This is a genomic window from Streptomyces sp. NBC_00996 (genome assembly GCF_045162675.1).
Taxonomy (GTDB): domain Bacteria; phylum Actinomycetota; class Actinomycetes; order Streptomycetales; family Streptomycetaceae; genus Streptomyces.
This window is the reverse complement of sequence record NZ_CP108723.1, coordinates 9,394,818-9,452,488: the sequence shown is the minus strand read 5'-3', so window position 1 is coordinate 9,452,488 and position 57,671 is coordinate 9,394,818. Positions and strand designations below refer to the sequence as shown.

At 69.7% G+C, this 57,671-nt stretch carries 51 protein-coding genes and 2 pseudogenes (2 of these 53 cut by a window edge); 20 read left to right on the top strand and 33 right to left on the bottom strand.

Features of this window, described 5'->3' with window-relative positions:
• Nucleotides 1–871: the 3' portion of a flotillin domain-containing protein gene (locus OG390_RS43710; protein WP_406175758.1), read on the top strand. The gene continues 275 nt to the left of window position 1, outside the view; only the last 871 of its 1,146 coding nucleotides appear in the window; its start codon lies beyond the left edge, outside the window; the stop codon is at nt 869–871.
• A 239-nt stretch (nt 872–1,110) separates the two neighbouring features.
• Complete coding sequence (locus tag OG390_RS43705; protein ID WP_406175757.1) at nt 1,111–1,587, top strand: CBS domain-containing protein; 477 nt, start codon at nt 1,111–1,113, stop codon at nt 1,585–1,587.
• 471 nt (nt 1,588–2,058) lie between these two features.
• On the opposite strand, the gene OG390_RS43700 is transcribed toward OG390_RS43705, so the two are convergent.
• From OG390_RS43700 to OG390_RS43670, 7 genes and pseudogenes are all read right to left on the bottom strand, one after another.
• Nucleotides 2,059–2,235 (bottom strand): hypothetical protein, encoded by a 177-nt coding sequence (locus OG390_RS43700; RefSeq protein WP_406175756.1) that lies wholly within the window; start codon nt 2,233–2,235, stop codon nt 2,059–2,061.
• 19 nt (nt 2,236–2,254) lie between these two features.
• A pseudogene (locus OG390_RS43695) lies at nt 2,255–2,694 on the bottom strand (RHS repeat domain-containing protein); the annotation flags it as partial.
• Between the two features lie 127 nt (nt 2,695–2,821).
• Nucleotides 2,822–4,564, bottom strand: a complete 1,743-nt coding sequence (locus tag OG390_RS43690; protein WP_406175754.1) for an amylo-alpha-1,6-glucosidase — start codon at nt 4,562–4,564, stop codon at nt 2,822–2,824.
• Nucleotides 4,565–4,642: 78 nt separating this feature from the next.
• Nucleotides 4,643–5,467: a carbohydrate ABC transporter permease gene (locus OG390_RS43685; protein ID WP_406175753.1), complete on the bottom strand. Its 825-nt coding sequence runs from the start codon at nt 5,465–5,467 to the stop codon at nt 4,643–4,645.
• A complete protein-coding gene (locus tag OG390_RS43680; protein ID WP_406175751.1) occupies nt 5,464–6,453 on the bottom strand; it encodes a carbohydrate ABC transporter permease in 990 nt (329 codons plus the stop codon). Before OG390_RS43680 ends, OG390_RS43685 begins: the two co-directional genes overlap by 4 nt.
• 20 nt (nt 6,454–6,473) lie before the next feature.
• The gene (locus tag OG390_RS43675) at nt 6,474–7,721 is read right to left on the bottom strand and encodes an extracellular solute-binding protein (RefSeq protein WP_406175749.1); all 1,248 of its coding nucleotides are present in this window, start codon (nt 7,719–7,721) and stop codon (nt 6,474–6,476) included.
• 141 nt (nt 7,722–7,862) lie between these two features.
• On the bottom strand, nt 7,863–8,885 hold the full coding sequence (locus tag OG390_RS43670) for a LacI family DNA-binding transcriptional regulator (protein WP_406175747.1): 1,023 nt from the start codon (nt 8,883–8,885) through the stop codon (nt 7,863–7,865).
• Nucleotides 8,886–9,305: 420 nt separating this feature from the next.
• On the opposite strand from OG390_RS43670, the gene OG390_RS43665 reads away from it, so the two are divergent.
• Nucleotides 9,306–12,965 (top strand): LamG-like jellyroll fold domain-containing protein, encoded by a 3,660-nt coding sequence (locus OG390_RS43665; protein ID WP_406175745.1) that lies wholly within the window; start codon nt 9,306–9,308, stop codon nt 12,963–12,965.
• A gap of 581 nt (nt 12,966–13,546) precedes the next feature.
• Here the strand turns inward: OG390_RS43665 and OG390_RS43660 are convergent.
• The 6 genes from OG390_RS43660 to OG390_RS43635 form a co-directional block, all read right to left on the bottom strand.
• Entirely contained in the window at nt 13,547–13,774 is a 228-nt protein-coding gene (locus tag OG390_RS43660; RefSeq protein WP_406175743.1) for a ferredoxin, read from the bottom strand.
• The gene (locus OG390_RS43655) at nt 13,771–16,023 is read right to left on the bottom strand and encodes an MMPL family transporter (protein WP_406175741.1); all 2,253 of its coding nucleotides are present in this window, start codon (nt 16,021–16,023) and stop codon (nt 13,771–13,773) included. Before OG390_RS43655 ends, OG390_RS43660 begins: the two co-directional genes overlap by 4 nt.
• A 30-nt stretch (nt 16,024–16,053) precedes the next feature.
• Complete coding sequence (locus OG390_RS43650; RefSeq protein ID WP_406175739.1) at nt 16,054–16,944, bottom strand: SDR family NAD(P)-dependent oxidoreductase; 891 nt, start codon at nt 16,942–16,944, stop codon at nt 16,054–16,056.
• 53 nt (nt 16,945–16,997) lie between these two features.
• Nucleotides 16,998–17,981 carry an aldo/keto reductase gene (locus OG390_RS43645; RefSeq protein ID WP_406175738.1) on the bottom strand — a complete coding sequence of 328 codons (984 nt, stop codon included), beginning with the start codon at nt 17,979–17,981 and terminating at the stop codon, nt 16,998–17,000.
• 112 nt (nt 17,982–18,093) lie between these two features.
• Entirely contained in the window at nt 18,094–19,302 is a 1,209-nt protein-coding gene (locus OG390_RS43640) for an MFS transporter (RefSeq protein WP_406175737.1), read from the bottom strand.
• A 14-nt stretch (nt 19,303–19,316) separates the two neighbouring features.
• Nucleotides 19,317–20,567, bottom strand: a complete 1,251-nt coding sequence (locus OG390_RS43635) for a cytochrome P450 (protein WP_406175735.1) — start codon at nt 20,565–20,567, stop codon at nt 19,317–19,319.
• Nucleotides 20,568–20,744: 177 nt separating this feature from the next.
• On the opposite strand from OG390_RS43635, the gene OG390_RS43630 reads away from it, so the two are divergent.
• Complete coding sequence (locus OG390_RS43630) at nt 20,745–21,611, top strand: helix-turn-helix transcriptional regulator (protein ID WP_406175733.1); 867 nt, start codon at nt 20,745–20,747, stop codon at nt 21,609–21,611.
• Here OG390_RS43630 and OG390_RS43625 read toward each other — a convergent pair.
• Together OG390_RS43625 and OG390_RS43620 are read right to left on the bottom strand one after the other, a co-directional pair.
• Nucleotides 21,597–22,169 (bottom strand): TetR/AcrR family transcriptional regulator, encoded by a 573-nt coding sequence (locus OG390_RS43625; RefSeq protein ID WP_406175732.1) that lies wholly within the window; start codon nt 22,167–22,169, stop codon nt 21,597–21,599. The genes OG390_RS43630 and OG390_RS43625 overlap by 15 nt on opposite strands.
• Nucleotides 22,170–22,177: 8 nt before the next feature.
• Nucleotides 22,178–23,053, bottom strand: coding sequence for an SDR family NAD(P)-dependent oxidoreductase (locus tag OG390_RS43620; protein ID WP_406178226.1), 876 nt, complete (start codon nt 23,051–23,053; stop codon nt 22,178–22,180).
• Between the two features lie 218 nt (nt 23,054–23,271).
• Between OG390_RS43620 and OG390_RS43615 the strand changes: the two genes are divergently transcribed.
• The 11 genes from OG390_RS43615 to OG390_RS43565 all read left to right on the top strand — a co-directional run bounded on the left by OG390_RS43615 (nt 23,272) and on the right by OG390_RS43565 (nt 34,153).
• Nucleotides 23,272–24,270, top strand: a complete 999-nt coding sequence (locus OG390_RS43615) for a phosphotriesterase (protein ID WP_406175730.1) — start codon at nt 23,272–23,274, stop codon at nt 24,268–24,270.
• 15 nt (nt 24,271–24,285) lie between these two features.
• Complete coding sequence (locus OG390_RS43610; RefSeq protein WP_406175729.1) at nt 24,286–24,651, top strand: hypothetical protein; 366 nt, start codon at nt 24,286–24,288, stop codon at nt 24,649–24,651.
• Complete coding sequence (locus OG390_RS43605; RefSeq protein ID WP_406175727.1) at nt 24,648–25,310, top strand: HAD family hydrolase; 663 nt, start codon at nt 24,648–24,650, stop codon at nt 25,308–25,310. The genes OG390_RS43610 and OG390_RS43605 overlap by 4 nt, the downstream gene beginning before the upstream one ends.
• Nucleotides 25,307–26,938: an FAD-dependent monooxygenase gene (locus OG390_RS43600; RefSeq protein ID WP_406175725.1), complete on the top strand. Its 1,632-nt coding sequence runs from the start codon at nt 25,307–25,309 to the stop codon at nt 26,936–26,938. Before OG390_RS43605 ends, OG390_RS43600 begins: the two co-directional genes overlap by 4 nt.
• 50 nt (nt 26,939–26,988) lie before the next feature.
• The gene (locus OG390_RS43595; protein WP_406175723.1) at nt 26,989–28,035 is read left to right on the top strand and encodes a ScbA/BarX family gamma-butyrolactone biosynthesis protein; all 1,047 of its coding nucleotides are present in this window, start codon (nt 26,989–26,991) and stop codon (nt 28,033–28,035) included.
• Nucleotides 28,026–29,057 (top strand): NAD-dependent epimerase/dehydratase family protein, encoded by a 1,032-nt coding sequence (locus tag OG390_RS43590; protein WP_406175721.1) that lies wholly within the window; start codon nt 28,026–28,028, stop codon nt 29,055–29,057. Before OG390_RS43595 ends, OG390_RS43590 begins: the two co-directional genes overlap by 10 nt.
• A gap of 184 nt (nt 29,058–29,241) precedes the next feature.
• Nucleotides 29,242–30,894, top strand: a complete 1,653-nt coding sequence (locus OG390_RS43585) for an FAD-binding oxidoreductase (protein WP_406175720.1) — start codon at nt 29,242–29,244, stop codon at nt 30,892–30,894.
• A gap of 196 nt (nt 30,895–31,090) precedes the next feature.
• Nucleotides 31,091–31,384: a transposase family protein gene (locus tag OG390_RS43580; RefSeq protein WP_406175718.1), complete on the top strand. Its 294-nt coding sequence runs from the start codon at nt 31,091–31,093 to the stop codon at nt 31,382–31,384.
• A gap of 590 nt (nt 31,385–31,974) precedes the next feature.
• Nucleotides 31,975–33,039, top strand: a complete 1,065-nt coding sequence (locus tag OG390_RS43575; RefSeq protein ID WP_406175716.1) for a Rieske 2Fe-2S domain-containing protein — start codon at nt 31,975–31,977, stop codon at nt 33,037–33,039.
• Nucleotides 33,036–33,221, top strand: a complete 186-nt coding sequence (locus OG390_RS43570; protein WP_406175714.1) for a hypothetical protein — start codon at nt 33,036–33,038, stop codon at nt 33,219–33,221. Before OG390_RS43575 ends, OG390_RS43570 begins: the two co-directional genes overlap by 4 nt.
• Nucleotides 33,218–34,153: a PDR/VanB family oxidoreductase gene (locus tag OG390_RS43565; protein WP_406175713.1), complete on the top strand. Its 936-nt coding sequence runs from the start codon at nt 33,218–33,220 to the stop codon at nt 34,151–34,153. Before OG390_RS43570 ends, OG390_RS43565 begins: the two co-directional genes overlap by 4 nt.
• Here OG390_RS43565 and OG390_RS43560 read toward each other — a convergent pair.
• The 13 genes and pseudogenes from OG390_RS43560 to OG390_RS43500 all read right to left on the bottom strand — a co-directional run.
• Nucleotides 34,104–34,616: pseudogene (locus OG390_RS43560) on the bottom strand (IclR family transcriptional regulator C-terminal domain-containing protein); the annotation flags it as partial. The gene OG390_RS43565 and the pseudogene OG390_RS43560 overlap by 50 nt on opposite strands.
• A gap of 11 nt (nt 34,617–34,627) precedes the next feature.
• Nucleotides 34,628–36,796: a discoidin domain-containing protein gene (locus OG390_RS43555; RefSeq protein ID WP_406175711.1), complete on the bottom strand. Its 2,169-nt coding sequence runs from the start codon at nt 36,794–36,796 to the stop codon at nt 34,628–34,630.
• 64 nt (nt 36,797–36,860) lie between these two features.
• A complete protein-coding gene (locus OG390_RS43550; RefSeq protein WP_406175709.1) occupies nt 36,861–38,462 on the bottom strand; it encodes a glycoside hydrolase family 13 protein in 1,602 nt (533 codons plus the stop codon).
• 63 nt (nt 38,463–38,525) lie between these two features.
• Nucleotides 38,526–39,401, bottom strand: a complete 876-nt coding sequence (locus OG390_RS43545) for a carbohydrate ABC transporter permease (RefSeq protein WP_406175707.1) — start codon at nt 39,399–39,401, stop codon at nt 38,526–38,528.
• A complete protein-coding gene (locus OG390_RS43540; protein ID WP_406175706.1) occupies nt 39,398–40,366 on the bottom strand; it encodes a carbohydrate ABC transporter permease in 969 nt (322 codons plus the stop codon). Before OG390_RS43540 ends, OG390_RS43545 begins: the two co-directional genes overlap by 4 nt.
• Before the next feature lie 8 nt (nt 40,367–40,374).
• Nucleotides 40,375–41,727 carry an ABC transporter substrate-binding protein gene (locus OG390_RS43535; protein ID WP_406175704.1) on the bottom strand — a complete coding sequence of 451 codons (1,353 nt, stop codon included), beginning with the start codon at nt 41,725–41,727 and terminating at the stop codon, nt 40,375–40,377.
• A gap of 162 nt (nt 41,728–41,889) precedes the next feature.
• Complete coding sequence (locus OG390_RS43530; RefSeq protein ID WP_406175703.1) at nt 41,890–42,888, bottom strand: LacI family DNA-binding transcriptional regulator; 999 nt, start codon at nt 42,886–42,888, stop codon at nt 41,890–41,892.
• 52 nt (nt 42,889–42,940) lie between these two features.
• Complete coding sequence (locus OG390_RS43525; protein WP_406175702.1) at nt 42,941–43,630, bottom strand: GntR family transcriptional regulator; 690 nt, start codon at nt 43,628–43,630, stop codon at nt 42,941–42,943.
• A gap of 106 nt (nt 43,631–43,736) precedes the next feature.
• Nucleotides 43,737–44,738, bottom strand: coding sequence for a proline racemase family protein (locus OG390_RS43520; protein WP_406175701.1), 1,002 nt, complete (start codon nt 44,736–44,738; stop codon nt 43,737–43,739).
• 35 nt (nt 44,739–44,773) lie between these two features.
• Nucleotides 44,774–45,673: a dihydrodipicolinate synthase family protein gene (locus OG390_RS43515; protein WP_406175699.1), complete on the bottom strand. Its 900-nt coding sequence runs from the start codon at nt 45,671–45,673 to the stop codon at nt 44,774–44,776.
• Between the two features lie 75 nt (nt 45,674–45,748).
• Nucleotides 45,749–47,236, bottom strand: coding sequence for an FAD-dependent oxidoreductase (locus OG390_RS43510; protein ID WP_406175697.1), 1,488 nt, complete (start codon nt 47,234–47,236; stop codon nt 45,749–45,751).
• Nucleotides 47,229–47,528, bottom strand: coding sequence for a (2Fe-2S)-binding protein (locus OG390_RS43505; protein ID WP_406175696.1), 300 nt, complete (start codon nt 47,526–47,528; stop codon nt 47,229–47,231). The genes OG390_RS43510 and OG390_RS43505 overlap by 8 nt, the downstream gene beginning before the upstream one ends.
• Nucleotides 47,525–48,682: an NAD(P)/FAD-dependent oxidoreductase gene (locus OG390_RS43500; RefSeq protein WP_406175695.1), complete on the bottom strand. Its 1,158-nt coding sequence runs from the start codon at nt 48,680–48,682 to the stop codon at nt 47,525–47,527. Before OG390_RS43500 ends, OG390_RS43505 begins: the two co-directional genes overlap by 4 nt.
• Nucleotides 48,683–48,784: 102 nt before the next feature.
• Between OG390_RS43500 and OG390_RS43495 the strand changes: the two genes are divergently transcribed.
• Entirely contained in the window at nt 48,785–50,194 is a 1,410-nt protein-coding gene (locus tag OG390_RS43495; RefSeq protein ID WP_406175694.1) for an aminopeptidase P family protein, read from the top strand.
• A gap of 135 nt (nt 50,195–50,329) precedes the next feature.
• Here OG390_RS43495 and OG390_RS43490 read toward each other — a convergent pair whose 3' ends face one another.
• The 4 genes from OG390_RS43490 to OG390_RS43475 are packed head-to-tail and all read right to left on the bottom strand — an operon-like array spanning nt 50,330 to nt 54,328.
• A complete protein-coding gene (locus OG390_RS43490) occupies nt 50,330–51,145 on the bottom strand; it encodes an ABC transporter permease (RefSeq protein WP_399094521.1) in 816 nt (271 codons plus the stop codon).
• Between the two features lie 10 nt (nt 51,146–51,155).
• A complete protein-coding gene (locus OG390_RS43485) occupies nt 51,156–52,046 on the bottom strand; it encodes an ABC transporter permease (protein WP_406175691.1) in 891 nt (296 codons plus the stop codon).
• A 7-nt stretch (nt 52,047–52,053) separates the two neighbouring features.
• Nucleotides 52,054–53,253 (bottom strand): ABC transporter substrate-binding protein, encoded by a 1,200-nt coding sequence (locus OG390_RS43480; protein WP_406175690.1) that lies wholly within the window; start codon nt 53,251–53,253, stop codon nt 52,054–52,056.
• 37 nt (nt 53,254–53,290) lie between these two features.
• Complete coding sequence (locus tag OG390_RS43475) at nt 53,291–54,328, bottom strand: ABC transporter ATP-binding protein (protein ID WP_406175689.1); 1,038 nt, start codon at nt 54,326–54,328, stop codon at nt 53,291–53,293.
• Between the two features lie 125 nt (nt 54,329–54,453).
• On the opposite strand from OG390_RS43475, the gene OG390_RS43470 reads away from it, so the two are divergent.
• Nucleotides 54,454–55,260: a FadR/GntR family transcriptional regulator gene (locus tag OG390_RS43470; RefSeq protein WP_406178224.1), complete on the top strand. Its 807-nt coding sequence runs from the start codon at nt 54,454–54,456 to the stop codon at nt 55,258–55,260.
• Nucleotides 55,217–55,996, top strand: coding sequence for a hypothetical protein (locus OG390_RS43465; protein WP_406175687.1), 780 nt, complete (start codon nt 55,217–55,219; stop codon nt 55,994–55,996). The genes OG390_RS43470 and OG390_RS43465 overlap by 44 nt, the downstream gene beginning before the upstream one ends.
• Nucleotides 55,997–56,047: 51 nt before the next feature.
• Here OG390_RS43465 and OG390_RS43460 read toward each other — a convergent pair whose 3' ends face one another.
• Nucleotides 56,048–56,704, bottom strand: a complete 657-nt coding sequence (locus OG390_RS43460; RefSeq protein WP_406175685.1) for a hypothetical protein — start codon at nt 56,702–56,704, stop codon at nt 56,048–56,050.
• Nucleotides 56,705–56,949: 245 nt separating this feature from the next.
• Here OG390_RS43460 and OG390_RS43455 point away from each other — a divergent pair, with 245 nt between their 5' ends.
• Both OG390_RS43455 and OG390_RS43450 read left to right on the top strand, forming a co-directional pair.
• Nucleotides 56,950–57,606 (top strand): helix-turn-helix domain-containing protein, encoded by a 657-nt coding sequence (locus OG390_RS43455; protein WP_406175683.1) that lies wholly within the window; start codon nt 56,950–56,952, stop codon nt 57,604–57,606.
• Between the two features lie 32 nt (nt 57,607–57,638).
• A protein-coding gene (locus OG390_RS43450; RefSeq protein WP_406178222.1) for a toxin-antitoxin system, toxin component crosses the window boundary here: on the top strand, nt 57,639–57,671 show its 5' end (the start). It continues 498 nt past the right edge of the window; only the first 33 of its 531 coding nucleotides appear in the window; its start codon is at nt 57,639–57,641; the stop codon falls past the right edge of the window.

The window sequence follows — 57,671 nt, the reverse complement described above, 5'->3', positions numbered from 1 at the left end:
CCGGACCCTGATGCGTGACCAGACCTCGCTCGCTCCGCGAGCCGACGATCTCGTCGGCAGTTCCGGCGCCGTGGTCACCGCGATCCCTGCCGACGGCTACGGCGAGGTGCTGGTGCGCCTCACGGGCCAGCCGGTCAAACTCGCGGCCAAGAGCGGAACACCGGTGGCGCGCGGGGCCGAGATCTGGGTGAAGACGGACGAGGCCGCGGCCCGCGCCGCAGCCGCCGGCCCGCTGGCCGAGGCCGCCCGCCGCCAGGACGTCCTGTCCGAGCAGGAGAAGGTCGCCGAGCGCCAGGCCGCGCTGACCGACCGCGAGCTGGACACCAAGGTCCGCAAGCCCGCCGACGCCGCCCGCTACCAGGCCGAGCAGGAGGCCGAGGCCCGCCGGATCGCCCTGGTCAAGCAGGCCGAGGCGGACGCCCAGCGCTCCCGGCTCACCGGTGAGGGCGAGAAAGCGCACCGCGCCGCGCTCGCCGACGCCGTCCGGATCGAGGGCGAGGCCGAGGCCGCCGCGATCGCCGCGAAGGGCTCGGCCGAGGCGGAGGCCATGCAGAAGAAGGCGGACGCGTTCGCCCGGTACGGCGACGCGGCCAAGATGCAGATGCTCGTCGAGGCGCTGCCGCAGGTGGTCGCCAAGGCGTCCGAGCCGCTCAGCGCCATCGACAAGATGACGGTGATCTCCACGGACGGCGCCTCCCAGCTGTCGCGCACGGTGGCCGACAACGTCGCCCAGGGCATGGAGCTCCTCAGCTCCACCACCGGAGTCGACCTCGCCCAGCTACTGAAGAGCATCACCCAGCGGGCAACCGTTGCCCAGCCCACGGCCACGGCGCCCGCCGAGTCCAACGGGAAGATCGCCATCGCCGGGTAGAAACCACCCGTAGGATCACCGGAGTCCGGCCAGGAGCAAGACGGCCGGACCCCGATCGGTGCTCACCGCGGAGGCACAACGGTGCCAAGCAACCGGGAGATCCACGCAACGAGCGAGCAACCGACAGCGCCGTAGGTGTCGAGCACGCTGAGACGTATGTTTCCGTCAATGCCCTGGCCTTTGTCTCTGCGGCGTACGACGCTGTGATCAGGAACGTTTCGAACAGTGAGGAGTCGGCCGTGCGCGCACGTGACCTGGCGGTCGAGTACGAGTCGGTGAGCGTCACCAGTGACGCGATGGAGGCCGCCCGGCTGATGGCCGAGCACAAGCTCCCCGGGCTGCTCGTCCTCGACGAGCGCGGTGAGCCGAAGGCCATCCTTCCGGCCTCCCAGATGATCAAGGTCCTGGTCCCCGCCTACGTGGTCGAGGACCCGACACTGGCCGCCGTGGTCGACGAGAAGCACGCCGACCGGCTGTGCCAGGCACTGTCCGGCCGCACCGTCGGCGACTGCCTGTCCAGCAAGGCCACCCCGCCACCCATCGCCGACCCCGACGACACCGCACTGGAAGTCGCCGCCCTCATGGCCCAGGTCCGCAGCCCCCTGGTCGCGGTGGCGGAGAAAGCCAAGGACGGCACCCACCTGCTCGGAGTGATCACCGCCTCACACCTGCTCCACGAACTCCTCGGCGCTGCAGGGTCATTGACGACGCGCTGACTGCGACGGTCATTGCCGTCCGCTACGCCTCAGGCGACCCGGCGTCGCCACGGCAGGTGGCCGGCAGGTGGCCGATCCCGTCGCGGTGGCTGAGAAGGGCCGACGCGACTCCCGGCACGTGCCTGCAGCAAGCTGTCTCTCGGGGTTTCCCGCCCCGGCAGACGGTCTCGGTGTTCCCACCAGCCATTCCTAGGAGTGGGCAGTGCTTTTGACCAGACAGCCGCCGAACAGGAGCGGTGGGCCCCGCCTGATATCCGCGGGATAGGCGCCGCTCGCCTCCTGGCCCGCGGTGGGCCGCTAGTGCCGCACTGGCACGACATCACCGCATTTGCGCCGACCCGCGAACCATCCGCAGTCTGTGCACAGGCTGCGGCGAACAGCTTGTGCGTCAGCCGTGGGCCGGCGGGAGTGTGCGTACGCCACGTTGGCAATGTGTGGCGGGTGACGCACCCACGTCCGGACACCGTTCCGCTACCGTGCGGGACGGTTGGTCGCACGCGTGTGGTGACGACGGCTGCGGATCTCCCTGAGCGGCAGGAGGACGACTGCGAGGTTCAGGGGGAAGGCGATGGCGTTGGCCACTTCCGGGATGTCGACGGCGCGCAGCAGGCTTGCTCCGGCGGCGATGAGGAAGAGTGCGAGCGGCAAGAACCTCCGCCCTGTGGGGCACCATGGCCCTGCCGTAGTCGCCCGCCGCGAGGGAGGCACCGCTGCTCGCAGCCGGAACGGCGCCTGTCGGGAAGACCGCAGTGGCGTCCGAAGGCGCGTCGAGCTGCCCCCAGGCCGCCACATCGCCGGTACCCATGGCCTGAGGGGCCTTGGTACCGGTGAGCGGTACGCCGTACACAACCGAGGTCTGGGCCGTACCTCCGTCGAGTTCACTCGCGAAGCCGGCCTTGAGCGTCGGGCGGGATGCCTTAGCAGCATGCCGTCGCCTGATACGGGATCGGTGCCGACCTTGCCGTAGCCGAACGTCCAGGCCAGCTGGCCCGGCGGCGTGAACTGGGTGACCCGGCCCGCGGAGTCGTACCCGTAGGTCGTCTTCAGCTCCGGGGAGACCCTGGGGTCCCAGGTCTCGCGCAGGCGTCCGGCGTCGTCGTGGGCGTACTTCGGCGTCTGGTGCGGGCTGTGGTTCCGGGGGGTGCTGTGAACGGCTTCACTGTGCGGCTCCTGGGGAAAGGAGGGAGGGGGACCGGGGCCCGTCCGGCCCCGGGGCTGGGTGGGAGGCGGCCGGTCAGTGGCCGTCTCGGTGTGCGTGCGCCGCCGCGAGGAGGAGGTAGCTGCTGGCGGTCCAGGTGTAGGCGCGGTCGCGCAGGCCCGTTCCGGTGAGGGCGTCGAAGTTCTCCGCGAAACCGTGGGTCTCGCACAGGGCGCGGAAGCGGGCGCTGACGTCGTCGGCCAGCCGGTGGTGGCCGGCGCGGCGCAGGCCGTCCTCGACGAGGACGGTGGCGGGGGCCCAGATCGGGCCGCGCCAGTAGCCGTCGGCGAGGTAGTGCGGCGAGGTGGTCAGTTCGGTGGCCAGGCCGTACGGGGTGAGGTGGGCCTTGATGTGGTCGGCCAGCGCGCTGCTGATCTCGCCGGGCAGGTGCTCGCCCAGCGCGATGGGCATCAGGTCGAGGAGGCTGGCGCTGCTCCAGGTGTCCCCGCCGACGACTCCCCGGGCGACGAACCGCTCTCCGGTCCAGAGCTGGTCCAGCAGCGCGCTCTGTGTCTCCTCGGCTGCGGCCGTCCAGCGGCGCGCCGCGTCCTCCTTGCCCAACTCCTCGGCCAGCTCGGCGAGTTCGCGCAGCTGGAGCACGAGGAATGCGGCCAGGTCGGCGGTGACGACCATGCGCTCGGGGTCGAAGGTGGTGGCGTTGTCCCAGCCGCTGTCGTTGCCGTGCTGGTAGTAGGCCAGTTCGGCGCCGGGCGCCCGTCGCGCGGTGAGCCAGAAGGCGGTCCATCGCTCCAACCGGGCGTACGCCTGGGCCAGTTGGTCCTGGCCGGGAGGTGTCGGCAGGAGGCGGCGCAGCTGACCGAAGGCCCAGCCGTGGATCGGCGGCTTGACGAAGTTGTACAGGACCTCGGAGTGGGTGACCGAGTCGGGCAGGGCACCGCCGGCGTCCTGGTGGTCGAAGGGCAGGGCGAACTGGTCCAGGGCGAGTTCGGGGCAACCAGATGCCAGGGCAAGGGCGTTGAAGCAGTGGTCCCAGCTCCAGACCTTGTCCATCCAGTGCTTGGACATCAGCACGGCGGGCCGGGTGACCAGGCCCGCCGGCCGTACGGTCGCCGACCAGACGACGTAGGCGGCGAGTTCGGCGGCCGGTGTGGCGGACGAACGCCAGGGGGCCACCGCGTCGACGAAGTCCGCGAACGCACGCCGCGCGGACTCCACGATGTCGTCGAAGGTCCCCGAGGACACGTACGGCGGGCGCGCGGTGTCGAGTTCATCGACCGCGATCTCCCAGGCCCCGTCCGCGTCCGCGGTCACGGCGACACCACGGTCGGCGCTGCCCAGGGCCTGCGCCCCGGCCACCTCGGCGAGGGTGCCGGACAGCACGGTGACGCGGTAGCGGCGTCCGGTCTCGTACGACGTGAAGACGTGCCCGTCCGCCGCCGGGTCGTGGAAGAAGTACGTTCCGCTGAACGGGGTCAGGGCCTGCGCGGCGGCGAAGACGCCGATGCCCAGGCCGCTGCCCCGCAGGCGTACGGCGTCCGGCGACTCGTAGGCGAGGTCGATGCGCCCGCTCTCGCCGATCCAGCTGAGCAGGCCCGGTGCCGCCTCGACGCGGGTCTCGGCGCGGTCGCCCTCCTCCACCGTGGTGTTCAGGGGGACCAGGCGCAGGACGCCGTGCATGCCGTTCTGGTGCGACACGAGGTGGAGGTCCTCGGCGTACGTCTTCTCCGCCACCACGGGCGAGATGTCGAACCAGGATCCGTAGGTGCTGAACGGGATGTCGTGGACGGAGAAGGCCGGGCCGGACGGGGCGGCGGTCATGGTGGCGTGACTCGTTTCTGGAGCAGGGGGCAGCAGCCGACTGACAACTGGCCAGTCATGGTGAGGGGGTTGGGGGGATCAGTCCTTGACGGCGCCGGCGGTCACGCCGGCGGCGACGTAGCGCTGGGCCAGGACGAGGATCACCGCGGCCGGCAGCGAGGCCACGACGGCGGTGGCCATGATGGCGTTCCACTGCTGGTTGTTATTGCCGATGTAGTGGTAGATGCCGAGGGTGATCGGCTCATGGGTGCCGCCGTTGACCAGGGTGCTGGCGAAGACGAAGTCGGACCAGGACCACAGGAAGGCGAACAGGGACACCGTGACGACGGCGTTGCGGCTCATCGGCAGTACGACGGACCAGAAGGTGCGCAGGGCCTTCGCTCCGTCCATCTGCGCGGCCTGGAGCAGCTCGCCGGGGATGCCGGACATGAACGCCGTGAAGATCAGCACCGCGAACGGGACGGCCAGGGTCGAGTCGGCGACGATCAGGCCGGGAACGGACTGGAGCAGCCCGAGTTGCAGGTAGATGGCGTAGAAGCCCATCGCCATGATGATGCCGGGGATCATCTGCGCGGCCAGCAGGACGAAGCTCAGGATGCCGCCGCCGCGCGGGCGCAGCTTGGCCAGGGCGTAGCCGGCGGGGGCGGACAGGAGCACGGTCAGCAGGACGGTGCCCAGGCCGATGACCAGGCTGGTGCCGAGGTAGGGCAGCTGCACGTCGAGGACGGTGCGGTAGCCGGCCAGGGTACCGTGCAGCGGCAGCAGGTCCGGTGGGCTCTTGCGCATGTCCTGGTCGCGGGTGAGGGAGACGTTGATCATCCAGTAGACCGGGAAGAGCATGATCCCGGTCAGCACGACGCCGATCGTGGTCTTTCCCCACGTACGCCTGCGTATGCGGCTCATGACAGCGCCTGCTTTCTCTGTACGCGGACGTAGACCAGGCCGAAGACCAGGGCGGCGACCACGAGCAGGTTGCCGACAGCCGCGCCCGGGCCGAAGGCCGGCAGGAGGTTGCCGAAGCCGAGCTGGTAGGACCAGGTGGCGAAGGTGGTGGACGAGTCCGCCGGGCCGCCCTTGGTCATGATCCAGATGATGTCGAAGACCTTGAGCGTGTAGACCAGCCCCAGCAGCAGGGTGATCGCGGACACCGGGCGCAGCAGCGGGAAGGTGATGCTCCAGAACCTGCCCCAGGCCCCCGCCCCGTCCAGCGCGGCGGCCTCGTACAGTCCGGCCGGGATGGACTGCAGACCGCTGTAGAGCACGACCAGGTTGAACGGAACGCCGATCCAGATGTTCGCGATGATCACCGAGGCCAGCGACCAGGACGGCGAGGTCAGCCAGTTCACGGAGTCGACGCCGACGGCGTGCAGGGTGGCGTTGACGATGCCGGAGTCGCTGTTGAGCATCCACGACCAGGTGGACGCCGACACGATCAGCGGCAGCAGCCACGGTACGAGGAACAGGGCGCGGAGGGTGGCCGACAGCCGGAAGTTCTGGTTGAAGAAGACCGCGAGGGCGAGCCCGATGGCGTACTGAAAGACCAGGCACACGGCGGTGAAGAGCGCGGTGTGGAGCAGGGCAGGGGCGAAGGTCGGGTCGTCGAAGACGGTGCGGTAGTTCGCGAGGCCCGTGAACGGGGCGTCGCCCTGGACGAAGGAGCGCACGGTGTAGTCGCGCAGGCTCAGGTCGAGGTTGCGGTAGAGCGGATAGGCGTAGAAGAGGGCGAGATAGACGGTCACCGGGGCGAGGAATCCCCAGGCGGCCCACTGGGTGGAGGTGGGCCGACGGCGCTTCCTGCTGCGGGCCCGGGACGGGGCGGCGGCGTGCGACGCCGCCCCGCCCCGGATGCGCTCGGACCGGTGGTCCGGCAGCTTTGTGGTGTGATTCATCAACGACCCTTGTGGTCGGGTTACTTGGCGGCGGACTGGGCCTCGGACAGCGCGTCCTTGGGCGACTTGGACCCGCTGAGGGCGGACTGGACGGCCTTCCACATCTGCTCGGAGATCTTGGGGTACTTGGTGCCCATGTCGTCACTGGTGCGGCCCTTGGCGGCCTTGACCGCGTCGACCCACGGCTTCAGGGCGGCGTTCGCGGCCACCTGCTTGCCCTGGACCTCGCTGGTGGGGGCCACGTAGGACAGGGTGGTGTCGGTGTCGTAGAGGTTGTCGCCGCTGGTCAGGCAGGTCACCAGCTTCTGGGAGGTGGCGTAGCGGGCGGAGTCCTTCTGGACCGGGATGGTGACGAACTCGCCGCCGGTCGGGGCGGCGGCGTTGCCGCCCGTGGCCGCGGGGATGGGCAGGACGCCGTAGTCGAAGCCGGCCTTCTTGGCGTTGGCGAGCTGCCAGGTGCCGTTCTCGCTGAACGCGTAGTCACCGCTGGCGAACTCCTGCCAGCTGGTGGTCTGGGTGTTGTTGAGCACCGAGTTGGGAGCGTAGCCGTTCTTCAGCCAGTCCTTCCACAGGGTCAGCGCGGACACGGCCCGGGCGGAGTCCAGTTCGGTCAGCTTGGCGCCCGCGCCCCAGAACCAGGGCAGGAACTGGAAGCTGCCCTCCTCCGTGCCGATCGCCGAGAACGTGATGCCCTTCTTGCCTGCTTTCTTGACCTTCGCCAGGGCCGCCGTCAGCGAGTTCCAGTCCTTGACCGAGGCGATGTCGACGCCGGCCGCCTTCAGGACCTTCTTGTTGTAGTAGAGGGCGAGGGTGTTGGCGCCGATCGGCGTGCCGTAGGTCTTGCCGCCCGACTGGCCGGCCGCGAGCAGGTTGGGGTCGACCTTCGAGGTGTCGAGCTTGTTGTCGGCGGTCGTGGTGAGCACCCCCGCCTCGGCGAGGGTCGACACCACCGGGTTGTCGACGATGAGGACGTCAGGGGAGTTGCCCTGCTGGGCCGCCAGCAGCGTCTTGTTGCCCAGGTCGCTGGTGTCGAAGGCGGTCCGCTTGACCTTCACCCCGGCCTTGGTACCGCACTGGTCCAGCAGCTTCGCCCAGGCCGAGGTCTTGTCGAACTGCGGGTACGGGTCCCAGATGGTGTACGTCCCGCTGCCGGCGCCCTTGGTGTCGGCGCTGCCAGAGCCGGAGGAGCAGGCGGTGGCGGTGACGGCCACGGCGAGGGCGGTCACGGCTGCGGCGGTCAGACGGCGCTGTCTGGAGATGCTGTTCATCGCGAGGGTTCCTTTGTTCTGGGCATGCGGGTGCCGAGGCACGGGGTGGTGAGGACAGGCGGGCACGGCGAACGGCACTGTCGGGCGGTTCGGGCGTCCGTGAGGTGAAGCGGATCGAGGAAGAGAACTACGCGGGTGCGGTCAGGGCGCGGTACCGGTTCCGGCGGGCCCGGTGCTGGCCCTCAGGGAGATCGGCGGTGCGAGGAGGTGGTGCCGGGGCGGCGCGTCAGGGTGGTCGAGCCGCTCCACCAGCAGGTCGACGGCGCGCCGGCCCATTTCCTCCGCCGGTACGTCGGCGGCGGTGAGCTGCGGGGTCACCGTCTCCGCCCAACGGCCGGCGACGACCCCGGTGACGGAGAAGTCGCGCGGCACATGGCGTCCGGCCTGGGCGAGCCCCCGGTACAGGCCGCCCAGTGCGGCCTCGTTCAGCGTGACCAGGCCGGTGGTGGCCGGGTCGTCGTGCAGGATCTGCTCCAGGCAGGCCTGGCCGGAGGCGGCGTCGTCCCCGCAGCAGTACGTCCCCACGGTCAGCCCGCGCTCGGCCGCGGCCTTGGTGAAGCCGTCCAGGCCGCGGTGCGCGGACTCGTATCCGGCCCGCAGCAGCAGCTCGGGCCGGTTGACGAAGGCGATCCGGCGATGGCCGAGATCCGCCAGGTGATGGACGCACGCCGCCGCCAGCGCGGTGTGGTCCAGGCCCACCCACCAGCCGCCCTCCGGATGGGCGGTACGGCCGATGGCGACGGACGGGAAGCCGAGCTCGGCCAGGTGGTCGACACGGTCGTCCTCCAGCCTGATCTCCATCAGGATCGCGCCGTCGACCCGCCGCTCCCCCAGCAGCCGCTGAAACGAACGGTCGCTGTCCACACCGCTCGGCGACAGCAGCACGTCGTAGTCGTAGGCCGCGGCGGCCTCCACCACACTGCCGATGAAGTCCAGCTGCATGCCGGTGTAGTGGTTGCCGGCCGGCGGGAAGACCAGGCCGATCGTGCTGGTCCGGCCGTTGGCCAGGGCGCGGGCGCTGGCGTTCGGGCGGTAGCCGAGCTCGTCGATGACCTGCTGGATCTTCCGGCGGGTGTCGTCCGAGACCGGGCGCTTGCCGCTCAGGGCGTAGGAGACGGTGCTCCGCGAGACACCGGCCCGGCGGGCGATCTCTCCGATGTTCACGGGTGGCTCCTTGCTCGAACCGGTTCGAGTTCTCGGTGGAGAGAGTACTCATCGGCTCATGAGGGTGTGGAGTGGAACGCAACGCGGATCCGATCGTCGAACCGGTTCGCGTGAAGTGAAGGTAGGAATAGGCGCAAGGTCTGTCAACACCCCCGACGAGACTTTTCGTATCCGGCAGAAGGTCCGGATCTCTTGGGGTCGGGGGGATTGATGGCCAGGATTTCCGATGCTAGCTTCCCCGAACCGGTTCGATGAAGTGATCCTTCCGACGACCGTAGGGCGGTTCCACACCTTCCTTGGAACCGCAGAGCCGCCACCCCGCCGACCGAAAGAGTTCGTCGCTGCCGCGAGGTTGATCGAACCGGTTCGATGCTTGCCGACACGCCGTTACGCCGATACACAGGATCGAGGACGCAATCCATGCCATCTGCTGACAGATCCACCCGGCGCCGGGCCCCGGCCGCCATGACGCTGGCTCTTGGTGCGGGCCTGCTGGCCGCACCGGCAGCCCTCGCGCAGGCGGCCGATACGCCCCAGCCCACCGCCCACTACACCTTCGACCAGGACGACCTCGCCGCCGGCAAGATCACGGACAGTTCCGGCAACGGCCTGACGGCGACCCTGGAGAACGGCTCCACCGCCCAGTCCGTCGCGGGTTCCGACGGCGGCAAGGCGCTGTCCCTGCCCGGCGGTGCGCCCACCTCCAACGGCGCGTACGTCCGCCTCCCCCTCGAAGTCCTCGGCGACGCAAGCGACTTGACGGTCTCAGCCCGCGTGAAGTGGGGCGATGACAAGCCGGCCTGGCAGCGGATCTTCGATCTGGGCACCGACTCCAACAAGTACCTGTTCACGACGCCGTCCAACGGCGGAGTGCTGCGCACCGCCGTGACCACCGGCGGCGGAGGCGCGGAGGCACAGGTCTCCGGCTACGCGCCCCTGCCCGCCGACGGCTGGCGGACCGTGACGGTCACCCTCGACACCGCCGCCCGCCGGGTCACCACCTACCTCGACGGCGTGGCGGTCTCCTCCGCCGCGACCACCGTCAAGGCCAAGGACCTGCTGGACAGTTCGGCCACGGCGGCCGGTTACATCGGCAAGTCCTTCTACCAGGACCCGCTGCTCAAGGGCGCGATCGACGACTTCACGGTCTGGCACTCGGCGCTCACCGCCGAGCAGGTGGCCGGCACGGTCGGGACCCTGCCCACCCTCCAGGAGCTCTCGCAGACGTCCTTCGACGTCCGTACGACGACCGGGACCGCCCCGTCCCCGCCCGCCTCGGTCCGCTCCACCTTCTCCGACGGCTACGACCGCGACACGCCGATCACGTGGGACGACGTACCGCCCGAGAAGTACGCCGGGTCGGGCACCTTCACGGTGGCCGGAACCGCGGCCGGGCAGGCCGTGAAGGCAACCGTCACCGTGGTCCGCGAGGGAGCCCTCACCGTCGACCTCGGCTCGGTCACCGGCAAGTTCCACGGCGGCGCCTCCGGCACGCTCTACGGCGTGTACGGACCGGACGTCCCGACCAACAACCTCATCGAGGGCATGGGCCTGCGCACCGTCTCCACCAAGGCGCAGGACGGCCCGCAGCACCCCGGTGCCGACGCGCTGGACGTGGTGAAGCCGCTGGCCGACTCCACCGACGGTGACGTGTACATCTACATGACGGACATCCACCGCGGCTTCCCGTACGAGTGGCCGGGTGACACCCCCGCGGAGAAGCTCAGGCTCTACGAGGAGAAGCTCGCCGAGCAGGTCGACCAGGTCCTGCAGCTGCCGAAGCAGTACCAGGACAACATCGTCTTCGTGCCGTTCAACGAGCCCGAGGGCAACATGTTCGGCACCGGCCAGTGGAGCTACGACAAGGTCAGCTGGCTGAGCGACCCCAAGGACTTCTTCGCCGCCTGGGACTCCGCCTACAAGCTCATCAAGGGCAAGATGCCGGACGCCCGCATCGCAGGGCCCAACACCAGCGTCCTTTTCGACCAGGTGAAGGGCTTCCTCACGCACACCCTGGCCGCCGGCACGCTCCCTGACGTGATCACCTGGCACGAGCTGAGCCACCCGGAGGCGGTGCGCCAGAACATCGCCAAGTACCGGGCGTGGGAGAAGGACCTGTTCAAGGACACCGACCGCGAGGGCACCCGACTCCCCATCAACATCAACGAGTACGCCTTCAACTACCACACCTCCGTCCCCGGCCAGATGATCCAGTGGGTGTCCGCGATCGAGGAGTCCAAGGTGGACGCCGACATCGCCTACTGGAACATCGACGGCAACCTCTCCGACTCCGCGGTGCAGGCGGGCCGCGGCAACGGCCAGTGGTGGCTGCTGCACTCGTACGCCTCGATGAGCGGACACACCGTGAAGGTGACCCCGCCGTTCCCGGGCCAGAACTACACCATGCAGGGCGTGGCCACCCTCGACGAGAAGAAGAAGCAGGCCCGGCTGATCTTCGGCGGGTCCACCGGCAAGGGTCACATCACCTTCGACAACGTCCCCAAGGAGGTCTTCGGGGACAACGTCCACGCCTGGGTGAGCGAGATCGACTGGAGCGGGCAGGTCGGCGACAACTCCGGCCCGAAGCTCCTGAACGAGACGAATCTGAAGGTCGGTGACGACGGCAAGGTCGTCGTCGACTTCGGCGACGGCACGCTGCCGAAGCTGAAGGAGTCCTCGGCGTACGAGATCGTCCTCAGCCCGGCCGGCAAGGCGAAGGGCACGCAGACCGCGCCCGTGCGCTGGCAGAGCTCGTACGAGGCGGAGGACGCCGCCCACACCGGGTCCGGCTACTCCGAGAACGGCCCGGAGGGCTCGACCCGCGACGTGTCGAAGTTCTACACCTCCGGCGGCTACGACGTCGGCGGCCTGCGCACCGGCTCGGACGTCACGCTCGACTTCACCGTGGACGTGCCCGAGGACGGCACCTACGACCTGAGCGTCTTCGCCAACTCCCTCAACACCTACGACAAGGTGAAGGAACAGGGCCCGACCAATGTGTTCCTGAGGGTGGACGGACAGGCGGACAGCGAGCAGGAGCTTTACATGCCGCTCGGCTACAAGTGGGTGGTGTGGGACCACACCGACAGCAAGGTCCACCTGACCAAGGGCAAGCACACCCTGACGCTCGCCGCGAAGAGCCTCGACGGCAAGCACGCCACCAAGGGCGACACCATCGTCGACCGCCTCACCCTGTCCCTGCCGGACGCCTCGGCGGCCACTCAAGTCCACGAGGGCGAACTGGCCTGGACGAGCGGCGGGGCGCGGCCCGTCTACGACCTGCCGAAGCACACCGCGATCCCCGCCACCGGCTCCGGCGCGGTCCGGGTGGCGAGGAACCAGAAGGCCACGTTCTGGGTCTACTCGCCGGCCGACCGGGAAGCCACCCTCAAGGTCGACACACTCGGCGGCGCGGACGCGCGGCTCTCCGTCAACGGGCATGACGTACTGCACGTGACCAAGGGCAAGGACGAGGTGGCCGTCTCCCTCTCGGGCGGCATCAACAAGGTGACGGTGACCGGCGGTTCGGCCGCCACCCTCGTCGACCGGCTGACGGTCACACCCACCGACGGCACCCTCAATGCGCGTACGTACGAGGCGCAGGACGCCAAGCTCGCGGGCACGGCCGCACTGACCTCGCTGCCCCTGGCGACCGACGGTACGGCGATCACCGGGATCGGCGGCGACCCGGGCAACGGCAACTCGGCGACGTTCACCGTCTCCGCGGACAGGACCGGCCTGTACGCGCTGCGCATCCGCTACTCCAACCCCGAGCAGTCCGAGGCCACCCACTACAACCCGGACCCGCTCGCCCGCCACGCCGACATCAGCGTCAACGGCGGCGAGACGCAGCGCGTCGGCTTCCCGCACAGCTTCCACCAGGACAACTTCTGGGAGCTGACCGTCCCGGTCCAGCTGAAGAAGGGACAGAACACGATCACCTTCCGCTCCGAGGAACTGCCCAACTTCGACGGCACGACCTACGCCTCGGACACCTTCCCGGGAGTGCTGCTCCGCTCCCGCTACGCGCCGCTGATCGACCGGATCGTCGTCGCGCCGTACGCGCGGGATGTGCGATGAGTTAGCCGCCGGTGCTGCAAGCAGACGCCCGGGTCCGTCACGGTCGACGGATCCGGGCGTCTGCTGCCGCCGATCGCGGCGCGGTCCGTCGCCCTCGGATCAGGCCTCCGAAGCAAGGCAGGCCGACAGCGGGTGCGGGGTCGGCCAGGAGGCGGCGGCGCGTTCCGGGCCGAGGAAGGTGGTCAGTACGGAGAAGATCAGGCCGGCGTCAGGGCGTGAAGCTCTGCGGTCCAGTCTCGGCTACCAACATCTTCCACGATCAGGACAAAGGCCTTGAGCATGCGCAGGCGCCGGCGGGTCAGGTCCGGTGAGCCGGTGTGTCCTGATCCCCTCAGGTTTGAGCGTGGTGAACGCCGTGAATGACGATGTCCCGAGGTCGTCGCGCACGCTCGTACATGGGTGTACGCACCGTGTCGAAGCGATGCGGTAGTGCCCGGGAACATCAGGGCGAGTGCGGGCCCATCCCTCGTCAGGCCGTACTTGGGATGCCCACAGGAGGCGCAGCGCATGCGCAGCAAAAATGCCTGTCCCGGCTCAGGTGCACCTGAGCCGGGACAGGCTGTTCGCGCCACTGCGGGGGATCAGGGCGCGAAGACCTCCTCGCCTCCGGTCGTCTTGCGCAGCGTGATCGCCGCGGCGGGGCAGTTCTCGGCCGCTTCCAGCACCTCGTCGGCCGCCTCGACCGGCGCCTTCGGCTGCCGCGCCCGGCCGGAGGTGTCCAGGGCGAAGCACTCGGGCGCGCTGCCGGCACACAGGCCCGATCCGACGCAGACCGAGGAGTCGAGCTCGACCGTCCAGAGCTCCGTCACAGCGGCTCACCCGCCTTCGCCGCGGTCAGGACCGGCTCCGGTTCCGCCGGACCGCCCTCGCTGATGCCGAACCTGCTGTGCAGCCGCCGCAGGGGGCCGGGTGCCCACCAGTTGGCGCGGCCGAGCAGCCGCATCACCGCCGGCACCAGAACGCCTCGCACGACGATGGCGTCCATAAGGACGGCCAAGGCCAGGCCGAGGCCGAGCATCTTCATGTTGGTGATCTTCGATGTGCCGATGGCGACCAGAACGACGGACAGCACGGCGGCCGCTGCAGTGACCACGCCGCCGCTGCGCTGCAGGCCGAAGACGACGGCCCGGACGGTGTCACCGGTACGGTCGTACTCCTCCTTGATCCGCGACAGCACGAACACCTCGTAGTCCATGGACAGTCCGAAGGCCACGCAGAACATCAGCACCGGCAGGGTGGCAGGGAGGAAGCCGGTGACGGTGAAGTCACCGAGGGCGCCGCTGAGATGGCCGTCCTGGAAGACCCAGACCAGCGCGCCGAAGGTGGCGGTCAGGCTAAGGGTGTTGAGGACCACGGCCTTGAGGGGCATCACAACGCTGCCGGTCATCAGGAACAGCAGCACCATCGTGACACCGACCATCGCGACGAGCGCGTAGGGCAGCCGGTCGGTGAGGGTGTCCTGGGTGTCGACCAGCTCGGCCGCGCCGCCGCCCACGTGCACCGGGAAGGGGGCGGGCACGTCACGGATCTGGCGCACCAGGTGCTGGCTCTCGGGGGAGACGTCCTCCAGGGAGGGCACCACGGACAAATAGGTGGCCTTGCCGCCCTCGGCGGTGTAGTGCTGTTGCGCGGGTCCGGCGGGCTGGGTCAGGTGCCCCTTCTGGTAGACGCCGGCCGCGGAGTCGACGCGTACGACGCCGGGCAGCCCGGACAGCCGGGCCGCGTAGGGACCGATCTCGGCGGTGCGCCGAGCGCCGTCGACGCCGTCGGCGACCACGTCGAGCACTCCGGTAGGGCGGGAGGTGAACTCGTCCCGGATCACCTGGTGCACCTGGTGCGCCTCGGCCTCCTTGGGGAGTTGCCGGTCGTCGATGTTGCCGAAGGTCGCGCCGAGGAACGGCAGGCCGAGGGCGACCAGCGCGGCGACCGCGGTCACCATGAAGATCACCGGGCGTTTGACGACCGCCTCGCCGATGCGTCGCCAGCGCCGTCCGGAGGCGTCGGCCGGCGCGCGGCCGGAGCCGCGCCGGAAGAGCCGGGTCAGATCGAGGGCGTCGATCCGCCGGCCCAGGACCAACAGCAGGGCGGGCAACACCAGCAGGGCTGCGGCCGCGGCGATGAGCACCACGGAGATGCCCGCGTACGCGAAGGACCGGAGATAGTACATGGGGAAGATGAGCATGGCCGAGAGCGACACGGCCACGGTGAGGGCCGAGAAGGCGACGGTGCGTCCGGCGGTGGCGAGCGTGGCGCCGATGGCCGCCTTGGGAGGCACGCCGCCGTGCAACTCCTCACGGTAGCGGCGGACGATGAACAACCCGTAGTCCACGGCAAGTCCGAGGCCCAGCGCGGTGGTCAGGTTGAGTGCGAACACCGAGACATCGGTGAAGCCGGTGATGACCCGCAATGAGGCGTTGGTGCCGACAATCGCGATCAGTCCGATGATCACCGGCAGCAGCGCCGCCACCGCGCTGCGGAAGACCAGCACGAGGATCAACAGAGTGAGAGGCAGCGCGATGGCCTCCGCCCTTCCCAGGTCCTCCCGGCTGGTGTCCTGGACCTCGGTACGGATCTGGGCGGCGCCGCCGATCTTGACGTCCAGCGGGCCGTGGCTGCCGCGATAGTGAGGCGCGATGGCTTTGAGGGTGTCGTCGGCCCCGGTCTCGGTTCCCGTGATGCGGGCGACGATCAGCGCGTAGCGCCCGTCGGTGCTGCGCAGTGCCGGGGACTTGTCCTGCCAGTACGACGACACGCCCTGCACATGGTGCTCGGTGGCGAGCCGCTCGGCGAGCCGCCGACCCTCGGCGGCAGCGGGCGCGGTGTCCACTCCACCGTCGGCCTTGAGCAGCAGCGCCAGATTGGGGCGACCGGCGGCGAAGTCCCGCTCCAGGAGATCCGATGCCTGTGAGGACTCGGCCGCGGGGTCGGTGGTGCCGCCGCCCTGCAGCCGGTCGGCCACCCCGCCGCCGAGGACGACGGCGGCGGCGGCGAACAGCAGCGCCAGGATCAGGATGAGGCGTGGCCGTGCTGTGGTCAGCCGGGCCAGACGCTCGAACATGATGGTCCTCTCCGGGGTGTATTCGGCGTCTCAGGCGTGGGGAACGGATTCCGCGGTGGCCTCGAAGGAGGCGCGGTTGAGTCCGAGCGTGCGCAGCAGCATCGTGTCGCGGAGCCGGTCGGGCAGGATGCGCAGGAACGACAGGGCGCGGGCGTCCTGGCCGATGAGGTAGCGGGTGGCCGGACGGCGCGCCGTGATCGCCTTGACCAGGGTGCCGGCCGCCTTGTCGATGGCCGTGGCGCTCTGCTTGGCGGAAGCCGCCTGGGCGTCCGCCACCGCCTTGATGTACCGCCGCCGTGCCTCGGTGCCGCCGGTCCAGCCGTCCTGGGCCGCGGACTTCTCGGCCTTGGTGAAGATCTCCGTCTCCAGGGCGCCGGGTTCGACCAGAACGACGTCGACGCCCTGGAACCTCAACTCCATGCGCAGCGCGTCGTTCAGCGAGGCGAGGGCGGCCTTGGAGGCGGCGACCGGTCCGAAGAACGGCACGGAGACACGGGCGGTGACGGCGCCGATGTTGACCACCCGGCCGCCGACGCGGCGCAGCGCGGGCAGGAAGGCCTGGGTGACCGCGATCTGGCCGAGGACGTTGATGTCGAACTGGCGGCGCAGCGCGTGCGGGGGGACCATCTCGACCGGCCCCTGCACGATGACACCGGCGTTGTTCACCAGGGCTTGGAGCCCGCGGTCGCCGAGGACGGGGGAAAGGTTCTCGGCGACCGCGGCGATCGAGTCGGGGTCGGCGACGTCCAGGACGACGGGTGTCAGCGACTCGACGTCGGGCAGTTTGGCGAGCGCCCCGGAGGTGCGGACCGCGGCGATCACATTCCAGCCCGCGTTCGACAGCTTCTTGATCGTCGCGGTTCCCAGGCCGCCGGACGCCCCGGTGATCAAGGCGGTCGGTGCGGAAGGGTTCGGACTCACGGTTGCCTCCGTCGTCAAGGAATGGAGAGGTGGTTCGATGCGGTGGTGTCCGTTCACTCGTCTTCCACCAGGTGCATCAGCCCGGCCGGGAACCGCTCGCCCGCGAATGCCCCGGGCGGTGCGACGGCTTCGATCCGGGCGAGGTCGTCCGCGGTGAGCTCGACGCTCAGTGCCGCGACGTTCTCGTCGAAGTCCCGGCGGGTCTGACTGCCGGGGATGGGCACGACGTCCTGCGCCATCAGCCAGGCCAGGGCCAGTTGCGCGGTGCTGCAGCCCTTGTCGAGGGCGATCTCGCCGAGCCGGGTGACGATCGCCCCGTTGACGGCGAGGTTGTCCGGTTCGAAGCGCGGCAGGAAGTGGCGCAGATCGGTGGCGGCCAGGTCCGCGTCGCTGATGATCTGTCCGCCGAGCAGGCCGCGGCTGAGCGGGCCCCAGGCGACGAAGCCGATGCCCAGTTCACGGCAGGTCGGCAGGATCTTGTCCTCGACCCCGCGGCTGGCCAGTGAGTACTCGGTCTGCAGGACGGAGACCGGGTGCACGGCGTGAGCCCGTCGGATGGTCTGGGCGCCCGCCTCGGACAGGCCGATGAAGCGGGTCTTGCCGGCCTGGACGATCTCCGACAGAGCCCCGACCGAGTCCTCGACCGGCACCTGCGGGTCGATGCGGTGCAGATAGTACAGATCGACCCGGTCGGTGCCGAGCCGCTTGAGGCTGGCGTCGATGGCCTTGCGGATGTGGGCGGGCGAGCCGTTCAGCTCCACCCCGGAAGGCGTCCTGATCATTCCGCACTTGGTGGCCAGGACGACCCGGTCGCGGTGGCCGCCGCGCAGTGCCTTTCCGACGATCTCCTCGGAGACTCCGTCACCGTACATGTCGGCGGTGTCGAGGAAGCTCACGCCGACGTCGATGGCCCGGTGGATCGTGGCGATCGATTCGGGGTCGTTGCGGTCCCCGTAGAATTCGGCCATTCCCATGCAGCCGAGTCCGAGTGCGGAGACCTGCAGGCCGTCCGCGAGGTCACGCGGGGGCACGTCCATATGTCAACTCCGATTTAATCGGGGGAATTCACTGAATTCCCGCCCAACAACCCTATGACCGGGCCCCATTGGGCACAATGGTGGCGGAACTAATAGCAGTCGGAGCACCAGATCAGTCTCTGACCAGGTGGAACGCCCAGGCCAGGAAGGCGGCGCCGGTGAGTGCGGACCCCAGTACGCAAACCGCGGGCCAGCCCGATGCGGAATACAGGGCCGCCGCTCCGACGGCCCCCACCGCTCCGCCCAGGAAATATCCGGTCATGTACACCGAGGTCACTCGGCCGCGAATTTCCGGGGGCAGTCGGTAGATCTCGCTCTGATTGGTGATGTGAGCTCCTTGGACCATGAAGTCCAGGAGGAACGTGGCCAAGACGAGCAGTGCGAGAGTGTGCTCGCCGAAGGTGGCAGGGAGGAAGGACAGACACCCCCCGGCGAGCAGGATCCCGGTGGGCCAGGGCCCGAGATCGCGGTCCGCCGCTCGGCCGGCGAGGGCCGCCGCCACGACACCGCCGATGCCGACCAGGCTGAGCAGCCCGACCGCGTCGGCTCCGTATCCGTAGTGGGGGCCGGCGAGGAGGAAAGGCAGCGGGGTCCAGAAGGCGGTGAACGCGGCGAAGCACAGCGCCCCGTAGAGGGTACGGCGGCGCAGCACAGGACTCGAGCTCACCAGGCCCGGCAGTGAGCGCAGCAGACTCGCGTAGCCGAGGCCAGTGTCCGGCGGGGCCCCAGTGCCCGCCGGGATGCGGCTGCGCAGGACGAGGACGAGTGCTCCGGCGACGCCGGCCGCGCCGTAGTAGACGGGCCGCCAGCCGGTGTGCTCGCCGATGACACCGGACAGGAAGCGGATCAGCAGCGAGCCGATGAGGACCCCGCTCATCACGCTCGCCACCACCCGGCCGCGTTCGGCCTCGGTGGCGAGCGACGCGGCGAACGGCACCATCACCATGACCACCACCGAGGTCAGTCCGATGAGAGCCGCGGCCACACACAGCACCTCGATGCCGGGCGCGGTGGCGGCCAGCAACAGCGCCGCCGTTTCGGCGGTGAGCAGGGCGAGAAGGAGTCTGCGCCGGTCGAGCATGTCGCCCAGCGGTACGACCAGCACCAGACCGACCGCATACGCGGCCTGGGTGGCCACAACGACCAGGCTCACCGCGAAGTGCGAGCGGTGCAGCTCGGCGGCGAGGGTGTCCAGCAGCGGCAGGGACAGATAGAGGTTGCCCACGGTCAGTCCGCAGGCGATCGCGAACAACGGCACCAGGCCGCGCGCGGGGACGGTGGACCGGCCCCGGGCGCGGTCGGTCCGTACGGGGGAAGCCACGTGGTGACCTCCCGTCAGTCGATCGCGATGGGCAGGGATTCCACGCCGCGCAGGGTGAGCCGGGGCCGGAACACCACGGTGTCCTCCCCGTCGAAGCGCAGCCCGGGAAAGCGGCGCAGCAGGGTGGTGAAGGCGATCTGCGCCTCCATGCGGGCCAATGACGCGCCGAGGCAGTAGTGGATGCCGGAACTGAAGGACAGCACGGGAGCGTCGGCGCGGGTCACGTCGAAGCGGGTGGGGTCGGGGTAACGCCGCGGGTCGCGGTGGGCGGCGCCGACCAGGGCCACCACCGAGGAGCCGACCGGGATCTCGACGCCGGCGATCTCGACGGGGCCGTCGGTGACCCGGTTGCCGAGCTGGGTGGGGCTGTCGTAACGGAGCATCTCCTCGACGGCGCCCGGAACAAGGCTCAGGTCGGCCCGCAGCCGGTCCATCTGGTCGGGGTGGCGCAGCAGGGCCAGCATGCCGTTGCCCAGCAGGTTGGTCGTGGTCTCGAAACCGGCACCGAACAGCAGGTTGCACATGCCGATGAGCTCGCCCTGGCTGAGCTTGTCCTCGCCGTCCTTGGCGGCGATGAGGGCGGACAGCAGGTCGTCGCCGGGGCTTTTGCGGCGCTCCTCGACGAGGGCGCTGAAGTAGTCGTCGGTGAACTGGGCACCCTTGTCGCACTCGGCGAGGTCCTCGGGAGTCAGACCGAGTTCGTAGATGTCCTGGAAGGCGCGCATCGGGCCCTGCAGTGAGGGCAGATCGGCGTCGGGGATGCCGAGCATGCGGCCGGTGGCCATGGCCGGCAGCGGGAAGGCGAAGTCCTTCATGTAGTCGAGGGAGCCCTCGCGTTCGAGCTTGTCGGCCAGGCGCTCGACCATCTCGGTCACCTGCGGGCGCATGGCCTGCACAGCACGGTTGGTGAACGCGAAGCCGGCGAGCTTGCGCAGCCGGGTGTGGTCCGGCGGGTTGGCCCACAACATGATGTTGGGCAGCCGGCGCAGAGCGGCGTGGTCCTGCCAGTCGTCCTTGCCGACCCAGGGGGCGAAGACCCGGTAGGGGTCCTTGAGGGCGTGCTGACTGCGCAGGAAGGCGTTGACGTCGTCGTAACCCGTGACCACCCAATGGCCGAGCGCGGTATGGTGAACGGCAGTCAGTTCCTGGATGCGCTCGTAGCGCGGATACGGATCGCGCAGGCCGTCCGGGGTGAGGAACAGCTCGGCCAGCACTCCGTCCACTTCGTCGGCGACCGTGGTCTTCCGCTCAGTCTCTGTTTCCATACGGTTTCCCCTCCGTAAATCGACTGCATATGCGGTGTGCGGTACGTGGTATTCGACGTCGGCTATTACCCGTCGCCTGTCTCATCATTAGGCAACGATTGACGCGGAAGAAGAGTGGAGTAAATACTGGTGGAAACGGCACCACATAGTCCTGGCCAGCGCGACGGGGGATTACGCATGGGACCTTCCAAGGACGAGCTCAGCCGTAAGGAACTAGGCGACTTTCTGAGGTCACGACGCCGAAAGGCGGACCCGGAGAAGTCAGGAATTCAAGTTTCCGGACCGGCGTCCGGGCGTCGGCGGATCCCGGGGCTGCGGCGGGAGGAAGTGGCCCAGCTGTCCGGGGTCAGCCTCACCTGGTACACCTGGCTGGAGCAGGGGCGGAACATCAACGTCTCCCGGCAGGTGCTCAACGGGATCGCCAGGGCACTGGCGCTGGACGCGCCCGAACGCGACCACCTCTACCGGCTCGCCGGAGAAGCCCCGCAGACCACCTCGATGGACCCGGAGCCGACGGCCGGCGCAGACATCCAGGCGTTCATCGACCTGCTCAACCCCAACCCGGCCTACATGATCACCCGTTGCTTCGACATCATCGCCTGGAACCGCGCGGAGGCGGCGCTCATGGACGGCGTCGTCGCCCAGGTGCCGGAGCGTCATCGCAACGTCCTGTGGCTGATGTTCAACGTGCCGCGCGCCCGTGATCTGCTGCCGGACTGGGAGCGCGAGGCGCGCTGGCTGGTGGGGCTGCTGCGCGCGGAGTCCGCCCACGAGCTGGGCCGCCCGCGCTTCATCGAGGTGGTCAACGATCTGAAGAAGTCCAGCCCGCTCTTCCACGAGTGGTGGACCTCGCACGACGTGGAGCAGTTCACCCCGTCCGTACGGCGCTTCCAGCACCCGGTGGTCGGGCCGCTGTCGCTCAACTACGTCAAGTTCGCGGTGGAGGGCGACACCACCGGACTCAGCATCGTCACGCACTTCGCCTTCCCCGGCTCGGAGGAGGAGAAGCAGCTGGGTGACCTCGCCGCCTCATGGCGGGGTTGATTCGGTCCGCGAGGAGAGATAGCGGCCGATCACGGCCTTGACCTCGGCGGTGTACGCGTCGGCTTCCGGGCCCTGGTGTGCGAGCACCAGGGCCCGGCCGGCCTGCAGCAGTGCGCACACCATGTCAGCCACCCGGTCCCGCTCCGCCGCGCGCATCGCGGGGGCGCGCACGGTCAGCATCGCTCGTACGCCGCCCAGCAGTTCGGCCCGGATGAGCACCAGCAGGGCGGGGTTCTCGGGCTGGAACGACAGCAGCGGGGCGAAGGCCGCGTCGGTCAGCCGCTGCGGAGGCAGGCGTGCGTGGTCCGCGGTGAACAAGGGTCCGTGCGCCGCGTACAGCTCGCGCACCAGCCGCTCCCCCAGCGCGGCGAGCACTGACTCCTTGTCGGGGAAGAACTGGTAGAAGGTGCCCGGGGAGACTCCGGCCTCGCGAGCGATGGCGGTGGTGCCGGGCATGGCCACCCCCGTACGGCACAGCAGGCGCGCGGCGGCGTCCAGCACCTGCTCGACACGGCGTTCGCCACGGGCCTGCCGCCTGCCCCGTCTCGGTTCGGCCACCGGCGGGGTCAGGCGGTGAGCAGCTCGGGGAGGACGGTGTCCGCGCGGTCGGCGACACGGGACTGGGCCAGGGCCACGTCCCACAGCCTGCGCCGGCCGGCCGGGTCGTGGGCGAAGCGGTTGGGCTCGATGCGGCGCCTCTCGTTGAAGTAGGCACCGCTCGTGGACCGCAGTGCGGGGTCGGTGACCAGGCGGGCGATGTTCTCGGCGCCGTATCGGGTGCGGTGCGGGGCGAAGACGAACGTGCTGCGGACCATCTTGGTGGAGCACATGCCCGGATGCAGACTGTTGGCGCACACCTCGCGGCCGGCCAGGCGGTGTGCGTACTCGTTGGTGAAGGCCGTGAGAGCCAGCTTCGACTGGGCGTATGCGGTCATGCGGTCCCAGCGCCGCTCCAATTGCAGATCGTCCCAGTGGATGGCGCCCCACCCCTGGGCGACGCTGCTCACGTTGACCACACGTGCGGGCGCGGAGGCGACGAGCAGACCTGTCAGGCGCAGGGTGAGGGCGAAGGCGGCGAGGAAGTTCACCTGCCATTCGAGCTGGTAGCCGTCCGGGGTGACGCGACGGGTACGGGCGCTGCGGTTGGGTGTCGCCACGCCGGCGTTGTTGACCAAGGCGTCCAGCCGGCCGTGCGTGCGCAGCATGTCGTCGGCCAGGGCGTGCACCTCCTCCAGGCGGGAGAGGTCGGCGGTCACGGAAGTGATCTCGCCGGCAGTGCCCTTGGCGGCCTTGGCCGCCTTGCGTACATCGGCCAGGGCGTCGGCCACTTTGCGGGGGTCGCGGCCGTGCACGACGACGTGCCAGCCCTGTTCGGCCAGCAGCTTGGCGGTCCCGCGCCCGATCCCGTCGGTGCTGCCGGTCACCAGGGCGAGCTTTTCCATGTGCGCCACGTGCGCTCCTCACAGAGATGAATGTCATGCAGAATTAACATTCGGCGAGCACATTCCCAATCCCCACTTTCTCTGCTGGATTCGCCGCTGGCAAGGTAACTGTCAGCACTATTGGTAATGCCACCACCATGCCGTCAGATACTCGTTGACAAACCAACTTGAGGATCGAGACCGTAGCAGCGGAGCAGAAAACAAGATCAGGGGGATAAATGGCGAAGTTGGATTCTCTGGAACCCGTCATTGTCGAAACGGTGGAGGGTGGAATTCCGATTGAACAGCTCGGAACAACTCTGATGCATGAGCATATCTTTGTGCTCAGCACGGAGATACAGGAGAACAATCCTCAACTCTGGGACGAGGAGGCGCAGATCGAGAGTGCCGTCACCCGACTGACCGCCGCTGCCGAGCGTGGGGTGCGGACGATCGTCGACCTCACCGTCCTCGGCCAGGGGCGCTATCTGCCCCGTATCAAGAAGGTGGCCGCCCGGGTACCGCTCAACATTGTCGTGGCCACCGGCGTCTACACCTACAACGACGAACCGATGTACTTCGCCTTCCGCGGCCCCGGCCGGGTCTTCGAGGGAGACGACCCGATGGTGGAACTGTTCGTGCGCGACATCACCGAGGGCATCGGTGACACGGGAGTCAAGGCGGCCGTTCTCAAGTGCGCGACCGAGACCGAGGACCTGCCCGAGGGCGTGGAGCGCGTGCTGCGCGCCACCGCCCAGGCGCACCGCGTGACCGGCGCGCCGATCCAGACGCACAGCAACGCCCTGGTGCGCAACGGGCTGCTGCAGCAGAAGGTCTTCAAGGAGGAGGGCGTCGACCTCAGCCGGGTCGTCATCGGCCATTCCGGCGACACCGACGACCTCGGCTATCTGCGCGAACTGCTCGACGCCGGCTCGTTTCTCGGCATGGACCGCTTCGGCATGGAGTTCATCGCCCCCGCCGAACAGCGCGTGAAGACCGTAGCCGAACTGGTGCACGCCGGCTACGCCGAGCAGCTGGTGCTGTCCCACGACTGCCCGTGTTACCTGGACTACCTCACACCGGACCAGCGCGAACTCGTCGCCCCGTCCTGGGACTACACGCACATCCACGACGACGTGCTGCCCGCGTTACGCCGGGCGGACGTCAGTGACGAGGCGATCCACACCATGCTCGTCGACAATCCCCGCCGGTTCTTCTCCGCCAACGCCCCCTACTGACCTCTCGGAGACGCCATGTCCGCACAACCCACCAGCCCGGCGGGGCCCTGGGAGGAGCTCGGCGCACCGCTGTGCCTCGACACCCCCCTGGTGAAGGCCTGGGTCGAACAGGTGCCCCCCGGCGGCACCCGCCCGCTGCACACCCACCGCAAGCCCTGGGCGACGGTGGTGCTCAGCGGAGCCAAGGTCCGTTCGCTCGGCCCCGACGGCGAGGTCATCCGCGAGGGTGAACTCCCCAGCGGCGTGGTGCTGTTCAACCCGGCGCAACAGCCGCTGTGCCACCAGATGCACAACGTCGGCGAAACCGAACTGGTCATGGTCGGTCTGCAACTGGAGTACGGACCGACCACCGAGGCCCAACAACTTACGGAGGACCCGTGACCATCGATACCGTAGTCGTCGACTACGGCGGCGTGCTCACCAACCCCCTGGCCGAGACCTTCACCGCCTTCGCCGAGCTGGCGGGGATCGAGGTCGCGGCCCTCGCCGAGGCGTTCGCGGCCGCCACCCGCAGGCACGGCGAGACCCCCATGGCCGCCCTCGAGATCGGCGCCATCACCGAGCGGCAGATGACGGAGCGCATTCTGGCCGAGCTGCCCCCGGGATCCGAACGGGTCCTGGACGGGTACGAGTTCGGAGAACTGTGGTTTCGCGGGCGAAAGCCCAACGAGCCCTTCGTCGACTTCCTGCGCCAACTGCGCGGCGACGGCTACCGGATCGCCCTGCTCACCAACAACGTCCGCGAGTGGGAGCCGCGCTGGCACGCCCAGCTGCCGGTCGACGAGCTGTTCACACTCGTCGTGGACTCACACAAGGAGGGCGTGCGCAAGCCCGACCCGAAGATCTACCGGATTCTGCTCGACCGGCTCGACGCGGAACCCGGGAAGTGCCTGTTCGTCGACGACACCGAGGAGAACTGCGTCGCCGCCCGCGAACTCGGCATCGAATCCATCCGCTTCACCGACACCGACACCACCGTCCGCGAGGTGCTCGCCCTCCTCGAGGCCGGCGACCCGGACTCGGGAGGTCCTGCGCGATGACCCCGGAGATTGTGATCGTCGGAGCCGGCCCCACCGGCCTGACCACTGCCTGCACCCTGCTCGGCCTCGGCGTGCCCTGCCGGATCGTCGACCGGCGCGAGGGCCCGGGTGAGGCGCCCAAGGCGCTGATCCTGTGGAGCGGTGCGCTGGAGTGCCTGGACCGCATCGGCGTCGCCGGCAAACTCGTCGGCACCTCGCTTGCGCTGGCCGGTGCCACCTACTGGTCCCGCAAGAAGCAGATCGGCGGCATGCGCTTCGGCGGTTTGGAGGGCACCGCCTTCCGTCACCCGCTGTGCACCCCGCAGCCCGTCACCGAGGAGGCGCTGCACGCCCGCCTCCTCGAACTCGGTGGCACGGTGGAGTGGCAGACCGACGCCGTCGGCCTCAATGTCGAGGACGACGGGGTCACCGTTGGCCTGCGTACCGCCCAGGGGCGGGTCGAGAAGGAGACGTACCGTTGGCTGGTCGGTGCCGACGGCACGCACAGCATGGTGCGCGACGCGGTCGGCATCCCCTTCGAAGGGCACACCTACGACCGGGTGTTTCTGCTCGGCGACGGCCCGGTGGAGGGCTCGGTCCCGAAGGACGAGGCGCAGTACCACATCACTCCGGACGGGGTGCTGGTCCTGGTGCCCCTGCCGGAGGGCGGACACCGGGTCTTCTTCGACATCGAGCCCGACGGGCGCACCGGAGCGCCCTCCGACCAACTGCTGCAGGAGTTGCTCGACGAGCGCGGTCCCGGGGGCCTGAGACTGCGGGGCACCTGGTGGTCCAACCGCTTCCGGGTGCACGCCAAGGTCGCCCCGCGCTTCCGCCACGGCCCGGTCTTCCTGGCCGGCGACGCCGCCCACGCGCACAGTCCCGCGGGCGGTCAGGGCCTCAACACCGGTGTGCAGGACGGCTACGACCTCGGCTGGAAGCTCGCCGCCGTCGCCCGTGGTGCCGACCCGGCCCTGCTCGACAGCTACGAGACAGAGCGTCGTCCCGCCTCGGTGCAGGCGGTGCGCAACGCCGACCAGCAGACCCGGATGTGGCTGCTGCGCAACCCCATGGCCCGTGCCATGCGGGACGCCACCATGCAGTCCTTCAGCCGCCGCGGCGTGCTGGAGAAGCAGATGCTGCCGCAACTCGCCCAGCTCGACCTCGACCACTCGGCCAGCCCCGCCGTGGCCGACCTGTCCGGCGCTTCCTCCGTCCCCCGCGCGGTCCGGCTGGGCAGGCGCGTACCGGACACCGCACTGCTACCGGTGCGAGGCACGCAGGCGGAGTCACTGCACACGTACCTGACCGCGGGGCGGCACAGCCTGATCGCGTACGGGGACCAGGCGGCCGGCGAGATCGCCGTGCGGGCCCTGGTCGCCCTGCGCAGCCGGGGCGTGGACGACACGGTGAACGTGCTGTGGATCCAGCCCTCCGACGCCGCTTACCCGGCCGGGCAGGCCGGCGCCGACGGTGCCCGATGCGACACCGCGCGCGCGGACGGCCCCGGTCTCGGCCCGGCGAGCGCGCCGTGGCTGGCATACATCCGCCCGGACGGCGTCGTGGGGGCGCGGTCCGGGGTCTCGGGAGTCCTCGAGCTGTTGGAACGCCTGCCATCGCGGCCGACGGTGACATCCGACTCGGCCTAGGACCCGCTGGGCTCACTCCTCAGGAACCTTGGAAGGGATCCGCTTCGATCATGTCCATACCCGAAGCACGACCCACCGGGATCAGCGCGCCCGGGGAAGCGCCACTCACGACCGAGGACGTGGCAACCGCCGCGGCCACGGCCACGGCCGGTGCGACGCTGCGCTACGACGCGACGGTCTCCCGCACCCTGGTCCACCGCACGTCCGTCGCCGAGGTGTTCGTCACCGACTCCGCCTCGACCGGCGAGAACACGTTCGTCGTGGCCGCGCAGCTACCGCGCGGCCACCTGATCGGCGAGAACGCGCCGCTGTACGACTTCACCCTGCTGGTGGAGGTGGTACGGCAGGCGGGCGTCCTGGTGGCCCACCGTCACCTTGGCGTGGAGCTCGGCTCGGCGTTCATCTTCCGGGCCCTCAACCTGCGCACGGTGGGCCTGACCCAGCTGCGGATCGGCGCCACGCCGGCCCATGTGCTGGTGTCGATGACCGTGCACCCTCGTCGCAACAAGGCAGGTCGCATCCAGGGGTTCACGTTCACCGGTGACGTCTCGCTCGACGGAGAGGTCGGGCTGGCCGGGGACGGTGCGTTGCTGATCGTGTCCCAGCGCGTGTACCAGACTTTGCGGGCCAAGCGACGGGCGGCCGCCGCGGACCACACGCTGCCGCGGTTCACCGCTGCCGCGCCGTCCTCGGTGGGCCGCCGCGAGGCCCGCAACGTGGTCATCACCGAGCCCGTCCTGACCGGACCGGGCAACGTCTCGGCACAGCTCGTGATGGATCCGAGCCATCCGCACATGTTCGACCATCCACTGGACCATGTGCCCGGTCATCTGCAGATGGAGGCGGCCCGCCAGCTGGGCATCGCCTCCGTCGCGCGGCTGCACGGGCTGTCTCCCGAGACCCTCACCATCGCATCCATCACCACCGACTTCACCGACTACGCGGAGCTGGACCAGGTGACGGAACTGCGGGCGAGGGTGGAGGGTTTTCGCCGGCACGAGGAGCTGCACACCCTCGCCCTCCCGGTCGCCGTCGACGTGCAGCAGGACGGGGCGGTGACGACGTCGATCCGGCTGGACGTGGTCCAGTGGACCTGACCACCCAGCGACCCCGGCGGGTCGTCGTCACCGGCGCGACCGGTCTGCTCGGGAGCAACACCGTACGGCGCCTGCTCGACCTGGGCAGCGAGGTGACGGCTGTGGTCCGGGACCCCGAACGGGCCCGCTGCCTGCTCCCGGATCACAAACGGATGGAGTTGTGGCAGGGTGACGTCCTCGACGTGCGGAGCATCGCACGGGTGCTCCCGGGCCACGACGCGGTGATCCACACTGCGGCGTACTTCCGGGAGTACTACGCCCCCGGCGGCCGCGACGACGCGTTGCTCACCGCGACGAACGTGGACGCTGTCGGCGAACTGCTGCGGGCGGCCGCCATTGCCGGGGTACCGGTGGTGGTGCACACCAGCTCCATCGGCACGCTGGGAACCCTCCCCGACGGGCGGCCCTCCGACGAGGACACCCCGGAAGGCCGCCGGACCCGGGAGAACGGCTACTACGCCAGCAAGCTGAGCTCCGAGGAGGTCGTACGCGCCTTCGGTGCCCGGAACGGAGTGCGGGTGCCGATGGTGCTACCGGGGTGGATGTGGGGCCCGGGAGACGCCGGCCCCACCTCCGCCGGGCGGCTGTTCACCTCCGTGGCACGGGGGGAGCTGCGCGCGGTACCCCGGGCCGGCAACCATGTCGTGGACGCCCGTGACGTCGCCGACGCATGTGTACGCGCCGCGGTGGCGGGCGCGCACGCTCGGCGTTACATCGTCGCCGGGAGCTGGGTGACGCTGCCGGAGGTGTGCCGACTCGCCGCCCGCGCGGCGGGTGTCGCGCCCCCGCGCGAGGTCCCGGCCCGTCTCGCGCTCGCCGTCGCCGCCGTTCTCGAGGCCACGGCACGTCTGCGGGGTCGTACTCCTCCCGCGACCCGGGACGGTGTACGTGCCCTGCTGGAGGGCAACCTTCGTCGTGTGAGCTCCTCTCGTGCCGTCAGCGAACTGGGCGTCACCTTCCGCCCGTTGCACCGCACCCTGCACGACCAGGCGGGCTGGCACCGCGCCCACGACCACCTGTGAGCGGCGGGCGCTGCCGGGAGCCCTCAACCCGGCGGCGCCCGCCCGTCCCCCAGCCTGGTGGCAGCGCCACCCGTGAAATTTCCCCGGATCGGCCGGATACTCCTCCTCACATTCCCGTTCATCACGTTCCCGTTCCTCGCATTCCCTTTGCGAAAGTCCCAGGCACTCCAGGGGAGATACAGCTATGCCCGAAATCGGCAGACGACACCTTCTGACCGGGGCCACGGCCGTGGCCGCGGCAACCATCGCACCGTCCCTCCTCTCGCAGAAAGCCGCGGCAGCGGAAACCGCGGACTCCGTGGGCGCATGCGACCCGGTGTTCGGCCCGGTGACCGTGCGCCCGGGTGACGCCCGGTACGCCGAATTGTCCGTCGGCGTCAACAAACGATGGGAGGCCACACCCGATTCCATCCAGCTGGTCGGTTCAGCGGAACAGGTGGTGTCGGCGGTGCAGGACGCCGTTCGCGCCGGAAAGCGGGTTGCCGTCCGCAGCGGCGGGCATTGCTACGCGGATTTCGTGAGCCATCGGGACGTGGACGTCATCATCGACACCTCCGGGATGAACGAGGTGGCGTACGACGCGGCACGCCGGGCCTTCTCGGTGCAGGCCGGAGCCCAACTGGGCCAGATATACGAGGCCCTGTACAAGGGCTGGGGCGTGACGATCCCCGGCGGCGCCTGCCTGACCGTCGGCATCGGCGGGCATGCCAGCGGCGGCGGCTTCGGACTGCTGACCCGAAGATTCGGGCTGGTCGCCGACCACATCGAGGCCGTGGAGATGGTGGTCGTGGACCGCCCCGGCACCGTACGGCGCGTGATCGCCTCACGTGACCCGTCGGACCCGAACCATGATCTGTGGTGGGCCACCGCGGGCGGTGGAGGCGGCAACTTCGGCATCATCACCCGCTACTGGTTCCGCGCGGCCGGATCCACCGGCACGGATCCGGCCCTGCAACTCCCGCAGCCGCCCAAGGAGGTGCTGGTCAGCCTGCTCAACATCCCCTGGAACCAGCTGGATCTTCCGACCTTCGGCCGACTGGTGCACAACTTCGCCGACTGGCACGTGGACAACGGCTCAGTGTCCTCCCCCTTCATCTCCCTCGCCGGCTACCTGCTGATGCGCCAGGGTCCGGCCGGCGGCGTCGCCCTGTTCACCCAGGTCGACGGAACCGACCCGGATGCCGACCGGCTGCTCGCCGACTACGCGGCCACCCTCACCCGCAACACCGGCATCTCCGCCTCGTTCCCCTCCCGGCGGGTGCCGTGGCTGGCCTCCACCAAGCTGGTCGGCACCAGCAGCCCGGCCTTGTTGTACGACCACACCCTGCGCAGTGCCGTCAAGACGGCCTGGATGCGGAGGAGTTTCACCGACGACCAGATCGCGGTCATCCACCGAAACATGACGCGCATGGACTACGCCAATCCCAATGCGGCGATATCCCTCAACGGCGGTGGCGGCCGGCCCAATGAAGTAGCCACCGAGGCGACCGCGTTCGCGCACCGCGATTCCTCCTTCATCGCGCTGTACGAGAATTTCTGGGTCGACCCGCGCGAGGACGGGACCCATATCGGCTGGCTGCGCGACATCTACAGCCAGACGTTCGCGGCAACCGGCGGATATCCGGTGCCCGGCGACGCCACCGACGGCTGCTACATCAACGACCCGGATTCCGACATCACCGACCCCGCGTGGAACACCTCCGGTGTTCCCTGGTACACGCTGTACTGGAAGGCGAACTACGCGCGCCTGCAACAGGTGAAGGCCCGCTGGGATCCCACCGACTTCTTCCGGCACTCGCAGTCGATAGGGCTTCCGGCCCGATCCACCGCCCGATGATGCGCTGTCCAGCCTTTGCCGGTCAGCTCCTCATGGTGACCAGGGTGAACGCGGAAAAGTGTGCCGATGCGTCAAGACGTCTGACTGGGTGATTCGTTCACTGCGGGGTCGTGTCGGCGGTCGCTCAAAGTGGGTTCTGGATCACGTTCAGCGCTGAAGCCGCGCAGGGTCACCACAACCGCGATCACGAACGGCCGTGGGTGATGTGCTCCTCCAGGACTTGTGGTTCCACCAGGTCGAAGGTGTTCTGATCGAAAACGTCGCGATCGACGGGCAGTTGGTGGTCGTACAGGCTCGCACCGCGGCGCAGCGAGTTGCATGTCCGGCGTGCGGGACGAAGTCGGCCCGGGTGCACAGCCGGTACGTGCGCCGGCTCGCGGGCAGCTCGGTCGGCGGACGTAGCGTGGTGATCGAGTTACAGGTCCGGCGGTTCCGCTGCCATGAACACCATGTCAGCAGGCAACGTTCGCCGGGCAGATCGACGGGTTGACCTTCCGGCGTGTAAGGCGAAGCGCCGTGCTGCAGGCGGTGCTTGAGCGGTTGGCGCCGATGCCGGCCGGCCGTGCCGGGGCCCGTCTGGCGCACGCGCTCGCGGTCCGGGCGAGCCGGTCGACACTGCTGCGGCTGATACGCCGCCTGCCGGAGTTGGAGGCACGCACCCCGCGGATGCGATGGCGTCCGCTCTCGTGCAACGCCGTTGCACTCTATCGGGACGAAAAACGGGCCCATTCGACCCGGATTCGACCCGAGGCTCATGCTTCCCGGGACCGAGCACAGGTGAACTGTGACGATGCGAAAAGTGCCGCTGTACCAGCCAAATACAGGCAGAAGAATAGGCGCAAAAATTCGTTGTCCGAACATGTCGGTACAAGATCCATGCGCGGAGTGACGCAAAGCGCCATCGATGACACTGAACCGAGTCGATGCCCTCGCCGTTGCTCGAAACCTGCTCTTGCGCGCCAGTAACCCCTCTGAGCAGGCAACTTCGAAATCCGCTTCCGTGAGACGGAAGCGGTATTGCGGCCTTGCGAGGCCCCTGCGGACGATGTCGCCACGCCACAGAGACGGGAACCAGCCCCCATGCCTCACATGACCGCCTTCGCCAGGAACCAGTGGTACGTCGCCGCCTACACGCACGAGGTGGGGCGAGAGCTGCTCGGCCGCACGATCCTCGGTGAGCCGCTCGTCTTTTACCGCACCGAGGACGACGGGGCGGCCGTCGCCCTGTCCGACCGTTGCGTGCACCGCCGCTTCCCGCTCTCGGAGAGCCGGCTCGACGGCGACAGGATCGTGTGCGGGTACCACGGGTTCACGTACGACACGACGGGCGCCTGCGTGTATGTGCCCGGCCAGAAACGGATACCGCGCACGGCGCGTGTCGCCTCGTACCCGGTCGTCGAGCAGGACTCGTTCGTCTGGGTCTGGGTCGGCGACCCGGCCCTCGCCGACCCGGGGACCATCCCGCGGGCCCGGCACATGGACTCGCCGGACTGGACCACGGTCTCCGGCATGGAGCCCATCGACGCGGACTACGGCCTCCTCGTCGACAACCTCCTGGACCTCTCCCACGAGACCTATCTGCACGGCGGCTACATCGGCACGCCCGAGGTCGCCGAGACGCCGATCACGACCGAGGTCGACGAGGGCGCGGGCATCGTGCGGGTCAGCCGGCACATGGACGACGCCGAGTGTCCGCCGTTCTACGCACGCTCGACGGGCATCGAGGGCCGCATCACGCGCTGGCAGGACATCGAGTACTTCGCCCCGTGCCTGTATCTGCTGCACAGCCGCATCGCACCGGTCGGTGTGCTGCCCGAGGCGGACGGCAGCGACCCGAACGCCTTCCACACCGAGATCACGTACGCGATCACGCCGTCCGGCGACGGCAAGGTGTACGACTTCTGGGCGGTGTCCCGGGACTTCGCCCGCGACGACGAGGAAGTCACCACGTTCCTGCGGGACTTCAACCACACCGTCGTGATGCAGGACGTCGACGCGCTCAACCTGCTGCAGAAGACGCTGGGCACCGAGCGCACCGGCTACCAGGAGCTGAGCATCAACATCGACACCGGCGGTCTCGCCGCCCGTCGCATCCTCGCGCGTCTGGTCGAGGAGGGCGACAAGCCGATGGAGAAGGTCCAGTGACGAGCCCGACCGGCGAGATCTACCGCGTCGACTGGCTCCCGGGCACCGACATCCTGCACGGCACCTGCCACTGCGGTGCCGAGCACACCGCCCAGGACCCGATCGAGATGTGGGAGTGGATGCTCGCCCATCCCGAAGGCCACATGCCCGAAGGCCACACAGCGCAAGGACACGGCTCATGACCTCGTACGAAGCCGAACTCGTCGTCGGGCTGCGGGAGTCCGCAGCCGACGGCGTGCTCGCCCTGACCCTGCGGCACCCGCTCGGCGAGGAACTCCCCTCCTGGGAGCCGGGCGCCCACATCGACGTCGTGCTCGGGCCGGGCCTGGAGCGGCAGTACTCGCTGTGCGGTGATCCGTCGGACCGCCGTGCGTGGCGGATCGCGGTGCTGCGGGAGCCGGACGGGCGCGGCGGATCCTCGTACGTGCACGAGCAGTTGGGTCAGGGCGACAAGGTCCGGGTACGCGGTCCGCGCAACCACTTCGGCCTCCGGCCCGCGCCCCGCTACCGCTTCATCGCGGGCGGCATCGGCATCACGCCGATCCTGCCGATGCTGGCCGCGGCGGAGGCGGCGGGTGCGGAGTGGACGCTGCTCTACGGCGGTCGATCGCGCCGATCCATGGCATTCGCCGAGGAGTTGAGCCGCTACGGGGACCGGGTGCGGATCGCCCCCCAGGACGAGACCGGGCTGCTGGACCTGGCGTCCGTGCTGGCGGAGGTCCCCGAGGACACGCTTGTCTACTGCTGCGGTCCCGGCCCCCTGCTGGACGCGGTGGAGGAGGCATGCCCGAGCGGGCTGCTGCACGTCGAGCGCTTCCAGCCGAAGGTCCAGGAGAGCGGCCCGGACGGCGAGTTCGAGGTCGTGCTGGAGCGTGCCGGGCGCACGCTGACCGTCCCCGCCGGTATCTCCGTCCTCGACACCGTGCGGGCCGCCGGTGTCGAGGTGCTCTACTCCTGCACCGAGGGCACCTGCGGGACCTGCGAGACGGACGTCCTCGAAGGCACCCCGGACCACCGGGACTCGGTGCTCACGGACGAGGAGCGGGAGGCGGGCGAGACGATGCTCATCTGTGTGTCCCGCTGTCTCGGGAAGCGGCTCGTGCTGGACCTGTGAGCCGGAGGTCCCGGAGGTCCGCCTCGATGCGGGTCACCGTCGCCAGCAGGTGGGGCAGCAGGTCTCGGCGTACGGACGCCACGGAGTTGCGGCTCGCGTGCACCGGGATGTTCACCGCCGCCACCACCTCGCCGTCCCGGTCCCGCACCGGGGCGGCGACCGAGCGCAGCCCCTCCTCCAGCTCCTGGTCGACGATGGCGTACCCCTGACGTCGTACGCGGTCCAGTTCCGCTGTGAGCCGTTCGACCGAGACGATGGTGCGCGTCGTCAGGGGCCGCAGTTCGGCGCGGGCGAGCCGGGCGTCCACCTCCTCGTCCGGCAGCTGGGCGAGGATCACCCGGCCCACGGAGGTGACATGGGCCGGGAAGCGGGTGCCGACGGTGATGCTCGCGGTCATGATGCGGCGGGTGGGCACACGTGCCACGTACACGATGTCGTCGCCGTCGAGGACGCAGAGCGAGGCGACCGCGGACATCAGGACAGATACGCCTCCACCTCGCTGAACTGGGCCGCCGGCCACCCGGTGTTGGCGGTGACATTGAGCCGCAGGTAGCGCAGGTCGGTGCCGCCGGGCAAGGTCACGGTGACGGTGTTCCCGGTCGCCGGGTCGAAGCGGTAGTCCTTGGAGGCCACGACCGTCGAGTACGCCGAGCCGTCCGTGCTGCCCAGGACCGACAGGGTCTGCGTGCGCGCCCCCCAGGCTGAAGCGGGCGGCACCTTCAGCACGAGGCGGCGGGCGGCCAGGGTCGAGCCCAGATCGACCGTCCAGGCCTGCGGGAAGGCGTTGTTGGTGGACTCCCAGTAGGTGTTCGCGTCGCCGTCGACCGCCTTGCCCGGCGTGTAGACGTCCTGCGAGCCGGTGGCGGTGGCCGGGCGGCCCTTGGCGAGGTTGCGGGCCGGATCGGGGTCGGGGTTCCCGGAGCCGGGCTGCGGCCAGGTGGAGCAGTCGGCCCAGGTCGTGTCCCAGCCGGAGTTGCCGCCGGCGTTCGTCAGCGTGAAGGTGCCGGAGCCGGTCGGATACGGGCAGTTGTAGACGCCCGCCGCGCCCACGTCGGTCGCCTGGACGTTGCTGAACTTCGCCGCGCCCTGCGACTCGGCCTGGACGACGACCGTGCCGACCTTGTTGACCGTGGCGCGATCGACGGTGACGTTCTTCGTCGCGTAGCCGCGACCGCCGCCCGACACGAACTCCAAGGCGCTGTACGGGCTGTCGCTGATCGTCGTACCCGTGATGTCGACGGTCGCCTCGATGGCGCTGTCGTACGAGTCGACGCGCAGCGCACCCATGGGGTGGTTCCAGTTGGGGTTCATCGCGCCCGTACGGACGAGGGTGTTTCCGGAGACGGTGATGGTTCCGGCGAGCGGGGAGAAGGGGTCGAGGAACTTCTGGTTGGAGATCGCGATGCCGCTGCCGAGGGCGTTGGTGTCGGAGACCAGGTTGTTGTTCACGGCGATGTCGGTGCCGCCGTAGATCGCGATGCCGTTGGCGAGGTTCGGCTGGGTGATGGTGTTGTTCTCGAAGCTGCTGTTGGTGTCCGGCGCGTAGAGCGACCACATGGCGAGTGCGTCGTCGCCGTTGTTGCGCAGGAAGTTGTTCCGGACGTGGACACCGCGCGCGTTGCCGTTGAGGTTGAGGCCGTCGGCGGTGGTGTCGAGGATGCGGTTGTTCTCGACCACGAGGTTGTCGTTGTTGCCGGTCAGCCAGAGGCCGACCTTGAGGTGCTGGAGCCACATCCCGGAGACGCCGGAGTTCGGCCCCAGTGAGCCGTTGACGAAGTTGTCCGGGTTGGAGTCCACACGTTCGGTGACCTCACCGATGACGGCGAAGTCCTTGAGGTGCACCCCGCCCGACGAGCTGGTCTGGTCGATGAAGCGCGAGGTGTGGACGACGGAGTACCAGCTGCCGGCACCTTGCAACGTGACGTTCTGGACGCCGCTGAGCGAGGACGTCACCTTGTAGTCGCCCGGCGGGATCCACACGACTCCCCCCTGCGCGGCGGAGATCGCGTCCCGGAAGGCCTGCGTCGAGTCGCCCCGGCCGCTGGGATCGGCGCCCTTGTCGGTGACGGACACCGATCCCGCGGGCCGGGCCGCGGCGGGGGCCACCTGCTCGAAGTCGGCAACGTCGACGGTGACTTGGGCGTTCGCCGCCTGCAAGGCGATCTTGTCGCCGGCCTGCACGTTCTGGCCGAGCAGCAGCCGGGCGTTGTCGAAGAAGTGGTGGGTCCTGGCGCCGGCGATCCAGGAGGTGTCGACGTAGGAGTACTTGGAGGTGACGGTGAGCGTCTTGGCGAGCTTGACGCCGTTGACGTAGACGTCCAGCGTGCCCGACTGGCCGTCGGGGACGCTGTAGGAGACGTTCACCGCATTGGAGGCGCGCGGCACGGTGAACTCGACGCGTTGGCCCGCGCTCAGCCGCACGGCCTGTCGTCCGGAGGCCTCCGAGGCGAGGGTGCCCTGGGTGTGGTCGGGGCCGATCTTCGTTCCCGTGGAGGTGGCGGACTCGGCCTCCACGGACGTGAAGGGCAGGTCGGCGCCGGCAGCCGTCACCGCGGCGTGGGCGGGGGTGGCGCTGAGCATGCCGGCGGCGAGGGAGGCGGCCATCGCGGCCGATGCTGGCATGCGCCTGACAGATCTGGACATGTGCTGATCCCTTTCGTGTGGGGGTGCCGGGATAGCGGGTCGGTGCGGCGGCCGGGCCGCGGTGTCAGGCACGCAGCCAGGCCGCCGTGTCCTGGGGGAGCCGCCCCGCGGCGTCCAAGGGGCCGCTGGCGAGCAGGAGTCGGGAGTACTCGGGTAGTTCGGCCGGGGTGTCGGAGAGGTTGACCGCGCAGCGCAGCCCGTCCGTGCGGGCGAAGACGAGGACGCCGTCGGGGGCGGGCAGCCAGCTGAGCGGACCGTCGCCGAAGCCCGGCTCGGTGCGGCGGATGCGGAGCGCCTCACGGTAGAGCCTGAGCATCGAGTCGGGGTCGCCCGCCTGGCGGTCGGCGGCGTACGCGGCCCACTCGGCGGGCTGGGGAAGCCAGGGCTCGCCCCCGAATCCGGCGTGGGCCGCCTCGGCCGCCCAGGGCAGCGGAACCCGGCAGCCGTCGCGGCCCGGGTCCGTGCCACCGGAACGGACGTGCATCGGGTCCTGGATGCTCCCGGGCGGCAACTCGACCTCGGGCAGACCGAGCTCCTCGCCCTGATAGACATAGACGGAACCGGGCAGCGCGAGCGAGAGCAGAGCGGCGGCCCGCGCCCGACGGGCACCGAGAGCGAGGTCGGTCGGTGTACCGAAGGCCTTCGTGGTGAAGTCGAAGCCGGTGTCCGTCCGGCCGTAGCGGGTGACCGTGCGGGTCACGTCGTGGTTGCACAGCACCCAGGTGGCGGGCGCGCCCACCGGTGCGTGCTCGGCCAGGGTCTCATCGATCGACGTACGCAGCCGCCCGGCGTCCCAAGGGCAGGACAGAAAGGAGAAGTTGAAGGCGGTGTGCAGTTCGTCGGGGCGCAGATAGCGGGCGAAGCGCTCGGTGTCGGGGAGCCAGACCTCGCCGACGAAGATGCCGTCGTAGGCGTCGGCGACCGCGCGCCAGGAGCGGTAGATGTCGTGGAGCTCGTCGCGGTCCACGTACGGGTGCGGATCGCGGCCCTCGACGAAGTCGGGCAGGTCGGGGTCCTTGGCGAGCAGCGCGGCCGAGTCGATACGGACGCCTGAGACACCCCGCTCGAACCAGAAGCGCAGAACGTCCTCGTGCTCCTGACGGACGGCCGGATGTGCCCAGTTGAGGTCAGGCTGCTCGGGTGTGAACAGGTGGAGGTACCAGTCGCCGTCGGGCAGCCGGGTCCAGACGGGTTCGGCGGAGCCCGCGAACTGGGACGGCCAGTCGTTGGGCGGGAGTTCACCGTGCGCGCCGCACCCGGGACGGAAGTGGAAGAGCTCGCGCTCGGGACCTCCGGCCAAGGCGGCCCGGAACCATGGGTGTTGGTCGGAGAGGTGGTTCGGCACGATGTCGACGAGGGTGCGGATGCCCAGCTCCCGCGCCTCGGCGATGAGTTTCTCCGCCTCGGCGAGCGTCCCGAAGGCCGGGTCGATCGCGCGGTAGTCGGCGACGTCGTAGCCGCCGTCGGCCATGGGCGAGAGGTACCAGGGGTTGAACCACAGGGCGTCCACGCCCAGTTCGGCGAGGTACGGGAGTTTGGCGCGGACGCCCGCGAGGTCACCGGTGCCGTCTCCGTCGCCGTCCGCGAAGCTGCGGACGTACACCTGGTAGATGACGGCGGAGCGCCACCATTCGCCCTGAGTGCGGGCAGGGGAAGGCTGTCCCACGGTGCCTGCCTTTCACGTAGAGGGAGTGCCGTCAGCCAAGGACGTGCCGTCGGCCCTTCGCGGTCAGCCCTTGGTGCTGCCCGCGCTGATCCCGGCGATGATGTGCCGCTGGAACACCAGGAACATCACGACCATGGGGATGCTCGCGATCACCATCGCGGCGATGAGCACGGTCAGCTGGATGTTCTGGGACAGCTGGACGAGTGCCACGCTGATGGGCTGCTTGTCGGTGTCGGAGAAGACCATCAACGGCCAGAGGAAGTCCTGCCAGACGGCGACGAGGGCGAAGATCGACACGACGCCTAGCACGGGCCGGGACATGGGCAGCACGATCGACCAGAGCGTGCGCAGCCGTCCGGCGCCGTCGATCTCGGCGGCCTCCAGGACGTCGCGCGGGATCTGGTCGAAGAAGCGCTTGAGGAGATAGAGGTTGAAGGCGTTGGCCACGGCGGGCAGCCAGATGCCGAGCGGGTCGTTGAGCAGGCTGGTGTGGATCAGCGGAAGATCGGCGACGGTCAGGTACTTCGGGACGACCAAGGCCTGCGCGGGCACCATCAGCGTGGCGAGGATGCCGCCGAGGATCAGCTTGCCGAAAGCCGGCTTCAGCTTGGAGAGGGCGTACGCGGCGGCCGTGCAGAGGACGAACTGGAGTATCCAGGCGCCGGTGGCCTGCACCACCGTGTTCCACAGATGGGTGGGCAGGTCCATCAGGTCCCAGGCGTCGGTGTAGCCGCCGAGGCTCCAGTGCTGGGGCACCAGGGTCGGGGGTGTGCGGGTGACCTCGTCCGGCGACTTCATGGCGCCGGTCACCATCCAGTAGGCGGGGAAGAGGAAGGCGAGCGCGAAGAGCAGGACGACGCCCGTGAAGACGGTCCAGTAGACGGCCTTGCCGCGGGGGCGGGCGAGCGCGAGCGGCGAAACCAGTGTGCGCGTACTCACGAGTCCTCTCCTTGGGATCGGGTCAGCCGCAGATAGAGCGCGGAGAAGGCGCTGAGCAGGACGAGCAGCATCACGCTGAGGGCGCAGGCGCCGCCGAAGTCGTTGTAGAGGAAGGCGTACTTGTAGATCAGGTACAGGACCGTCACGGTCGCGTTCTCGGGGCCGCCGCCGGTGATCACGAACGGTTCGGTGAAGACCTGCATGGTGGCGATGATCTGCAGCAGCATCAGCATGAGGATGATGAAGCGGGTCTGCGGAATCGTCACATGGCGGATGCGCTGCCAGAGGCTCGCGCCGTCCAGCTCGGCCGCCTCGTAGAGCTCTCCGGGGATGCTCTGCAGCGCGGCGAGGTAGATGAGGACGGTGCCGCCGAGGTTGGCCCAGGTCGCGACGACGACCAGGGAGACGAGGGCGGTGTCGGCACCGTTGGACCAGTTCGAGGTGGGCAGGTGCAGGAAGCGCAGCGTCTCGTTGGCGAGGCCCGCTCCGGGATCGTAGAACCACTTCCACAGCAGGGCGCTGACCACCGGAGGGATCATCACCGGCAGATAGACCACGACTCTGAAGAAGGACTTCGCGTGCCTGAGTTCATTGAGCACCAGCGCCGTCACGAAGGGGACGGCGAAGCCGATCAGCAGGGCGAGGAGCGTGAACGTGAACGTGTTGCGCCAGGCGGCGGTGAACTCCGGGTCGTGGAATACACGGGTGAAGTTGGCGGTGCCGACCCACTCGCCGCCCGAGCCCGGCGTGTACTTCTGGAAGGCGATCACGACCGCGCGGATCGCCGGGTACCAGGAGAACAGCGCGAAGCAGAGCAGTCCGCCGATGAGGAAGGCGTACGCGCGGGACTGGTCGGCCAGGCGCCGGCGCCACGGGCTCCCGGTCCGGCGCCCGGCCGACCGCGGCACCTCCGGCGCGCCGAGGGCGGCCGGAGGGAGTGCTGCGGGCTTCGATGCGGTCTTCATCAACGGTGTCAGCCTCGGGCCAGGATGGAGTCGATCTTCCCGGACGCGTCCTTCAGGAGCCGGTCGATGTCGGCGTCCCTCTTGGTGAGCACCGCGGAGACGGCGCCGTCGAGGACCGAGTAGATCTGCTGGGCCTGCGGCGGCTCGATCTTCATCTGCAGGCTGTGGTTGCCGTCCAGGAAGGCCTGGTAGTTCTCCACGGGGACATTGGCGTTGGCCTTCTTGACCTCCTGGTCCTTGGCGTCGGCGGCGCCGGTGAACAGGCGCGGCTCGGGCAGGCCCACGGGCGCGTTGTTCTGCTTGGCGCGGGCGTAGTCACCGAGGAAGCCGTCGCCGGGCGTCAGGAACATGCTGTCGAGCCACTTGAGGCCGGCCCTGATCTGCTCCGGGCTGTCCTTCTTGTTGAACATGTAGCCGTCGCCGCCGATGAGCGTGCCCTTGCCGCCGGGCATGGGCGCGAGCGCGAGGTCTTCGTAGTTGCCGCCCTTCTCCTTCACCAGGATCGGGATGTTGTCCGGCGCGGAGAGATACATGCCGAGCTTGCCCGAGCCCATCATCTGCTGGACGTCGTTGATGACCAGGAGCTGCTTGCTGCCCATGGAGTTGTCGGTCCAGCGCATGTCCTTGAGGTTCTGCAGGACCGCCTTGCCCTCGGGGGTGTCGACGGTGGCCTTCTTGCCGTCGGCGCCGACCACGTCGCCGCCCTGTGCGTACATCTCCGCGGTGAAGTGCCAGCCGCCCTGGTTCTGCGCGCTGTAGTCGGCGTAGCCGACGGTGCCACCGCCGAGCGCGGCGATCTTCTTGGCGTCAGCGCGCAGCTCCTCCCAGGTCGCCGGGGGCTTGTTCGGGTCGAGGCCGGCCTTCTCGAAGAGCTTCTTGTTGTAGATCAGGCCCATCGAGTAGCCGGTGCGCGGGATTCCGTAGATCTTGCCGTCGACGGTGTAGATGTCACGCAGTTGCTGCTGGATGGTGCTGTAGCTCTTGAGGTCCTTGACGTAACTGGTGATGTCGGCGGCCTGGTTGATGTCGACGACATGCTTGGCATCGGTGAAGTACGTGTAGAAGACGTCCTCCATCTGACCGCCGGCGAGCTTGGCGTCGAACGTCTTGGGGTCCTGACACGGGAACGCGTCGTGCGCGACGACGTCGATGTCCGGGCTGGTCTTCTCGAACGCCTTGATGTCGGCCTCGAAGAACGAACGGTCGACCTTGGCGCTCTTCGGCGGCATGCAGTTGACCGTGATGCGGGTCTTGCCACCCGCGGAGCCGTCGTCGCTCGAACCGCAGGCCGTGATCGCGGTCAGCGCGAGGGCGGAGGCCGTGAGCGTGGTGCTGGTACGGCGGAACCAGGGACTTCTCATCGGTGGACCCCTCTTGGCAGGCGCAGGGAAGGCCCACGGCGGCGCACCGGGCGGTGCGGCGTCCGTGTCTGGCGCCGCACACTCAAGCACCGGCGACAGGGGTCCGCAATATGTCACGCAGAATCTGTAATTATTTGACAGTCGTGTGGATCTGGCGTGGCTCTAGTGGCGGGGTGCTTGCGCGGTCGACCCACGGACCACCAACTCCGGCTCGAACAGCAGCTCCTCGGCGGTGACACTGCTCCCGCCGATCTGAGCGTTCAGCAACTCGACGGCGGCCCGCCCCATCGCCTCGATGGGCTGGCGGACCGTGGTCAGCGGGGGTTCGGTGCAGTTCATGAACGCCGAGTCGTCGTAGCCGACGACGGAGACCTCGCCCGGGACGGCAAGTCCCTTGCGGCGGGCGGCCCGTACGGCACCGAGCGCGAGCGGGTCACTGGCGCAGATGATGCCGGTGACACCCCGGTCGAGCAGCCGGGTCGCGGCAGCCTGGCCGCCCTCCAACGAGAACATCGCCCGTGCGACGTGCTCGTCGGGCAGGTCGGGGGCGAGCGCGCGCGCCGCGGAGAGCTTGCGCTGCGAGGGCATGTGGTCGGCGGGCCCGAGGACGAGTCCGATGCGCTCATGGCCGAGCGAGGCCAGATGGCGCCAGGCCTGCTCGACGGCGACGGCGTCGTCGCACGAGACGCAGGGGAAGCCGAGGTGCTCGATGGCCGCGTTGACCAGCACCACCGGGATGTTGCGGTCCGCGAGCTGCCGGTAGTGGTCGTGCGGAGCGTCGGCCTGCGCGTACAGACCGCCCGCGAACACCACGCCGGAGACCTGCTGCTGGAGCAGCAGCTCCACATAGTCCGCCTCGGAGACGCCACCCTTGGTCTGCGTGCACAGCACCGGAGTGAGGCCCAGCTGCGCGAGCGCCCCGCCGATCACTTCGGCGAACGCCGGGAAGATCGGGTTCTGCAGCTCGGGCAGTACGAGGCCCACCAGCCGCGCGCGTTCACCGCGCAGCTGCGTCGGCCGCTCGTAGCCGAGGACGTCGAGGGCGGAGAGCACCGCCTGTCGGGTGGAGTCGGAGACTCCGGGCTTGCCGTTGAGCACCCGGCTGACCGTGGCCTCGCTGACCCCGACCTTCTTCGCCACCTGAGCAAGTCGTCGCGTCATGTGCGCAAGAATAGCGCAAGAAATGAAAGCGGCTTGCGTAATGCGGAGGGGATTACCGGGCCGCCCACAGACCGCGGACATGACCCAGGTGGCGGGTCATCACGTCCCTGACGGCCGCCTCGTCGCGGGCCGTCAGCGCGTCGAGGAGTTCCAGGTGCTCTTCCGCGGAGGCCTCCAGGCGGCCCGCCTCGACGAGTGCGTGGAGACCGTAGAGGCGCGAGCGCTTCCGCAGGTCCCCGACGACCTCGACCAGATGGGCGTTGCCCGCGAGGGCGAGCAGGCCGAGGTGGAAGCGGATGTCCGCCTCGACGTAGGCGATGAGGTCACCGGCCGCCGCCGCGGTCACGATCTCCCGGGCGGCCGGGCGCAGCGCCTCCAGCGAGACCAGGTCCGCGGTGCCGGCCAGCCCCACCACGGTGGGGATCTCGATGAGCGAACGGATGTGGGTGTACTCATCGAGCTGCTTCTCGGAGACCGCGGTGACCCGGAACCCCTTGTTGGGCACCGTGTCGACCAGGCCCTCCTTGGCCAGGTCGAGCATGGCCTCGCGCACCGGCGTCGCGGAGACGCCGAAGCGGGCCGCGAGGGTCGGCGCGGAGTAGACCTCACCGGCACGCAGTTCGCCGGCGATCAGCGCGGCCCGCAGCGCGTCCGCGACGCGCTCGCGGTAGCTGCTCTTCTTCCCGCCCAGTGTGGGCAGGGCGGGAGCTGCGGAGGGTGCGCTGCTGCGCTGGGCGGCCATGGGGTGTCTCCTCGTACGGGCATGTGCAATGTCACGCGCTACCAGTATCTCAAGGCGCTGAGCGGCCTCGGCGGCGTGGGGGTGTGCCTCACTTCCCCGAGGCCGCTCAGAGGACGAATCCGGCCGGGAAGGGGTCGGAGGGGTCAAGCAGGTACTGGGCGGTGCCCGTGACCCAGGCGCGACCGGTGAAACTGGGCAGCACGGCCGGGATTCCGGCAACCTCGGTGGTGCCGAGCAGCCGCCCCGTGAACCGCGTCCCGATGAAGGACTCGTTCACGAACTCGGTGTGCAGCGGGAGTTCGCCGCGGGCGTGCAGCTGGGCCATGCGCGCGCTGGTGCCCGTACCGCAGGGTGAGCGGTCGAACCAGCCGGGGTGGATCGCCATCGCGTGCCGCGAGTGGCGGGCGGTGGCGCCGGGCGCGTACAGGTGGACGTGGTGGCAGCCGCGGATCGACGGGTCCTCGGGGTGGACGGGCTCGTCCTCGGTGTTGACGGCCTCCATGAGCGACAGACCGGCCTTGAGGATGTCGTCCTTGCGGGCACGGTCGAAGGGCAGCCCGAACTGTTCCAGCGGCAGGATCGCGTAGAAGTTGCCGCCGTACGCGAGGTCGTAGGTCACCGTCCGCCCGTCGGCGAGCGTGATCTTGCGGTCGAGGCCGACGGCGAAGGACGGCACGTTCTTCAGGGTCACCGCTTTGGCCGCGCCGTCCTCGACCGCGACCTCGGCGACGACGAGGCCCGCGGGGGTGTCGAGCCGGATGGTGGTGACCGGCTCGACGACCTCGACCATGCCGGTCTCCACGAGCACGGTCGCGACACCGATGGTGCCGTGGCCGCACATCGGGAGATAGCCCGAGACCTCGATGTAGACAACGCCGTAGTCGCAGTCCGGACGGGTGGGCGGCTGCAGGATGGCGCCGCTCATGGCCGAGTGGCCGCGCGGCTCGTTCATCAGGAGCTGCTTGATGTCGTCACGGTGCTCACGGAAGTACAGGCGCCGCTCGTTCATGGTCGCGCCCGGGATCGTGCCGATGCCTCCGGTGATCACCCGGGTGGGCATGCCCTCGGTGTGCGAGTCGACGGCGTGCAGGACGAGTTTGCTGCGCATGACGCTCCTGACTGATCGGGAGGGGGGAGAAGACCTCAGGCGAGACCGGCGGCGACAGCCCGCTCCGTGGCCTCGCGAACAGCCGCCTCCTGCTCGGGCAGGAGCGGAACGCGCGGCGGCCGGACCGGACCGCCGTGCCGGCCGACGATGTCCATGGACAGCTTGATGGCCTGTACGAACTCGACCTTCGAGTCCCAGCGCAGCAGCGGGTGCAACTGACGGTAGAGCTTGCCCGCCGTGTCGAGGTCGCCGTCGACGGCGGCGCGGTACAGCTCGACGCTCGCGCCGGGCAGCGCGTTCGGGTAGCCGGCCACCCAGCCCTTGGCGCCCGCGACGGCGAGCTCCAACAACACGTCGTCCGCCCCGATCAACAGGTCGAGCGTCGGGGCGAGTTCGGCGAGCCGGTAGGCGCGACGCACATCGCCGGAGAACTCCTTGACCGCATGGACGAAGCCCTCGCCGTGCAGCTTCGCGAGCAGCTCCGGAACCAGGTCGACTTTGGTGTCGATCGGGTTGTTGTACGCGACGATCGGGACGTCCGCCTCGGCTACCTCCGCGTAGTGGGCGAGGACGGAACGCTCGTCGGCGCGGTAGGCGTTCGGCGGCAGGAGCATCACGGACGCGCAGCCCGCGTCGCGTGCCTGCTCGGCCCAGCGGCGGGCCTCGGCGGAACCGTAGGCGGCGACGCCGGGCATCACGCGCGCCCCGCCGATGGCGGCGACGGCCGTCTCGACGACCTTCGCGCGCTCCTCGGGGGTGAGCACCTGGTACTCACCGAGGGAGCCGTTCGGTACGACGCCGTCGCAGCCGTTCTCGACCAGCCAGACGCAGTGTGCGGCGAACCGGTCGTAGTCGACGGAGAGATCGTCGTTCAGCGGAAGCGCGGTGGCGACGAGGACGCCGCGCCAGGGGCGGTGGTCGGGGGTGGTGGCCATGAGGGATCCCTCTCAATGGGGTGTGACATGTTACTGATGGGCAATGAGGATCGGCGAGAGTCCGTACCCCGTGGTTCAGTCGTCTTCCGGAGCGTCGGGACCCGCGGGCCCGCCGGGGTCCTGGCCGGCTGCGGCGAGGACCCCGAGCGGGACCGGCCGGGCGAGCAGCCGTCGCGCCGACGTCTGCGGGCACCCGGCGAGCCCCGCGACCGCGGGCTCGCACATACGGCCCTGGCACCAGCCCATCCCGGCACGGGTGAGGAGCTTCACGGTCCGCACGTCACCCGCGCCGAGTTCGCCGACGGCCCGGCGGATCTCACCTCCGGTCACCTCCTCGCACCGGCACACGACGGTGTCGTCGGTGACCTGCTCGGTCCAGTGCGCGGGAGGCGCGTAGACGGTGTCGAGCGCGGCGAAGAACTCCCGCATTCTCGTCCGGGACTTGGCGGCCGCGGCCCACTCGCGCGGGTCGGGATCCGCGCCGGTGAGCCGGGCGGCGGCGGAGCGGCCCGCGATGTGTCCCTCGGCGAGGGACAGCGCGGAGCCGCCGATACCGGTGGTCTCGCCCGCGGCCCAGACGCCGGGCACGTCGGTCCGCTGCTCCGCGTCGACGTGCACGTCGAGCCCGTCGAGGCGGCAGCCGAGCGACTCGGCGAGGTCGGTGTGCGGCAGCATGCCGTGCCCGACGGCGAGCGTGTCGCAGGGGATGCGCCGCTCGGTGCCGGGCCTGACCCGCCCGTCGTTGTCGAGCGCGGCGACGGTCACGGCGTCGAGCCGCTCGTCGCCGTGCGCCTCGACGACGGTGTGACGTGCCATCACCTTGACGCGGTGACGGACGAGTTGAGCCGCGTACCGGGCGCCCTCGGCGACCTTGCCGGGCTGAGCGGCCAACGCCCGCGCCCGCCCCAGGAACGCCTTCGCATCGTCCGTCCTTCGCGGGAACGCCTTGGCATCGCCCGCCCTTCGCAGGAACGCCTTCGGATCTGCGGACTCGACGAGCGCGGCGACGTCGACCCCCGCCGCGGCGAGTCCGGTCGCCACGGGGAGCAGCAACGGCCCGGTGCCGGCGACCACGGCGGTCCGCCCCGGCACGACGAGGCTCCCCTTGAGCATGGCCTGGGCTCCGCCCGCGGTCACGACACCGGGGAGGGTCCAGCCGGGGAACGGCAAGACCTTCTCGTACCCACCGGTGGCGAGGAGCACCGCGTCGGCGCGGACGGTGGCCGGGCGCTCCTGCTCCGGACCGAGCAGGACGTGTACGGCGAACCCGACGGACTGCCGTTCCACACACCACACATGGTGGTCCGTCAGGTGCTCGATCGTGCCCGCTTTCACCTGCCCGGCCAGTCCCCGAGCCAGCCGGTCCCACGTGCTCCACTGGTGGTGGAGCGCCTGCGGCCGGCGCGCGCCGAGCCCGGGCGCGGGCCCGCGGTAGAACTGCCCGCCCGCTACCGCGCCGGAGTCGATCAGTGTGATGCGGATACCCCGCGCCGCCGCCGCCAGGGACGCGGCGAGTCCCGCCGGGCCCGCGCCGATCACCGCGAGGTGCGCTCGGTCAGTCATCGTGGCCCGTGCCTTCCTGCGTTCGGATCGTGTCGCCGGGCCGCACCGGCACCAGGCAAGCCCGTTGGTTGGGGCGGTCGTTGACGGTCACGAGGCAGTCGAAGCAGACGCCGATGCCGCAGAAGACGCCGCGCGGACGGCCCGCGCCGCGGGTGCTGCGCCAGGAGGTGACGCCCGCGGTCCACAGCGCGGCGGCGACGGTCTGGCCGGGCAGCGCCTCGATCTCGCGGCCGTCGAGGGTGACGGTGAAGGCGGGTCCCGGCTGCGCCCGGACCAGTTCCAGGGGATTCACGCGGCCTCCCGCGGGAAGCGGTCGGGCCGGAACGGCGCGAGATCGAGGTCGGGTGTCTTGTCGGTCAGGATCTGCGCGAGCAGATGCCCGGTACCGGTGGCGAGCCCGATGCCCGCGCCCTCGTGCCCGCAGGCGTGGAAGAGGCCGGGCACCCGGGGGTCGGGGCCGATGGCAGGCAGGTGGTCGGGCATGTACGGCCGGAAGCCCAGGTACGTACGCAGGACACGCACCCCCGACAGAAACGGGAAAAGTCGCGTCGCGCCCGCGGCCAGCGCCCACAGGACCGGCAGTGAGAAGGACCGGTCGAAGCCGACCCGCTCCCGGCTCGCGCCGATCAGGATGGGCCCCGCGGCCGTTCCCTCGACGACGGGCGACGTCTGGAGCGCCGCCGAGTCGCTGGCCACGTCGGCGACGTAGTCCGCGGCGTACACCTTGTGGCGCACCAGCCGCGGCAGCGGCTCGGTGACGAGGACGAATCCGCGGCGGGGCAGGACGGGGAGAAAGACACCGGCCAGCGCGGCCACCGCCGAGCCCCACGTACCGGCCGCGTTCACCACGGCAGGGGCATGGATGTCGCCCCGGTCGGTCCGTACGCCCCGGACCGACCCGTCCGCCGTGCGCAGCACCTCGGTCACGGTCCACCCGGTCAGCAGCCGTGCACCCGAGGCCCGCACCAGATGCGCGGCGGCCAGGGCGGGCATCACCTGGGTGTCCTGCGGATAGTGCACGGCGCCCGCGAGCCCGGGCGCCAACTGCGGCTCCAGGTCCCGGAGTCGGTCGGGAGCGACCGGCACGGCCGAGACCCCGGCCGCCCGCTGCCCCGCCGCGAAGGTCTCCAGCGCGGTCAGCCCCGCGGGCGTGGCGGCCACGACGACACCGCCCTTGGCCTCGTACTCGATGGCCGGTGCGAGCGCCGGCTCCCCCGCGAGGTCGGCCCACAGGCGCCCCGACAGCAGGGCGAGATCGAGCTCGGGTCCGGGTTCCTTGTCCGAGACGAGCAGGTTCCCCTCGCCCGCGCCGGTCGTCCCGCCGGCCACCGGGCCGCGGTCCACCAGGGCGACGTCAAGGCCCGCCCGAGCCGCGTACAGGGCGCAGGCCGCGCCCACCATTCCGGCCCCGACGACCACGACATCGCAGGTAAATGGCTTGCTCACGTCAGTACTATGTCACATGCTTCTCTTGCGGGGAACAGTCGACGGCACACACCGACGACGTATTCAGACGACGCACACAGACGCACACAAGGGGTGCCTGACGTGGCCAAGGGCCGAAAGAACGGGCTGTACCGAGGAATCTCCGACGAGCTGTCCGCCCTGATGCGCACGGGCTGGGCCGACACCGAGCAGCGCGATCTGCAACCGACCGAGCAGGCGCCCCACGCGGCCCGCCGGCGCGCCGCGCTCTGCGCCCTCTTCCCGGGCGAGCGGCTCGTCATCCCCTCCGGCAGCCTCAAGACCCGCTCGAACGACACGCACTACCCGTTCCGCCCGTACTCCGGCTACGTCCATCTGACGGGAGATCAAACCCGGGATGGTGCCCTGGTGTTGGAGCCCCGCGCGGACGGCGGGCACGAGGCGCACTGCTATCAGCTCCCCCGTGACAGCCGGGACAGCGACGAATTCTGGACGGGCATGACGGCCGAGCTGTGGATGGGCCGCCGCCGCTCCCTGACCGAGTCGGAGCGAGTGCTGGGACTGCCCTGCCGTGACATCCGTACGATCACCGAGGACCTGAAGGACACCGGCGTACCGACCCGGGTCGTGCGCGGCCACGACCCCCTCATCGAAGCGGCGCTCAGCACGGACGAGGAGCGGGACGCCGAGTTCGAGGAGGCGGTGTCCGGGCTGCGGCTGGTGAAGGACGCGTGGGAGATCGGCGAGATGCGCCGGGCGGTGGACGCCACGGTCCGCGGATTCACCGATGTCGTACGGGAGTTGTCGCAGGCGGTCGCCACCTCCGAGCGCTGGATCGAGGGCACCTTCTTCCGCCGCGCCCGCGTCGAGGGCAATGACGTCGGCTACGGCTCCATCTGCGCGGCGGGCGAGCACGCCACGATCATGCACTGGATGCAGAACGACGGCCCGGTTCGCCCGGGCGAACTGCTCCTGCTGGACGCGGGCGTCGAAACCCGTACCCTCTACACCGCCGACGTCACCCGCACGCTTCCGGTCAACGGCACCTTCACACCACTCCAGCGCGAGATCTACGACGCCGTGTACGAGGCCCAGGAAGCCGGTATGGCCGCAGTGCGGCCTGGCGCCCGCTACCGCGACTTCCACGAGGCCGCCCAGCGGTCGATGACCGAACAGCTGGTGGAATGGGGCTTCATCGAGGGCCCGGCCGAGCGGGCGTACGAGCTGGGCCTGCAGCGCCGCTTCACCATGGCGGGCACCGGGCACATGCTCGGGCTCGACGTCCACGACTGCGCCAGGGCCCGCAACGAGGAGTACGTCGACGGGGTGCTGGAGCCGGGCATGGTGCTCACCGTCGAACCGGGCCTCTACTTCCAGGCGGACGATCTGACGGTGCCCGAGGAATGGCGCGGCATCGGCGTCCGGATCGAGGACGACCTCCTCGTCACGGCGGACGGCCATGAGAACCTGTCGGCCGGGCTGCCCCGCTCGTCCGACGAAGTCGAGGCCTGGATGCGGGAATTCGCAGGGTAGCGGGGCCCGGCGGGTACGGGGGTTCCCGGTTGGCGGGGCCCGGCGGGTGCGGGAGTCACACGGTGGGCGGGGCCCGGCGGGTACGGCAGTTCCCGGTGGGCACGGCCCGGTGCTGAGCGGCCTCCCCGAGGCCGCTCAGATCCTGCTCTCTGCCGCCGTGTCGGCGGACAGCCGCTGCGCCAGGTAGATCGGAATCACCGAGAGCAGGACGAGCACCGCCGCCACGACGTTCACGACCGGTGCCTGCTGGGGCCGTGTCATGTTGTTGAAGATCCAGATCGGCAGGGTCTCGATACCGGGCCCGGCCGTGAACGTCGTCACCACGATCTCGTCGAAGGAGAGCGCGAAGGCGAGCAGTCCGCCGGCCAGCAGTGCCGAGCGCACCAGCGGGAAGGTGATGTCGACGAAGGCCCGGAAGGTGTCGGCGCCCAGGTCCATCGCCGCTTCCTCGTACGAGCCGGACGTACGGCGCAGCCGCGCGACGACGTTGTTGAAGACGACCACGATGCAGAAGGTGGCATGGCCGACGATCACGGTGAACATGCCGAGGCCGACGCCGAGCGGCTCGAGCACCGTGCTGAACGCCGAGTTGAGCGCGATGCCCGTGACGATGCCGGGCAGCGCGATCGGCAGGACGACCACGAAGGAGATGGCGTCGCGGCCGAAGAAGCTGTGCCGGGCGACCGCGAAGGCGATCAGCGTGCCGAGCACCAGGGCGATGGCGGTGGCGCCGAGCCCCGCCTTGACCGAGACCCACAGGGCCGCGCGGGCGCCCTCGTTCTCCCAGGCGACCGACCACCAGTGGAAGGTGAGTCCCGGCGGCGGCCAGCTCGCGCTGCGGTCCGGGTTGAAGGAGTTGACCAGGACGAGCGCGAGCGGGACGTAGATGATCGCGAAGCCGAGCCCGGCGGCGACGCGCAGCGCGATGCGCGCGGAACGGGAGAGTTGCACAGCGGGCTCCTCAGAGGCTGCTCAGGGCGCCCGTGCGGCGCATCGCGAGCAGGTACAGCACGATGACGACGACGGGGACCGTGCCGAGCGCGGCGGCCATGGGCAGGTTCAGTTCGATGTTGGAGTAGACGACGTTGCCGATGAGCTGGGTCTTGCCGCCGACGATCTGCACGGTGATGTAGTCGCCGAGGCTGAGCGAGAAGGTGAAGACCGAGCCGGCGGCCACGGACGGCAGGACCATCGGCAGCACCACGGAGCGGAAGGTGCGTCCGGGGCGCCCGCCCAGGTCCGCCGACGCGTCGAGCAGGTTGGCGGGCAACTGCTCCAGTGCCGTGTGGATCGGCAGGATCATGTACGGCAGCCAGAGGTATGTCAAGGCGATGACCGCCGCGAGCAGTCCGAACCCGGGTCCGCTCATCCCGAAGGGCTTCAGCATCCAGTCGGCCAGGCCTCCCTGAGAGAGGATCAGCCGCCAGGCGTACACCTTGACCAGGTAACTCGCCCACAGTGGCGTGAGGATGGCGACCACGAGCAGCGGGCGCCACTTGGGCTTGGCGATCCGGGCCGTGTAGAAGGCGACCGGGAAGGCGATCACCGCGCACAGGACGGTGACCGCGAGCGCGACGCCGATGCTGCGCAGAATCACCTGCCGGAAGACCGGAGTCGTGAACAGCGCGCGGAAGTTGTCGGTCGACCAGACCTTCACGACCTCGGAGGTGAAGGAGTCGGTCGTCCAGAACGCCGAGACGAAGAGCACGGCCAGCGAGCCGAGATAGAGCACGGCCAGCCAGAGCAGCGGCGCGGTGAGCAGGAGGGACAGCCGCAGCCGGGAGTGTCGGTGCAGGGTCCCGGCGAGCCGCCGGACGGGAGACCGTCCGGCGGCCTGCGCGGTGGTGGTCATCGGTCGCTCAGCCCTTGATCTCGGTCCAGGCCTGGACCCACTTGGCGTAAGGCACGCACTTGACGTCGGTGCGACCGTCGAGGCACTGCTCGATGGGCGTGTTCCAGAAGGCGACGTTCTTCCAGTAGGCCTCGTCGGTGGCGTGGAAGGTGTCGCAGAAGGACTTGTCGCTGGTCAGGTCGCACGCCTTGGCGTTCGCCGGAGCCTCACCGAAGTACTCGGCGACCTGGGCGTTCACCTTCGGTGAGATGATCCAGTCCATCCACTTGTAGGCGCAGTTGGGGTGCTTGGCCTTGGCGGAGATCATCCAGGTGTCCGACCAGCCCGTCGACCCCTCCTTGGGCACGAGGGCCTTCACCTTGGCGCCCTCGTCGGCCGCGAGGTTGGCGATGACCTGCCAGGTGGTGCCGACCACGGAGTCACCGCTCTTGAAGGCGGAGATCTCCTTGAGGTAGTCGCTCCAGTACTCCCCCACGTTCGCGCTCTGGTTCTTCAGCAGCGCGACGGCCGCGTCGAACTGCTTCTGGTCCAGCGCGTAGGGGTCCTTGATCTTCAACTCCGGCCTGGTCGCCTTGAGATACAGCGCCGCGTCGGCGATGTAGATCGGCGAGTCGTACGCGGTCACGTGGCCCTTGTACTTGGAGGCGTCGTCGAAGACGGCGGACCAGGAGGTCGGTGCGGGCGTGACCTTCTGGGTGTTGTACATCAGCAGGTTGGCGCCGCGGCCGTGCGGGATGCCGTACATCTGGCTGTCGACGGAGTTCCAGGCCCCGCCCTTGAGGCCGCTGAAGACATCCTTGTAGTTGGGTACGAGGTTGGTGTTGACCGGGGCCGCGTCTCCGGAGGCGATGAGGCGCAGGGAAGCGTCGCCGGACGCGGAGACCGCGTCGTACTGACCGGTCTTCATCAGCTTGACCATCTCGTCGGAGCTGGCCGCGACCTTGGAGTTGACCTGACAGCCGGTCTGTTTCTCGAAGTCGCCGACCCAGTCGACCTTGGGGTCGTTGGAACCGTCCTCGACATAGCCGGCCCAGGCGATGAGGTTGACCTGGCCCTCGGTCCTGCCGAGCTTGGACTGCGCCTTCAGGTCGGGCGGGTTGAGCCCGGTCGACGAGGAGGAGCCGCCCGAGTCGGACGATCCACAGGCGGTGGCCGCGAGGAGCACCGCGACTGCGGCGGCGGCCTGAAGGGTTCGGGTGAGGCGCACGACGTACTCCATACGTGATGGGGACTGAGCGTGGGGGTCAGTGGGGGTCGGGGACCTTGAAGGTGTGGCGGCGGTGCCACTGGAGCCGGACCCGGGCGCCGCGGTAGGCGGCGACGTCCTCGGAGGAGGTCTCCAGGTTCTGCTGGAGCGCGGTGAGGCGCCCTCCCGCGTCGAGGTCCACGAGGAAGCGGGTGGCGTCCCCCAGATAGACGACCTCGGCGACGGTGCCGGTGGCGGTGGAGTGCTCCGGCTCGTCGGCCTCGGCGGACTCCTTGAGGACCCGGATCTTCTCGGGCCTGATGCTGTATGTGCCCGGGGCCCCGACGACCTGCCGCGCGGACTGACCTTCGAGCAGGTTGGACGTGCCGACGAAGCCCGCGACGAAGGGGGTGGCGGGCCGTTCGTAGATCTCCGCCGGGGTGCCGACCTGTTCGATGCGGCCCTGGTTGAAGACGGCGATGCGGTCGCTCATCGTCAGGGCCTCCTCCTGGTCATGGGTGACGAAGACGAAGGTGATGCCGACCTCGCGCTGGATCGCCTTGAGCTCGACCTGCATCTGCTCGCGCAGCTTGAGGTCGAGAGCGCCGAGCGGTTCGTCGAGGAGCAGCACGCGGGGGCGCCCGACGAGGGCGCGGGCGAGCGCGACGCGCTGGCGCTGGCCTCCGGAGAGCTGGCCGGGCCGCCGCTTGCCGAAGCCCTCGAGGCGCACGTCGGCGAGCGCCTTGCGGGCCCGCACCAGCCGTTCGGGCTTGGGCACTTTGCGGACCTTGAGTCCGTAGGCGACGTTCTGTTCCACGGTCATGTGCGGGAAGAGCGCGTAGTCCTGGAAGACGGTGTGCACGTCCCTCTCGAAGGGGGCGAGCCCGGTGACTTCCTGTCCGGCCAGCTCGATCCGGCCGGAGGTGGGGCCTTCGAAGCCCGCGATCATGCGCAGGACTGTCGTCTTTCCGGAGCCGGACGGGCCGAGCATCGAGAAGAACTCGCCGTCGGATATATCCAGGTCGATCCCTGCCACCGCGGTCGTCTCGCCGAATGACTTCCGCAGATCCCGCAGCCGGATCGCGCTTCCCTCCATGGATGGGAACCTTTCTGGTGCACTCTTACGTTGACCGGAAAGATATGAAGTCATAGTTCAAAGCTCAAGACCCCCTTAAGGTAAAGGTTGAGTCATCGCACAAGGTGGTAGCCGTGAAGCAACAGATGGACGGTGGTACCCGGAGGGCCATCTTCACTCCGGTTGACAATCGGGCACGAGTGGAGACGGTCGTCCGCAGGCTCGGCGACGCCATCGAGCTCGGACTGCTCGCGGACGGGGAGCAGCTGCCCGGCGAGATGGAGCTGGCCGGGCAGCTCGGAGTGTCCACGGTGACCCTGCGCGAGGCACTGATGGCCCTGCGGCAGCAGGGTCTGGTCACCACCCGCAGAGGGCGCGGCGGCGGCAGTTTCGTATCGCTCCCCGAGGTCCCCGGCGAGGAGCGCCTGAAGGCCCGGCTGGCCGGCTGGAGCACCGAGGAGCTGCGCGATCTGGGCGACCACTGGGCCGCGGTGTCCGGCGCGGCGGCCCGGCTGGCGGCACAGCGCACGGAACCGACCGATCTTCAGCAGTTGCGGCGCACCCTCGAGGAGCTGGCGTCCGCCGAGGACGGGGCGGCGCGCAGCCGGGTCTACGGCCGCTTTCATGTCGAGCTCGCCGCCGCGGCCCAGTCCGCCCGGCTGACCCGTGAACAGGTCGCGCTCCAGACCGAGCTGGGGGCGCTGCTGTGTCTCGTGCTCGGGGACGACGAATATCGTGAAGAAGTCGCCGACCGTCACCGCTCCGTAATCTCGGCGGTGCAAGATGGGGCCCACGATTCGGCCAGAGCGCTGGCCGAGCGGTGCGTCCAGGATTCGACGGCGCGGCTCATCGCCCTCCGCCTCGCTATGCCGCGCACCGTGTCCGGTCCCCGTCCGCTGGAGGGCACCCATGAGCAGGAGCCCCGGCCCGGTCGGCGCCACGGCGACGCTTGACGCGACACCGGAGGCGGCTGTCGCCACCCAGGTCCGCTGCACGCTGGAGGCCGTGTTCGACGCGGTCACCGAGACCCGGGCCGATACGGCGGCCCTGCTCGCCCGGGTCGCCGCGCAGGGCCGTCGACCCGCGACCGTGGATCTGGCCGCACTGCGCCCCGGTCTCCATCTCCGGCTCGCCCGACAGGAGTTGGTGTCGGGCGTCGGGTTCGTCGCGGCGCCGGGGCTGCTCGGTGACGTACCGGCATGGCTGGAGTGGTGGCAGACGGGCTCCGACGGGGACGTACGACCGCTGCTGCTCGACCTCGATCCGCGGCACTCCGCGTACTCCGACTACACGCACTGGGACTGGTTCGCGCTGCCCCGCGACACGGGGCAGCGCGCGGTCGCCGGACCCTATGTCGACTACCTCTGCTCCGACGAGTACAGCCTGACGCTGTCCGCCCCCGTCGAGCTGGAGGGCCGGTTCGTGGGGGTCGCCGCGGCCGACGTGTATCTGCGGCACTTCGAGGCGGCGGTCGTCCCGCTGCTGCAACGGCTGCCGGGCGCCGCCCACTTGGTGAACGCGCGCGGGCGGGTGGCCGCGTCCGCCGACCCCGCGCATCTGGCCGGATCGCTCACCAAGGGCCCGGACTTCGGGGCCGTCCTGGCGGCGGCGCGCAGCGCGCGCTTCGAGGGGATGCGGCTGGTTCCGTGCGAGGGTGTTCCGCTGGTGCTCGTGGTGCCGGCCGACTGAACCTCGTGGGACGGTACGGCCGGGCGCCCCGTCGGACGGCACGGCAGGGGCTCAGACCGCCCGCAGCTCCGCCGCGCCGTTGCGGGTCTTGCGCGCCTTGCGTGGTCCGGCGGTCGCGTTCCGCGCCCCGCGCAGGACCAGCGTCATCCGCGTATAGCCCATGTCCTGAAGGGTCTTGGGGGTGTCGTCGACAATCCGGCAGTGCGTGCTGCCCCAGCGCGGGTCGGGATGCACCAACGGGCGTACGGCGCCGTCGTGCTCGACGCCGCCCGGGCCGACCGCGCGGATCCAGTGCGGCAGTCCGTGCCGGTAGGCCGCTTCCATGATGGGGTCCTGGGCGATGTCCCGGCGGATCGACTGGAGTCCACGGTCCTGGCCGTGCCGCTCCACGGCGGCCGCGAAGTGGGCCAGCATCGGAAGGCACCAGCTCGACTCGTGTTCACCGAGAACGGCGCTCGCATCGGGATGGAACAGAACGAACCGGAGGAAGTTGTCGCCGGGCATGGCCGTGGGGTGGGGGCCGACGCCGTCGAAAAGTGTCTCGAACGCGGCGTTGGACAGAACGACGTCCCAGCGGTGGTCGAAGACGACGGAGGGGAACGGCACGGCCTCCAGGAGGGCGGCGTAGTCCTGAAGATACGCCTGCGCTTCGAGACTCTCGGGGACAGGTCGCGGCCGGCACCGCTGCCTTCCTGCCTGGTACGCCATCGGGAGGTCACCCCTCTTGCCTCTGCGGCCTTCACGCGGCGCCCCGATCCTGCTGCCCAGGCAGTAGTCGTGTCAACTATCGTGGCATTTGGCGCCCGTTGGCGGCTGAATCTCGCCACAGTTGTGGCGAGACCTGGATGTGAGTTCGAGCGAGGGGCTAGTCTCCGGGTGGTTCCTGACCTTCGTGTCCGGATGGTTCCTGACCTTCGTGAGAGAGACCTGAGAGAGACGTAGGAGACCTGTCGGTGACGGATGGCTTCGAAGTTCCGGGCGCCACGGCGACGGTTCTGCTGCAGGCCGTCGGGGCCCGGGTCACCGCACTCGCCGACCGGCTCGGTGTGGAACACGCCGAGGTCTTCGACGTCAAGCGCCTGTCGGCCGAGTCCGGCGTCCCCGAACCCGTGGTGAAGGCTCTGCTCACTGGCCACCCCGCCGGGGAGCCCGATCTGCAGGCCCGTTTCCTGCAACGCCTGGACCTGCTGCGCCGCACCCGGCTCAAGCCCAACGGACGCCGGTACACCCAGCAGGAGATCGCCGACGGCGCCGGGATGTCGCGGCAGCAGGCGGGGGCGCTCATCAATGGCGACCGGCGGCCCACCATGGAGCACTGCGATGCCATCCAGCGCTTCTTCCGGGTGCATGCCGGGTTCCTCACGGCCGAGGACTCCGAAGCGCTCGTGGGTGCCCTGCAACGCTCGGAGCAGAACCTCCTGCAGCGACTCGCCGACCGCGAGCGCGCTGCGGCCTCGGTCGCGGACGACCCGCTGGAGCGGCTGCTCCTGGACCACGGCGTCCGCGGAATCGCCTGGCGGGCCGCGCAGTTGCCCACCGACCAGCACCGGGACAAGGTCGCCGAGTGGCTGGACATGCTCCTGGAGAGCGTCAAGCGGCCCGAGTCGTGAGCCGGGGGAGAGCTGTGGGCATCGGAAGGGACATGCGCCGCCTGTGCGGCGAGTTGGTCGCGGAG

What these genes read in the sequence shown, in the direction of transcription:
- OG390_RS43575 (WP_406175716.1), top strand. Translation starts at nt 31,975, where the DNA reads ATGCCTCACATGACCGCCTTCGCCAGGAACCAGTGGTACGTCGCCGCC.
- OG390_RS43510 (WP_406175697.1), bottom strand. Translation starts at nt 47,236, where the DNA reads ATGACTGACCGAGCGCACCTCGCGGTGATCGGCGCGGGCCCGGCGGGA.
- OG390_RS43630 (WP_406175733.1), top strand. Translation starts at nt 20,745, where the DNA reads ATGGGACCTTCCAAGGACGAGCTCAGCCGTAAGGAACTAGGCGACTTT.
- OG390_RS43535 (WP_406175704.1), bottom strand. Translation starts at nt 41,727, where the DNA reads ATGAGAAGTCCCTGGTTCCGCCGTACCAGCACCACGCTCACGGCCTCC.
- OG390_RS43620 (WP_406178226.1), bottom strand. Translation starts at nt 23,053, where the DNA reads ATGGAAAAGCTCGCCCTGGTGACCGGCAGCACCGACGGGATCGGGCGC.
- OG390_RS43655 (WP_406175741.1), bottom strand. Translation starts at nt 16,023, where the DNA reads ATGTTCGAGCGTCTGGCCCGGCTGACCACAGCACGGCCACGCCTCATC.
- OG390_RS43460 (WP_406175685.1), bottom strand. Translation starts at nt 56,704, where the DNA reads ATGGCGTACCAGGCAGGAAGGCAGCGGTGCCGGCCGCGACCTGTCCCC.
- OG390_RS43610 (WP_406175729.1), top strand. Translation starts at nt 24,286, where the DNA reads ATGTCCGCACAACCCACCAGCCCGGCGGGGCCCTGGGAGGAGCTCGGC.
- OG390_RS43530 (WP_406175703.1), bottom strand. Translation starts at nt 42,888, where the DNA reads ATGACGCGACGACTTGCTCAGGTGGCGAAGAAGGTCGGGGTCAGCGAG.
- OG390_RS43680 (WP_406175751.1), bottom strand. Translation starts at nt 6,453, where the DNA reads ATGAATCACACCACAAAGCTGCCGGACCACCGGTCCGAGCGCATCCGG.
- OG390_RS43665 (WP_406175745.1), top strand. Translation starts at nt 9,306, where the DNA reads ATGCCATCTGCTGACAGATCCACCCGGCGCCGGGCCCCGGCCGCCATG.
- OG390_RS43600 (WP_406175725.1), top strand. Translation starts at nt 25,307, where the DNA reads ATGACCCCGGAGATTGTGATCGTCGGAGCCGGCCCCACCGGCCTGACC.
- OG390_RS43595 (WP_406175723.1), top strand. Translation starts at nt 26,989, where the DNA reads ATGTCCATACCCGAAGCACGACCCACCGGGATCAGCGCGCCCGGGGAA.
- OG390_RS43470 (WP_406178224.1), top strand. Translation starts at nt 54,454, where the DNA reads ATGGACGGTGGTACCCGGAGGGCCATCTTCACTCCGGTTGACAATCGG.
- OG390_RS43690 (WP_406175754.1), bottom strand. Translation starts at nt 4,564, where the DNA reads ATGACCGCCGCCCCGTCCGGCCCGGCCTTCTCCGTCCACGACATCCCG.
- OG390_RS43525 (WP_406175702.1), bottom strand. Translation starts at nt 43,630, where the DNA reads ATGGCCGCCCAGCGCAGCAGCGCACCCTCCGCAGCTCCCGCCCTGCCC.
- OG390_RS43565 (WP_406175713.1), top strand. Translation starts at nt 33,218, where the DNA reads ATGACCTCGTACGAAGCCGAACTCGTCGTCGGGCTGCGGGAGTCCGCA.
- OG390_RS43675 (WP_406175749.1), bottom strand. Translation starts at nt 7,721, where the DNA reads ATGAACAGCATCTCCAGACAGCGCCGTCTGACCGCCGCAGCCGTGACC.
- OG390_RS43685 (WP_406175753.1), bottom strand. Translation starts at nt 5,467, where the DNA reads ATGAGCCGCATACGCAGGCGTACGTGGGGAAAGACCACGATCGGCGTC.
- OG390_RS43635 (WP_406175735.1), bottom strand. Translation starts at nt 20,567, where the DNA reads ATGGAAACAGAGACTGAGCGGAAGACCACGGTCGCCGACGAAGTGGAC.
- OG390_RS43585 (WP_406175720.1), top strand. Translation starts at nt 29,242, where the DNA reads ATGCCCGAAATCGGCAGACGACACCTTCTGACCGGGGCCACGGCCGTG.
- OG390_RS43615 (WP_406175730.1), top strand. Translation starts at nt 23,272, where the DNA reads ATGGCGAAGTTGGATTCTCTGGAACCCGTCATTGTCGAAACGGTGGAG.
- OG390_RS43645 (WP_406175738.1), bottom strand. Translation starts at nt 17,981, where the DNA reads ATGGACGTGCCCCCGCGTGACCTCGCGGACGGCCTGCAGGTCTCCGCA.
- OG390_RS43555 (WP_406175711.1), bottom strand. Translation starts at nt 36,796, where the DNA reads ATGTCCAGATCTGTCAGGCGCATGCCAGCATCGGCCGCGATGGCCGCC.
- OG390_RS43515 (WP_406175699.1), bottom strand. Translation starts at nt 45,673, where the DNA reads ATGGCCACCACCCCCGACCACCGCCCCTGGCGCGGCGTCCTCGTCGCC.
- OG390_RS43465 (WP_406175687.1), top strand. Translation starts at nt 55,217, where the DNA reads ATGAGCAGGAGCCCCGGCCCGGTCGGCGCCACGGCGACGCTTGACGCG.
- OG390_RS43485 (WP_406175691.1), bottom strand. Translation starts at nt 52,046, where the DNA reads ATGACCACCACCGCGCAGGCCGCCGGACGGTCTCCCGTCCGGCGGCTC.
- OG390_RS43520 (WP_406175701.1), bottom strand. Translation starts at nt 44,738, where the DNA reads ATGCGCAGCAAACTCGTCCTGCACGCCGTCGACTCGCACACCGAGGGC.
- OG390_RS43540 (WP_406175706.1), bottom strand. Translation starts at nt 40,366, where the DNA reads ATGAAGACCGCATCGAAGCCCGCAGCACTCCCTCCGGCCGCCCTCGGC.
- OG390_RS43475 (WP_406175689.1), bottom strand. Translation starts at nt 54,328, where the DNA reads ATGGAGGGAAGCGCGATCCGGCTGCGGGATCTGCGGAAGTCATTCGGC.